The organism is Hanstruepera flava (genome assembly GCF_023634025.1).
Taxonomy (GTDB): domain Bacteria; phylum Bacteroidota; class Bacteroidia; order Flavobacteriales; family Flavobacteriaceae; genus Hanstruepera; species Hanstruepera flava.
In genome coordinates, this window is record NZ_JALJCW010000002.1 from 56,316 (window position 1) to 113,986 (window position 57,671).

The following is a 57,671-nucleotide window of genomic DNA, read 5'->3' on the forward strand; positions in this document are numbered from 1 at the left end:
AATCGTTGGTTATAGAAATAATCTTTTCAGCAATACGCAATGCCATGTCTTCACCTTCAATGGCACAAGGCCCAGCCAATAAGAAGAAATTATCACTGTTGGTGTGCATTAATTTTGGAACATCTGTGAGATTCATTAGCTTAAAAATTTAAGCCACAAAGATAGTTAAATTAAAATGCTTTTTTTAGACTATTCCTAATCATCCATAACGCCATTAAAAAATTGGTGAATACAAAAATGCCACCATAAATTATAAAGGTTTTGGTAGAGGTAGAAATATCAATAATATTGAATAGATCTGATAAATAAGCTAGAATAAGATAAGATGATAGGCAAACAAAGACAATTCCCAACGAAAAGTTAAGCTGCTTATTGGGCTTTATTAATTGCCAAAGAAATGGAATGCCAAACAATAAAATGGGATATGCAGTAAGGCCTTCGCTTCTATTTATGTCGGTAAACCAATAGGCTATTACAGCTATGTAATACAGATAAGGGATAAATTTAGAGTATTTACTAATCAGTTTCATTTTGCTCAATTTAAAGGTTAAACATGTTTTAACATGAGTAAAACGCCTTTGGTGGTTATGAGCTGGTTAGTAATGGCTATTTACTATTAATCAATTACTTAACGAAATATACTTATAAATCGTATAAAAGGAATATCTTATAACATATAATTAACTATAATTTAGTGTAATTGTTAAAATATAACGTACCTTTGCGCGCTTAAAATACGGCATCATTATGGCTAAAATTAAAAACATTGCAATTATTGCACACGTTGACCATGGTAAAACCACTTTGGTTGATAAGATTATGTACCATTGTCAGTTGTTTCGTGAGAATGAAAACACAGGCGATTTAATTCTTGATAATAACGATTTAGAACGTGAACGCGGAATAACAATTACCTCAAAAAACGTTTCAGTAATTTATAAAGACACTAAAATTAATATAATTGACACACCTGGTCACGCCGATTTTGGTGGCGAGGTTGAGCGTGTGTTAAACATGGCAGATGGTGTATTGTTATTGGTTGATGCCTTTGAAGGCCCTATGCCGCAAACCCGTTTTGTGTTACAAAAAGCTATTGATTTAGGTTTGAAGCCATGTGTGGTGGTAAATAAAGTTGATAAAGAAAATTGTACGCCAGATGAGGTACATGAAAAAGTTTTTGACCTGATGTTTGAATTGGGAGCAGAGGAGTGGCAATTGGATTTTCCAACGGTTTACGGCTCGGCTAAAAATAACTGGATGAGTGAAGATTGGCAAAAGCCTACCGAGAACATTGAGCCACTTTTAGATATGGTTATCAATCATATTCCAGAGCCTAAAATAGAAGAAGGCACAACCCAAATGTTAATTACATCTTTAGACTTTTCATCATTTACAGGACGAATTGCTATTGGTCGTTTAACACGTGGTGAATTAAAAGCTGGACAAAATATTTCATTAGTAAAACGCGATGGTAGCGTTGTGAAGTCAAAAATTAAGGAATTACACACTTTTGAAGGTTTAGGTCGTAAAAAGGTTGATGAAGTAAAAGCAGGTGATATTTGTGCGATTGTTGGTTTAGAAGGTTTTGAAATTGGTGATACAGTTGCCGATTGGGAAAACCCTGAAGGATTAAAAACCATAGCCATCGATGAGCCAACCATGAGTATGTTGTTTACCATTAACGATTCGCCGTTCTTTGGAAAAGATGGAAAATATGTGACATCGAGACATATTAAAGAGCGTTTGACTAAAGAGCTGGAAAAGAATTTGGCATTACGTGTTGAAGAAACTGATAGTGCTGATAAGTTTATGGTATTTGGTCGTGGTGTTCTTCATTTATCGGTGTTGATTGAAACCATGCGTCGTGAAGGTTATGAATTACAAATTGGTCAGCCACAGGTAATTATTAAGGAAATTGATGGTGTAAAATGTGAGCCTGTAGAAGAAATGACTATTGATTTACCTGAAGAGGTATCTGGTAAAGCCATAGAAATGGTGACTATGCGAAAAGGTGAGATGTTGAGCATGGAAGCCAAAGGCGATCGTATGGTTTGTGAGTTTATTGTGCCTTCAAGAGGTATTATTGGTTTACGTAATCAGTTATTAACTGCTACAGCCGGTGAAGCTATTATGGCACATCGTTTTAAAGAATATCAACCTTTAAAAGGTGGTATTCCTGAACGTCAAAACGGATCATTGGTATCTATGGAAAATGGTCAAGCTATTCCATATTCTATTGATAAATTACAGGAGCGCGGTAAGTTTTTTATCGATCCAGGTGAGGACATTTATGAAGGTCAGGTAATTGGTGAAAACTCTCGTGGTGACGATATGGTAGTTAATGTTACTAAAACCAAAAAATTAAGTAATGTGCGTTCTGCTGGAGCAGATGATAAGGCTAAAATTGTGCCTGCAATTAAATTTTCATTAGAAGAGGCTTTAGAGTACATTCAAAAAGATGAATATGTTGAGGTAACGCCAAAACACTTGCGTTTGCGTAAAATTCTTTTAAAAGAGGTTGATCGTAAGCGTAATAAAAATATATAAGTTATGGAATTGATTACTGTAACAGATTGGGTTGGTTATGCTGCCATGGCTACAGTTTTAATTTCATTTTTAATGAAAAAAGTAAACAACTTACGTTTGGTAAATTCGGTAGGTTGTTTGCTTTTTGTGGTTTATGGCTTTATGCTAAATCCGTTATCTTATCCTATAATAATAACCAATACAGCTATTTTCTTAATAAACTTGTATTATTTAGCGTTAAAGAAAAGGTAGAGTTCATTATATTTACCAAAAGATTAGATTATGCATTTTCTTTATTTCGATCCGGGTTTAGGTGCTATGATTGCTCAAGCTATTGTTGCTGCAGTTGCTGGAGTTGTTTTGTTTTCTAAAGGTTTGATGTTTAAAATCAAATCATTTTTAGGTCTTGTTAAAAATGACGATGACTTGTTTGATGATATTGATGTTAAAGAATCTGATATAGAAAACAAAAATACAGGTGATAAATAATCAAAGGCATCCATCTTCATTTAGAGATCCATCGGGATATGTTATTAACGACCAAGGTATTTTTAAGCGTGTAATTAATCCCATTTATTTCAAACAGTATAGCAGTCTAAAAGATTCTGGTTTTTTTGATAAGCTGTTTAACAATAACTTATTGATTCCACATAGTGAAGAACTATCAACCGAATCTAAAATTATAATTATACCAGAGCAGATTCCATTCATTACTTACCCTTACGAATGGTGTTTTTTACAATATAAAGAAGCTGCATTACTCACATTAAAGATTCAGAAGTATGCTTTGGATCACAATTATTCATTAAAGGATGCTTCGGCTTTTAATGTAACATTTCATAACGGACAAGCTGTTTTTATCGATACCTTGTCATTCGATTTCTATAGAGAAAATGAACCTTGGCGAGCCTACAAACAGTTTATTGCGCACTTTTTAGGACCATTATTACTGGCTTATTACCACGGAGCGCAGTCCCTTAAATTATTGAGTAATTTTATTGATGGTATTCCAATAAAGCAACTAGCATCAATGCTGCCCTATAAAACCAAATTAAATCCGTTTTTGTACTCCAATGTACATTTGTTGGCAAAGTTTGAGGATAAACATAATGATGACTACGAAGGAAAATCAAAAAAAACGACCCTATCTAAAAAAGCGCAGCTCAATATCATTACGACACTTTATGACTATATAAAGAAAATGTCTCTAAAAGAACATTCTGAATGGGGAGATTATTATACTAAAATGAACTATTCAGATGAAGCTTTTAAGTTGAAATCCAAAATTATAAACACTTGGGCGAATACTATTAAGCCAAAAACTGTAATAGATGTAGGAGGAAATGATGGCACTTTTTTACGGCTCCTAAATCAAGATATTGAACAAGCATTAGTTTGTGATGTTGATAATAATGCAGTTGATTTCAACTATAAAAAAGTAAAAACTAATAAGGAAACCTATATGTTGCCTTTTGTTTTAGATGTTTTAAATCCTTCTCCTAGTCTGGGCTTTAATAATAAGGAAAGAACTTCGTTTATTGAACGAATAAAAGTTTATGAACCACAATTAACTTTAGCTTTGGCTGTTATTCACCATATAACGTTAACGGGAAATGTAACGTTCAATATGTCTGCTGAATTTTTTGCAAAATTTTCCAAGTATTTAATAATTGAGTTTCCTAAACCTGGAGATTCTTGGGTAGAGCGTTTGTTGAATACTAAAGGAGAATTTAAAGACCACTTTAACTTTTACAATGTGAAGAATTTTGAAAGTGCCTTTTTACAAAATTTTGATTTGGTAGAGAAAACAGAAATAACAAATACTAAACGTGTGATGTATTTCTTAAAAAGAAAATAGTTATGCAAAGCCTTCGCGAAAAAATTATAGCTTTCATTAAGAGTGATAAAGAAACTCCTGTAATTGCGGCTATTTCCGCAGGGCTATTTCCTTTGTTGTACTATTATTATTCAAATTTCACACTTTTAAATTCGTGGCAACAAGTTGTATTTTTTATTGTTTACTTTTTGTTGATCCCTATTATTCTGTTTAAAGTATCTCATATTTTTGTTAATAGGATATCATTTTTTAAACCGGTTAGATATTTTGTTTTGCCAATTCTTAATTTAGGTTGGTCTGCATATCTACTGGTTATAATTACCAGAGGGTTCAACCTAAAATATATTTTTTTGGCAGTGTTATTAGCTATTTTTGCAGGAGTTTTACTCCGCAATTATTTTAATAAAATAATCGTTTTTCAATTTTTACTAGCCTTTGTAATTACATTTTCGCTTGGGAAGTATGTCTTTTTAGATATTCAATATCCAGAAGAATGGATGGGTCAACCAGATGATATAGAAGGTGTTGTGTTTAAAAAGACTCCTAATATTTATATAATTCAACCCGACGGTTACGCAAATTTCTCTGAAATAAATAAAGGGTACTACCAATACAATAATTCTGAATTTAGAAACTTTTTGTTGGAGAAAGGATTTCAAGTATATGACAATTATCGTAGTAACTATTATTCAACTTTAAGTTCAAATAGTTCAATGTTTTCAATGAAACATCATTACTATAATTTTCCAAGCAGTAAGATTCGAGAGGTTTATAATGCACGTAATGTTATTATTGGCGATAATCCTGTTTTGAGAATTTTAAACAATAACGATTATAAAACGCATTTGCTTTTAGACCGATCGTACATGTTGATTAATCGATCTGAAATGGGTTATGATTATTGTAACATGAGTGCGGATAGCTTATCATATTTTTCTAGAGGGTTCCAGATGTCAAGCGACATTTTTTCAGAATTTAAAACAATTGATATATCTGCTGGTACGCACCCCAATTTTTTCTTTCTTGAAGAATTATCACCAAGTCATGTAACTAATAAAAAATCGCCCGGAGATATCGCAGATGTTGAGCGTAAAAAATATTTGAATAGACTAGAAGATACTAATGATTGGTTAAAGGAGGTTATAAATTATATTGAACAAAAAGACCCTAACGGTTTAATTGTTATAACTGCTGACCATGGTGGGTTTGTGGGTATGAATACAACTCTGGAAGCAAGATCAAAATTGACTGATCGTGATTTAATTTATTCTATTTTCACAGCTCAACTGGCCATAAAGTGGCCAAACAATAAGGTGCCCAATTACGATGGTCAGATAAAAACACCCGTAAATTTGTTTAGAATTTTGTTTTCATATTTGTCTGAAAATGAAAAATATTTAAAAAACTTACAAGAAGATAAAAGCTATATTCAAATTGAATCTGGTGCACCTTTTGGAGTTTATGAATATATAAATGAAAAAGGAGATGTCACTTTTAATCGAGTTTCTAAAAATTGAATTCAACAGAGTGAATTATAATTAGTATTTTTCACTCGAATAAAAAATCAATTAACCATAGGCTATCAGGTAAAACCATATCATTCAAAATTTGATGAACAATGGAATGACTATGTTGCAACATCCAAAAACGCGACATTTTTGTTTAATCGTCATTTTATGGATTATCATAAAGATCGTTTTCAAGATGCATCTGTCATGGTTTTTAAAAATGATAGGGTAGTGGCTTTATTTCCCGCTAACTATGTTAATCAGACTATCTATTCGCATCAAGGGCTAACTTATGGTGGAATTATTTTGAATTCCAAACTAAAGCTTCAAGTAGTTATAGAGATTTTTAAATTGGTTTTAGAGTACTATCAAAACCAAGGATTTACTGATTTGGAGATAAAAATCATGCCGAATATCTATAGTGATTTGCCAAGTGATGAGTTATTGTATCTAGCATTTTTGCTAGATGCCAAATTAATCAAACGAGATACGTTATCGGTAATTAAGTTAGATAATAGATTAAAATATAATAAAGATAGAAGAGATGGCGTTAAACGTGCTGAAAAACATAATCTAATTATAAAGGAAGATGACGAGTTTGATACGTTTTGGAACACTATTTTAATTCCTAATTTACAAGGAAAACACAACGTAAAACCTGTTCATTCTTTAGATGAAATTAAATTGTTAAAACAACGTTTTCCTAGTAATATAAAACAGTATAATGTATATCATAATGATAAACTTGTGGCTGGAACAACTATTTTTATCACTAAAAACGTAGCACATTCACAATACATATCAGCAAATACAGATAAAAATAGTTTAGGGAGTTTAGATTATTTACATGATTACCTATTAAGTAAAGTTTTTAAAGATAAACGTTATTTTGATTTTGGTATTTCAAATGAAAATCAAGGTAGAAAAATCAATTCTGGATTACAATATTGGAAAGAAGGATTTGGAGCTCGCACTATTGTTCAAGATTTTTATGCAATACCTATTGCTAATTTTAAAATGTTAGATAGCGTATTGTTATGATAAAGTTTTTAGATGTTCAAGCCATAAATGCAAGATTTGAAGACCAGCTTACTTTAAAACTTAATAAGGTTTTAAAATCAGGGTATTATATTTTGGGAAATGAGGTAAGGCTCTTTGAAAAGCGTTTTGCTGAATATTGCGGAGTGTCACATAGTGTTGCTACAAGTTCAGGGTTAGATGCTTTACTATTAATTTTTAAAGCATACATAAATTTAGGGAGGCTTAAAAAAGGAGATGAGGTTATAGTGCCAGCCAATACATATATTGCAAGCATTTTATCAGTTATTCATTCGGGTTTAAAACCTGTTTTTGTGGAACCTGATCCTAATACCTATAATATTTCAAGCGATATAATTGAAAAACATATTTCGGACCGTACAAAAGCTATTCTAGCTGTGCATCTTTATGGACAGTTGGCAAATATGAAAGCTATAAATGCCCTAGCCAAAAAGCATAATTTATTGGTTGTAGAAGATGCTGCCCAAGCTCATGGCGCAATTGACGTAAATGGAAAAAAATCGGGTAATTTGGGACATGCAGCTGCTTTTAGTTTTTACCCGAGTAAAAATTTAGGCGCATTAGGAGATGCAGGAGGCGTTACAACAAATGATGAAGTTTTAGCTGAAAAGATTACAGAATTACGTAATTATGGTTCAAAAGAAAAGTATATAAATTTAAGTCTAGGGTTTAATAATCGAATGGATGAAATTCAAGCTGCTTTTTTAAATGTAAAACTATCAACATTAGATGCCGATAATTCCAGAAGGCAAGAGATCGCTCGAAAATTTATTGATGGTATTGCTAATGTAAAGGTTGGATTACCCTATTACGATAATTCAGACAATCATGTGTTTCATGTTTTTGTGGTGAAAGTAGACAATCGTGATAGGTTTATGGGGTATTTAAAGGAAAATGGTATTGAGACATTAATTCACTACCCAATTGCACCACACAAACAAGATGCCTTAATAGAGTACAGCCATTTAAGTTTACCCATAACGGAAAACATACATGATACAATTGTTAGTCTGCCTATAAGTCCTGTTATGACAGATGCTGAAGTAGTTCAAATTATAAATACAATAAATGCCTACTAATTGAAAAAGTTTCTACAGTACATAAATAATAATGTTTTAATAAAAGTAGCTTCTTTAAACTCGGCCTCTGTAGCTACAAAAATTATAGCTGGATTTTTAACCTCAAAGGCCATTGCATTGTTTGTTGGTCCGGCAGGGTTGGCTATAATTGGAAATTTGAGAAACTTTTTGAGTTCAGCACAATCTGTAGCTACTCTGGGTTTTTATAACGGATTAGTAAAATATATAGCTGAATTTAAGAATAATACTGTTGAATTGAGTAAAACAATTTCAACAGTTTTTTATTTAGGTTTTATAGCAACGGTTTTAGTGTCGTTTCTCTGCTATTTTAATGCAGAGTACATAAATGATACGATATTTTCGTATTACAATGACTATGCCTATGTTATAAAAATAGTAGCAATTGCATTACCGTTTTATGCCTTAAACATGTTTACTTTTGGTATATTAAATGGTTTTTCCAAATATAAAATTCTTATTATAATTAATATTATCGGTCAGATTTTAGGCTTGTCTGTAACCATATTATTAATCTATAAAGAGCGTATAGATGGCGCCTTGATTTCGGTAGCCATTTCCGAATCACTAATATTTTTAATCACACTTGTTGGTGTAGCCAACCAACGCAGTTTAATACCTTTATTACAGGTAAAACATATAAGCTTTAATTATCTTAAAAAATTAAGTTCCTTTTCTGTTATGGCTATTTTTTCGGCCATTTTTTTGCCAATTGTCGCTTTAGCCATTAGAAGCTATATTATTGAAAGCAATGATAATGAGGTTATCGGGATGCAGGAGGCCGGTTTTTGGGAAGCTATGAATAGAATATCTAAATACTATTTAATGTTTGTGTCGTCTTTATTAACACTTTATATTCTGCCTAGATTTTCTGAAATAGATAATGTTAAGGAATTTAGAAACGAGGTTTTTAATTTCTATAAAACTATAATTCCAATTTTCGGTGCAGGCTTGTTGGTAATATATCTGTTACGACATTTTATCATTGCCTTGGTGTTTTCAGAAGAATTTAAACCGGTTGAGGAACTGTTTTTATGGCAATTGCTAGGCGATTTTGTAAAGGTGCTTTCAATAGTTATTGCCTATCAGTTTTTAGCAAAAAAAATGTTTTGGCATTATATTATAACCGAAGCTTTCTCCGTTATAATACTATATTTTATGAGTATATATTTTATTGATATTTATGGCGTAAAAGGTGCCAATATAGCGCATTTTGTGACCTATGTCCTGTATTATGGTTTGATACTGTTAATTTTTAGTACATCATTATTTGGAGTAATACCTGAAGAACATGATGTTGAAGATTAATTAGAATGAGCCTCCCATGTTTTTAAATACTGTTTAGCAATTGTTATATAATGGTGCTCTTTCTCAATAAAGGCACGAGCATTTTTAGAGATTTCTAAAATGTTGTTAGGGTTTTCAATTAACCACGACAGTTTCTCTACAATAGCTTTAGTTTCTGGAAGGGCATTGATTGCTACTGTGTTTTCTTCTAAATTATAATAATCTAACCATTCTTGTTCTGCGCCAGTAAAAACCACTTTGCCTTTTGCCATGGCTTCTAATGCATTATAGCCTTGGTCATATGCGTATACTTGATCCAGAATTATGTGGGCTTTATTAAAAGCTTCAATGTACTGCACATAAGGCAAATCTTCAGTGCGTAATACAGTGACTTTTTCAGGGTATTTATTTTGTATTTGTTGTAGTGCTTCATCAAAAAAAACGTTCCCCTTTTTTATATAATTTTTAGAATTTACACCATGAAAAACAACTATTTTATCTGTAATTTCTAATGGCGTGAATTCTAATTTTTCAATGTTTATGGGGTTTGGTATTAAACCTAAATATTTATTGTGGTTTTTTAAGGGGATATGGTAGTCTAAATCTGAAGCGATGACACCTTTTATATTATTGAAAATAAATTCATGAAGATTCTTATAAATTTGAGTTGAATATTTTAAGATATACCAAAAATCTCTTTTCAATAATTTGTTTTCAAAATATGGAGTCAAAATAGAGTATTTGAATTTTTTATTCTGTGCGAATTGAACACTCAAATAATCAGCACCACAAGACAATAGAAAAACATTTCTATTGGTTTTAAAAACATATGTTAACAATTCCTTTTCAACTTTAGGGAGGGCATTAAAAGCGTTTTCATTGATTAATTGAACATAATCATAGTTGGAGATAAGTGATTTTAAGCCAAATACTTGATGTTTGATGGCAATAGATGTTAAATCTATACTAGATATTTTATAAACAGCCTTTTTAAAAAAAAGACCAAGGCCAGTTGTAAAAGGTTGACGAATATTAATATCTACAGGATAATTTTTAAAGGCATCTCCCGATCCAACAATAATAACTTCGTGCCCAAGCCTTTTCAAACCTTCCTTTAGTGAATTATGTAAACGGCTATATTCGCCTATTAATAATATTCTCATTAATATTGTTATCTAGATGAGTATTTTGTGGATAAAAGTAACTTAATTCATTTTAATTTAATAGCATTGCTCGCATTTACTATATTTGAATATTAAATTTTTAATTTGATTAGTATCTCAAAAAAAGTTTGTCTTGTAGTGTCTTCATTAGGAGAAGGAGGAGCGGAAAGGTCTAGTGCGTTATTATCAGAAATTCTTGATGGACTTGGGTATGATGTTTATATAGTTTCTATACAAAACAACATTACCTATAGTTATAAAGGTAAGCTTTTTAATTTAGGAGCTTTGTTCTCTACAAAAAGAGGGTTTTTAAAAAAAATAAAAAAAGGACGATTATTCATATCATATTTAAAAGAACATAATTTTGACTATATTATTGATAACAGATCAAGGAATCTTTGGTTACGTGAGTTTATAATATCAAATTTTATTTATTCTAAATATAAAACTGTCTATGTTGTAAGAAGCTATAATTTAGATTATTCATTTTCTAAAATTAAATTTCTGGCTAAACTAAACTATAAGAGAGCTAGTGCCATTGTAGGAGTTTCAAATGAAATAAAAAGTAAAATAGAAAAAGAATTTGTATTTAAAAATGTTGTGGCAATTCAAAATCCAGTAGAAATCAATGGTGGGATTTTTGAAAAACAGGATAACCTTTTGGAATATATATTGTGCTATGGTCGATTAGAGGAGAAAGTAAAAAATTACTCATTACTATTAAGTGCATTTAAGTTGTCCAGATTACCAAACAGAAATATTAAGCTTGTTATTTTAGGGACAGGACCAGATTTGAGTCTGTTAATGAATAAAGTTGAGGAGTTAAAATTAACCAGAAATGTTATTTTTAAACCATTTACCGAAAATCCATTTGAAATAGTTAAAAATGCCATTTTTGTTTGCTTATCGAGTAGGTTTGAGGGGTTTCCAAGAGTTTTAATAGAATCATTATCCCTTGGGACACCAGTCATTTCAGTTGATTGCAAATCGGGACCAAGCGAAATAATTAAGAATAAAGAGAATGGTTTGTTAGTCGAAAATTTTAATGCCAAAGCTTTAGCCGATGCCATGGATAGTTTTATATTTAATAGTGAGCTATATGATTTTTGTAAAAGTAATGCGGTTAAAAGTGTGAAAAAGTATTCTACAAGTGAGATTGCTAAAAAATGGCAAACTTTGTTAAACTCAATTAAATGACAGGAAACTTAAGCGACATAAAATTAATTGATATCCCTAAAATTCAAGACCCACGTGGTAATTTGGCAATCATTGAAAAAGATGTTATACCATTTGAAATTAAGCGCGTGTATTATTTGTTTGATGTACCTAGTAATGCTTACAGAGGTGGGCATGCACATAAAAACTTAAAACAAGTATTAATTGCTTTAAGTGGGAGTTTTGATGTGATTTTAGATGATGGTAATGAGCGAAAAGTAATTACGCTTAATAAACCAGATAAGGCATTAATTATCCCTACAGGTATTTGGAGAGAATTGGAAAATTTTTCTTCTGGCTCTGTTTGTTTGGTTTTGGCTTCAAATGTTTTTAATGAAAACGATTATGTTAGAGATTACAATGAGTTTTTGAAAATTAAGAATTAATAGTAGTTTTTGCCTTTATTGAGAGTTCTATAAAGACTTACTGCTTTTTTGAAAATAACTGTAGGAAGATTTAGTATTATTCGTTGCTTCATATTTAAAGCTTTCAAATTTATCAAATTTCTTATGTATAGGTAACTTTCTTTGTCATTTAAAAGTTTATATTTTAAAGCTGATGAATACATATTTTTATTCAAAAACTCTTTCATGAAAGGGGTTTTTTCACAGTTCTCTAAATATTTGGAATAATTTAGTGGTTTGTAATAAGTTCTGTTAGATTGAGTTAGTCCATTCTTTGTTATTCTAATTGTTACTAATGGTACATTTAAAAAAACAATTTTGTATTTCGTTCCAATTCTAATCCAATAATCTGTGTCTTCAGTAGTATATAAAGTTTCATCAAATAAGCCTATTGTGTTTACAACATGTTTAGACATTATTAAAGACGAAGGGTGAAGTATGGGGAAACCAAGGCTTGACTTAAAAAAATTTAATGTAGATACTTTGTCTTTTGGTTTTGCATAATATTTTAAAGGCATATTTCTCCTACCGTTAATCATTTTAGCAGCTGAAGAAAAAACGTGGTTTTTTGGATAGTCTATTGTTAGTTGATGCATGCTATCTAAAAAAGTAGCTTCCCAATAATCATCTCCATCTAAAAAAGCAATATAATTTGCCCTAGCTTTAGAAATACCATAATTACGAGCCGCAGATACCCCTTGGTTTTTTGTTGTGTAAATTTGAATTCTATTGTCGTTAATTGAGTTCACAACATCAAGGCTATTATCTGTTGAGCCATCATTAATAATTATAATCTCATAATCAATAAATGTCTGATTTAGAACACTGTTTACAGTATCTGCAATAAAGTTTGATTTATTGTAAAGAGGGATAATTATGGATATTCTTGGTGTCATGTATTAGACTTTATTCTACAAAAATAGCCTAAACGGTACAAATCGAATACGAATAAGTTAGGGCTTTTGCTATTTAACAAATGACTTTCAATGGCTTTTTTTAAAAATCCAATGAGTTTTCCAAATATATTTTGTAATCCAAGAAATTGAAGTTTGTTGTACGCCTTAATCAAACGGATTTCAGAATTGTTAATTTGATTGCTAGTATACAATTGTAAAAGTGTTTGTAAGGCTTTTTTGGTTTTATTTAAATAGTCTACATTGTCATCAATACCTAAATGGTATACTTCATTATCAATATGTAAAAGAGAAACTTGCTGCAACTTGAGCTTTACTCCAAATACATAATCTAAACCGTAGGTGTTTTCCAAGATAGAAGCATTTATTTTTAAAAATTGAGGCTTTTGTATCATAAAATTTGCTGAACATGTCACTCTGTAAGGCTGTGTGTTTCTCTTTTGGGCGTCAACAACCTCGCGGTTAATACCAAAAGTGTACCGCAAAGCATTGTTTTTATTGTAGCTGCTTTTGCTGTAGGCTATGCCACCAAAAATAGCGTTATAAGGTTCGGAAATTAGGCTTATATATTGGGTTAAAAAAGCATCGTTTTTTGGCATAACATCTGCATCTAAAAACAGAAGCCAGTCATACTGCGATTTCTCGGCGAGTTCTTGTCTGGTTTTAGTTCGACCTTTATTGGTTTGGCGTTCAATAAACGTACAGTGAGCTAATGAATTTATATTTTTGTTATACGTGTTTAGTTTGGACTTGGAGCCATCATCAATACAAATAATTTCAAAAATAATATCAGATTTTACAGCTCGATTTACAAGGTTCTCAACCAGTGGATAAACATTATAATTGTATGTAGGTATTAATATTGAAAGCATAAGAAAATTTGCGCCAAGCATTCAAAACTAATCAATAATTAGCAGTTTTGAGAATTCTAGTTAAAACTTTAAAATTAGTATTGGTATAGTAATTGTATTTTAGTGGTTTATGAAACAGTTTTTACTCACTTTTATTTTAGGATTTATATGTTTTTATGGTTTTGCACAAAAATCATATCATGTATTTCCTAAAGAATCCAAATCTAATGTAGGATCGCCTTTAGGAGATGGTTCACTGCAAAATCCATGGGATTTACAAACTGCTTTAAACCAAAAACCTGAAAAAGTTAATGGTGGTGATACTATTTGGTTACATAATGGGATTTATAATGGACGTTTTATTAGTAGATTAAAAAATACTATAGAGGGAAAACGAATAGTTGTGTCGTCGTATAATAATGAATGGGCAGTTTTAAATGGGAATGTTGAATCTAAACAACAGGAAGTTATGGCAGTATATTCTAAAGGCGTAACATTTCAGAATTTTGAAGTTACTTGGCTGGGCGATTTTTCACGAGTTGAAAGCGATGAAGTATTTCAACGTTCTGATGGTATAAACCATTATTCCGGAAGAGATTGCGAGTTCATTAATATAAGAATACATAATAATCCAGGGTCAGGATTTGGTTCATGGAAGCAAACAGGTAATGCGAAAATTGAAAATTGTATTATTTACAAAAACGGATTTTTGACTGAAAGACGGGGTAGAGGTGTGGGTATATATGTTCAGAATGCTTCAAATGATATGCGAATTATTAGAGGAAATATCATTTTTAATAACTATTACAAAGGTGTTGAGATTTGGTCTGCATCTCGAAAGGCAAAAAGCGAGTATGTAAAAAATGTTAGTTTTGAGGATAATATTCTATTTAACAGCGGATTGGTTTCGGGGAAATTTAGAGATAATTTAATTGTAGCAACCGATGATGTTACTCATGTTAATGTTGCCAAAAATATTATTATTAGAAATAACATATTTTATCATAACGTATCCCTGAAAAAAGCCATAGAAAATACTGAAGCGCCATCACTCACTTTAGGTTTTAACCCTAAAGTGCCGATTAAAGACATTATAGTTGAAAACAATGTAATTATTGGAAGAAAAGACGCTATCCGTTTTTTGAGTGTTGAATCCATTGAATTTAATAACAACAGCGTATATAGCGGTTATATAAGGTTTTACAAACAAAACTTGAAACACCTTAATAATAACACTTGGGAATTTGGCAGCAATACATACTATACGCGCAGAGAACAACCTATGCGAATTCAAAGCTACAGAGATTACAGCCTAGGGCAGTGGTATAATACTTATGGTCTTGATCAAAACTCAAAATGGCAATCCTTTAAAACCTTTGAGCCTAAAAAACTAGTTAATATCACAAAAAATAAGCATATTAAAAACACATTCCGTGTTACTTTGTTCAACTTGGATGAAAATGAAGTTGAAGTAGATTTTAATGCTTATAATTTACCTGTCAATGCAAAGTATACCATACGTGATGTTGAAGATTATGACAAGGTATTAGCTTCTGGAATTTTAAGTCAGTCGTTAAAAATTAAAATTCCTATGCAGGTTGAGGGTTACCCTTCTAAAACACTAAACAATTTTGGCGTTTTTATGGTTAGTTTTGAAACCGAAGATAAAGCCGTAGAAAAACATGAAGGTTTTTTTAAACGGATTATAGGTTGGTTAGGTCTTTAGTTGTATGCTCGTTAATCTAAAAAAGGTATATTTACCAAGTTAAGAGATGCCTTTTAAAATGCTCCTAATTTAAATTATGCTTTTTAATACAGTAGATTTTGCCATCTTTCTTCCAGTAGTGTTTTTGCTGTATTGGTTTGTTTTTAAAGCAAATATTAAAATTCAAAACATTTTTTTAATTGTCGTCAGCTATTTTTTTTATGCGTGTTGGGATTGGCGATTTTTAGGTCTTATTGCAGTTAGTTCTTTAGTCGATTTTTTAGTTGGTAAGGAACTAGCCAAAACAAGCTTGGCTAAACAACGTAAACTGTTATTGGGTCTGAGTTTAATTACCAATCTAGGAATATTGGGCTTTTTTAAATATTTTAATTTTTTTATTGAAAACTTTAATCAAGTATTTACTTTGTTTGGTAAATCACTTGAATCATCAACCCTGCAAATTCTACTTCCTGTAGGTATTAGTTTTTACACATTCCAGACCTTAAGTTATACTATTGATATCTATAGAGGAAAGATAAAACCTACCAATAATGTATTGGCGTTTTTTGCTTTTGTTAGTTTCTTTCCGCAACTCGTAGCTGGACCAATTGAGCGTGCTTCAAATTTATTGCCACAATTTCTTAAGGCCAGAATATTTAATTACGATAAGAGTGTTTTAGGATTGAAACTTATAATAACAGGGCTGTTTAAAAAAATGGTTATTGCTGATAATTGTGCACGGGTAGTTGATGAAATATTTAAATATTATCCAGAACAAAGTGGTAGTACACTATTTTTTGGAGCATTTTTCTTTGCTTTTCAAATTTATGGAGACTTTTCAGGGTATTCAGATATTGCTATAGGGTCTGCCAAATTATTTGGTTTCGATTTAATGAAAAATTTCAATATGCCTTATTTATCCCGAAATCTTGGTGAATTTTGGAGGCGTTGGCACATTTCATTGTCTACTTGGTTTCGCGATTACGTTTATATTCCATTAGGCGGAAATTCTGGCTCTAAATTTAAAGTTGTACGTAATATATGTATCGTGTTTTTGGTAAGTGGTTTATGGCATGGCGCTAATTGGACATTTGTAGTTTGGGGCTTCATTCACGCCTTGTGTTTTTTACCACTAATTCTTAATGAACGAAATACAAAATTTAAGGACATTGCAGATGGAGGTAAATTATTTCCTAGCTTAAAAACCATATTGCAAATAGGAACAACTTTTTTAGTAGTTGTTTTATTGTGGGTGTTTTTTAGAGCAGAAACCTTGTATGACGCTTTAAATTATTTAGGCGGAATTTTTGATAAAAGCTTGTTTAGCATACCAAATGTGTCTAGGGGCTTGATTCTGTTTTTGTTTGTGTATTTGATTGTTGAATGGTTACAACGTGATAAAGACCATATATTAGAAATCAGCTTTATAAAATCTAAACCTATTCGTTTAATGGTCTATTATGCGGTGGTTTTTGTTGTCTTTTATTTTGCAGGAGAAACACAGGCGTTTATATATTTTCAATTTTAATGAACAAATTTCTAAAACATATTGGTTTATTAATAATTCCTATTTTTTTGGTTTGGTTAACCGTTGAATTGTTCTACAGAAAAGTACCTAATAATTACACGTTTAAAAACCAGCTTATTAAAAGCAAATCAGAAACGGTTGAGGTTTTAATTTTTGGAGATTCTCATACATTTTATGGTTTAAATCCAGAATATTTTTCCAATTCAACTCTAAATATGGCTAATGTTAGCCAAACAATTTATTTTGATAAGTTATTGTTTGAGAAGCATGTTTCTAAATTAACAAACTTGAAATGTGTAGTTCTTCCAATTGAATATACGACCTTTAGTCAAGCTGACAATATACAAGAAGATTATTGGCGAAAGTATTTTTATGCCTCGCAAATGGGTTTGACAGTGCCTTACATAAAATGGTACGATCCCAAACAGTACAGTTTGGCACTTACTCAAAAATTTGGAAAAACTGGTTCTTATGTTAAAACGTTTTTAAATAATAAAACATTAATTGGTTGTGATAAAAAAGGTTGGGGAAATACCTATGTCTCCACTGTAGACTCACTTGAGTTAGAAAGGCTTTCAAAAATAATTTCAAGAAAGCACGACGATGGTTCAATGGATTTTTCAAAAAATAGAGAGCGAATAGATGTCTTAATTCAAGCATGCAAGGAGTACAATATTCAAGTAGTATTGGTTAATATGCCAGTTAGCCAACCATATTTATCACTTTTAAATCAAGAAGAAGTAACAGCCATATCAAAAATTTCTAAAGTGTTTAGCCAGACTTATGAGCACGTAACGCATGTGAATCTACTTTATGACAAACGCTTTTCTCGTAAAGATTTTCACGATGCAGACCATTTAAATGTTAATGGTGCAAAAAAATGTAGCGCAATAATTAATTCGGTAATTGAAAACCTTTAAGCCTTACGCTGAACTACCTCGTAAACTTGATTGTCATCACATTTAAGGGTTTTACTTGGATATTTTAACAGTAAGGCATAATCATGGGTAGCCATTAAAATGGTGTTGCCATTTTTGTTGATGTCCTGAAGCACTTCCATAACTTCAACGCTGGTTTGTGGGTCTAAATTACCTGTAGGCTCATCGGCTAAAATAAGCTCTGGATTGTTTAGTAGAGCTCGAGCAATGGCAACACGTTGCTGTTCGCCACCAGATAATTCATGAGGGAATTTAAAGCCTTTGGTTTTCATACCTACTTTATCTAATACGGCTTCAATTCGTGTTGACATTTCAGCTTTATCTTTCCAGCCAGTAGCTTTTAATACAAACATCAAATTTTCGTTTACAGTCCTGTCTGTGAGTAATTTAAAGTCTTGAAATACAACACCTAATTTTCTGCGTAAAAAGGGAATATCTTTTTCTTTCAGCGTTCTTAAATCGAAATCTACAATACTACCTTCACCTTTTGTTAGCGGTAAGTCTCCATACAATGTTTTCATAAAACTACTTTTTCCAGTTCCCGTTTTACCAATTAGGTAGACAAAATCACCTTTATTGACTTCTACATTGACATCAGATAATACAAGGCTATCTCCTTGATAGATAGAGGCATCTTTAAGATGAAGGACTGTTTGCATAGTTTGGTTTTAAGATTTTTAAATTGAAAAGATTCGACATGACAAAGTAAACAATTAATGCGAAAAAGGGAAAGCAGAATCGCGAATTTGTTCCATAGGCTACTAATGCTTGGGCCAAAGAGCCAGAAAGTATAATTAAAATTAGAAACAAATCAGAATCCCAAATTTTACATTTAAATTTCATAAACCGTATCATTTTAATTAAGCTAAACAAAAGAAATAAAAAGTTGAATAAAATAAGAACGGGTTTTTGAATATATAACCACAGGCCAACAAGCATGTGTTTAACGGTTTTGTTTTTAAATTCGTCGGCATTCCATAGTAAACTTGAAGCGCCTCCCCAAAAGTCTCGCCAGGAAATAAATACTTGTTTGGCGTATAAATCGGGATGTGCCACAAAAAGATTTTTGGATATTCTACCGAGTTCAGCAGATAATTCAGGCGGACTTAATTGGGTTTCTTCCAGAAGCTCGTCGTAAGCACGCCATACGGTCATAGCATACATGGTTCTTGACAAATTGTTTTCAACATAAGTTCTGTGCTTTACAAAAATATCACGGATTAATCGGTCTTCGTCAGGGGCTTTTTCAAAAAATGAAGTCGCTGTTTGCGCTAAATTTATTCCTAGATAGTATGAACTTGTAAAGTATCCTATGTTATTTTCATTAAGCTTATTCCAACCGTAAAAACAAAAAAACGGTACAGCAATAACGCTTAAGCTTTTAAAGATTATTCCTTTAAAATTACTATTGAAGTTTTTTATTATATAAAAGAGCAAAAATCCAATAGGGAAATAAATAAACATGGGTCTTGTTAAATACAACACACCAAACAATAGCGATAATATAAAAAGGTGCTTAAGTTTTCCTTCTCTATTTAGTAAAGCATGTTTTTCTATATACCAAAAGCTTAAAATGACTAGAGTAAAAGAAAGTGTTTCAGTAAGTATAGCAAACTCGTAGAAAACAACATGAAGGAAAGATGTGACAATGATAGTAATCCAAAATGCGAGACGTTCGTTTTTAGTACGACTACGTGAAAAATCAAAAAGTAAATAGCAATTTAATAACCCTAAAACAGTCTGTATAAAAACCGTAATGTTTAGGTTCTGTCCGCTTATGGCTATGAGTGCCGGAAATCCAGGCGTACGTTGACCAGTATAATTGGTTAAACTAAAATTGCCAAGATATTGGGCTAGATTGGTGTAATCTTCACTATCCGGAAAAATACTTACATGGTTATAAAAACAAAATACCAAAAAACGAAGCAGAAAAGCATATCCTAATAGAATGACTATTGGATATCGATTAATTGCTGCCTTTATGTTTTGAAAAAAAATCACTTATAGTGCCTATAAATTTTTAAAAAGTTGAAAGGAAGGTTTAGGATATCAATAAGTGTAATTTTAGATGCACCTACATCTGTCCAAGTTAACAAAGGAATCTCTAGAATATTTTGTAAACAATATTCTTTCCCATAACGTAATTTAGTACGTAAGATTAATTCAACATCAAACAGCCATTTAGTTTTAAAAGGATTTTTAAAAATGTCTTTTGCTAAACTGTATTCAATAATTTTTGCACCACATTGTGTATCGTAAATACCAAGTTGTAATAAAAAAGTATCTATACAAGTGGCTATTATTCTACCCGAAATATGTCGTTTTAAACGTCTCTTTATTTTGGTGCCCATTAGTTTCACCCGAGAGCCCATTACAATAGATTTCTGTTTTTTAACAGCAATTTTATTTAAACGCTCAATTTCACTTAAAGATGTTGATAAATCAGCATCCAAATACCCAATATAATCATGTTCCTTGCCTAAAGATAAAACACCTTGTCTAATGGCTTCAGCTTTACCCACATTTTTTTTTAAGTGTAGAACTTTTAAATTGTCATTATGTTCAACCAATTCATCTAGTAGTAGTTTGGTATTGTCGTTGCTTCCATCATTAACAAATAGAAAATCTAATGTAGTAGAATAATTTTTGAAGGCTGTACTATCAATCCTATTATATTCATTATAGCAAGGAACAATAATACAGGTCGTAGTCATAAAAGATAAAAAATGTATAGTTGTAAAAATATTATTTTCTATTGTATTTATGAGTAAATGGGAAGCCTTTTTTAAAGTTGGTTCGAAATTTGATAAGCCTGTTTATAATTATAACATATTTCTAACGTTATAAGATTAAGATTAATTTATCTTTGATTTTAATAAAATAAGCATACATGTTAAAGCGAATAACGGTATTTTTTTTACTTATTATAGGGCTTAATTGCACGATAAATGCCCAAGAATCTGAAATATACACGAGTCATTTGGTTGACTATCAAAAAGCACTATCTCTTTACAATAATAATCAATATTTAGCAGCTCAATCCTTGTTTAAAAGTATTAGGAAAACAGCTTCTACAGATGAAATTGTTTCCGATTGCGATTATTACATTGCTAATTGTGCAGTACGTTTAAATCAGCAAAATGCTGATAAGTTAGTCGAGGATTTTGTTGAAAATCATCCTACAAGTACAAAGCGTAATACGGCATTTATTGATGTTGCCGATTATTATTTTACGAATGGAAAGTATGCACATGCCAAAAAGTGGTACGATAAGGTAGATGAAGATGCTTTGGCGCGAAATGAACGTGAAAAATTTAATTTCAATAATGGCTATGTGTCTTTTTCAACAGGCGATTACAAATCGGCAAAAACCTATTTAAGCCGTGTTGAAAATTCAGTTAAATATGGTTCGCAGGCCAAATATTATATTGGTTATATGGCTTATGAAGGCGATGATTATGATGAGGCGAATACATATTTTGATCAGGTTCGTGACCAAGAGAAATACAAAGAGAAACTGTCGTACTATCAAGCCGATTTGAATTTTAAACTAGGAAAGTTTGAAGAGGCCATTAAGTTAGCTAAAGAACGATTGCCAGATAGTGATAGGGAAGAGGTTTCCGAACTTAATAAAATAATTGGTGAAAGCTATTTTAACCTAGAGCAGTATGCAGAAGCCATTCCTTTTCTAAAAGAGTACGAAGGAAAGCGCGGCAAATGGAATAATACCGATTACTATCAATTGGGTTATGCGTATTATAAGCAAAAGCAATATGAAAATGCTATTTCTGAATTTAATAAAATAATTGACGGTAATAATGGAGTTGCTCAAAACGCTTATTATCATTTGGGAGAAAGTTATATCCAACTGGATAAAAAACAAGAGGCTTTAAATGCGTTTAGAAATGCCTCTCAAATGGACTTCGATTTAAAGATTCAGGAAGATGCTTGGTTAAACTATGCTAAAATAAGTTATGATATAGGAAATCCATATCAATCGGTTCCACAGGTGCTAACCGATTATCTAGATAAATATCCAGATACTGCTTATAAAGAAGAAATTGAAATTCTGTTGATCGATTCGTATATCACGTCTAAAAATTATGAAGAAGCCTTAAAGCTGTTAGAAGGTAAACGGAGTTTTGAGTATAAAGTGGCCTTTCAAAAAGTGGCTTTTTACAGAGGTTTGGAGCTATATAACGAATCGAAATATCAAGAAGCATTGGATTTGTTTGAGAAATCACTTAAAGAACCTCGTGATCCTGGCTTTACAGCGCGAGCTACATTTTGGAAAGCCGAGACCAATTACAATTTAACAAACTATGATGAAGCTTTAATTGGCTTTAAACAATTTCAGTCGCAAGCAAATAGTGAGTTGCCTGAATCTCAAAATATCAATTATAATTTAGCTTACACTTATTTTAAGCAGAAAAACTATCCGAATGCCGAAACATATTTTGAGAATTTTATTTCAGACTCCAATGATGATATTCGCTTAAACGATGCTTATCTACGTTTGGGTGATGTAAATTTTGTGGCTAGCGATTATAATGAAGCCATAAGTGCTTATAAGCAAGCCGTTTCAATTAATAAGGTCGATTCAGATTATGCGTATTTCCAAATGTCTTTAAGCGAAGGTTACGCTGGAAAGACTAATAAGAAAATCGATGGCCTTGAACAATTTATAAAGCAATACCCTAAATCAACCTTGCGCGACGATGCTATGTATGAATTGGCTAACACCTATGTTAAGCAGAATGATACCGATAAAGCTATGCGATTATACAATCAGTTGGCTTTAGAATACCGTATGAGTACTTTGGTTCCAAAAGCCCAGTTGCGTCAAGGTCTTGTATACTATAATGCAGGAGATAACAATGAGGCTTTGAGTAAGTTTAAAAGTGTTGCTAACAATTATCCTGGTACACCTGAAGCCACTCAAGCGGTTTCAACTGCACGTCTAATTTATATTGATTTAGGCCGTGTAAATGAGTATGCATCGTGGGTTAAAACACTAGATTATGTTGATGTTACTGATGCTGATTTGGATAAGGCAACATATGAGTCGGCAGAAAAGAAATTCTTGGAAAACAAATCATCAGATGCTATCAAGCAATTTAACGGTTACTTAAATGAATTCCCTAACGGATTGAACACTTTACAGGCTCATTTTTATTTGGCACAATTGTATTTTAAAGACGATTTGCAAGCTAATGCAAAACCGCATTTTAAGTATGTAACTGATGCGCCACAGAGTGAGTTTACTGAAGAGGCTTTATTACGTTTAGCGCAAATTAGTTTAAATGAAAAAGATTGGGTGGGGGCACTACCTATTTTAAAACGCTTGGAAACTGAAGCGAGTTTTCCACAGAATGTTGTTTTTGCACAATCTAATCTTATGAAAGCCAATTATCAATTAAATGCATACGATGAAGCGGTTGCTTATGCAGAAAAAGTATTGAACCAATCTAAAATTGATAATAAAATCACAAGTGACGCTTATGTTATTATAGCTAGATCAGCTATTAAAACTAATAACGAGAGCCGAGCACGTGAAGCCTATGTTGAAGTAGAAAAAACAGCTTCCGGAGAAACGGCTGCAGAGGCGATGTATTACAAGGCTTATTTTTTAAATCAGGATGGAAATTATGAGCAGTCCAATACTGTTGTACAAAAATTAGCCAAAGATTATTCATCTTATAAATATTATAGTGCCAAAGGGCTCATTGTCATGGCTAAAAATTTCTACAATTTGGATGATGCGTTTCAAGCTACCTATATTTTAGAAAGTGTTATTGAAAATTTCTCCGATTTTGACGATGTAACTACTGAAGCACAAAACGAGCTTTCTAAAATAAAAACCGAACAAGCTAAAACCAATTCGTCAATTCAAACTGAAGACAATTAATTAGAATTCATCAAACAAAAAAATATCTTATGCGTAAGCAGATTTCAATCATAACCCTATTTTTATTTCTAGCCAATGTTTCGGCATTGTGGTCCCAGGAGCGCGATAAAGATACTATAGATACTAATGTCATTGATGTAGTAAAGCCTTATACACCATCGGTTTCTGATGCTTTTAAGGTAAAAGAAGAACCTAATTTGGACGACGATGTCAATACGGCAAAAAAAGAGGTGATGTACAATATTTTTTCATTTCCTGTAGCATCTACATTTACACCAGCAAAAGGAAAAGCAGCTGTTGTAGATAAAGAGAAACCACTCAAATTATTTGATAATTATGCCTCTTTAGGTTTTGGGAGTTATACAACCATTTTAGGCGAACTATATTTAAACCATGCTTTAAGTCGAACGGAGAGTGTTGGTGGATATGTTAGTCACCATTCCTCTCAAGGTGGAATAAATGATGTGTTGTTGGACGATGATTTTTTGGATACCAAACTAAACGTAAATTATGCCAGTAACTTACGCGATATGTCTTGGAATGTGGAACTAGGAGGTTTGCACCAGAAGTATAATTGGTATGGTCTGGCGCGACCATTGTTTAATGAAGCCACAGCAGATAGTTTAGCTGTTGCCCATACGTTTTATGGCGCGCATGTTGGAGGCGATGTGAAATTTGAAGAGTCGTATTTAGAGACTGTTTCAGTGCTGTTCAGGTATTTTGGAGATGACAACGGATCCTCTGAAAATAGGTTTAAAATGCAAGCGCAAGCAGCAATTCCAATTGCTGATGAAGAAATTTCTACGACTTTGTATTTGGATTATCTAGGCGGTACATTCGATAGAAATTATTTCACAAATACCGAATTAAAGTATGGTAATTTTAATATAGGTTTGGCTCCTGTTTATCGTCTGACTCAAGATGATTTAACGTTAGATTTAGGAGTGTCTCTATTCTATTTAAACGATACAGAATTGGGTGATAACAAGTTTTATATCTATCCAAATATTGCTGCATCATATCGTTTGGTTGATGAGGTTTTAATTGCTTACGGTGGAATAAAAGGTGGCTTGAATCAGAATTCCTATTACGACTTTTCACAAGAGAATCCATTTGTGTCACCAACACTAATGATTATGCCTACAGACCAGCAATATAATGCCTATGTTGGATTAAAAGGAAAGGTTTCCAATAGCATGAGCTATGATATTCACGGCTCGTATTTAGCCGATAGAGATCGTGCACTATTTGTAAATAATGATATCACAATAACTCAAGAAGACTATACTTATGGCAACTCCTTTGGTGTGGTTTATGATGATGTTTCCACGTTTTCGGTAGGAGGTGAGTTACATGTTGATGTCAACCGTAATTTTACTTTAGGTCTAAAAGGAGATTATTTTATTTATAATGTGGACCAACAAGCTGAAGCTTGGAACTTACCAGACATCGAAGCTTCGTTGTTTATGGATTATCAAATTGATAAGCATTGGTTTGCAGGCGCAAGTTTATTTTTTGTTGGCGAGCGTAAAGACCAGTTTTATTTAAACAGTATGATTTTTCCAGCAACTCCTCAAGTTGTAACATTAGATAGTTATTTTGATATTAATGTTAATGTTGGTTATCATATTAATGATAGATTTTCGGTTTATGCAAGAGGTAATAATTTAGCAGGAAACGATTATGCACGTTGGCAAAACTATCCCGTACAAGGCATTCAGGTTTTAGCAGGTGCAACATATAAGTTTGACTTTTAACAAATTCTTGCAAAAGCAAGAATCTTTTTTATTATCCTAGTTTATGTATTATTCTGAATTGGATTCAGCATTTTATTAAATGCTTATAAAAGTGCTCAATTTTTGAGGGCTTTTTTTATTTTTACACTGATATCTGTTTCCGTTTTCTATACAGTACAAATAATTATCAAAGTTTATTCTTTATGAAAAAGTTATTCTCCATTTTCGTTTTAATTCTAATTTTTTCTTGTGAAAAAGAAAAACAACAAGTCGATGCTGTTGTTATAAATGGAACAGTTTATACCGTTAGCGACAATTTTGATAAAGCAGAAGCTTTTGCCATAAAAGATGGTAAGTTCCTGGAAGTCGGAAACTCTGAAGACCTAAAAAATAAATACCAAGCCGATACCATTATTGACGCTAACGGTAAAGCTGTATTTCCTGGGTTTATAGATGCGCATTGTCATTTTTACGGATTGGGATTGAACCTGCAAAAAGTAGATTTAATAGGGACCACTAGTTTTGATGACGTCATGAAGCGTGTGATAGATTATCAAAACCAAAGACAAGCTAATTTTGTTATTGGTCGTGGTTGGGATCAAAATGATTGGGAGGATAAAAACTTCCCCAACAAAAAATTACTAGATGCTTTGTTTCCAAAAACACCAGTGGCTTTAACGAGAATAGATGGTCATGCCATGCTGTGTAATCAAGCGGCATTGGATTTGGCCAATATTACTTCTGAAACTATAATTGATGGCGGTGAAATTGGTGTTGAAAATGGTGAGTTAACAGGAGTTCTAATTGATAACCCTATGGAGTTGGTGGAAGTCATGTTTCCTAAACCCAATCGTCAACTTCAAATTAACGCATTGTTGGATGCTCAAAAAATATGCTCAAATTTAGGTTTGACTACTGTTTCAGATGCTGGATTGGATCGTGATGTAATAGAGTTAATTGATAGCTTACAACAGGCTGGTGATTTACAAATGCGTGTGTATGCTATGGTTAGCAATACGCCAAAGAATTTAGACTATTACCTGTCAAAAGGAAAAATAAAAACCAATTCATTACATGTACAATCAGTAAAAGTTTACGCAGATGGTGCATTAGGATCGCGAGGAGCTGCTTTAAAAGCGCCCTATTCAGATAAAGAGAATCACTTTGGGGCCATGGTTATTGGTTTGGATGATTATAAAATTTTAGCTGAACGTATTAAGTCTGCAGGCTATCAAATGAATACGCACGCTATTGGCGATTCGGCAAACCGATATGTTCTGCAGACATACGAAAAGGTGTTGGAAGGAGAATTAGATAGACGTTGGCGCGTTGAGCACGCTCAAATAATTACCGATAATGATTTTAATGCCTTTGAGAACGATAATATTTTACCTTCTATTCAACCAACACACGCAACAAGTGATATGTATTGGGCTGAAGACCGATTAGGTTCTGATAGAATAAAAGGGGCTTATGCCTACAAAACATTGTTAGAGGCCAGTGGTAAAGTAGCATTGGGAACCGATTTCCCAGTAGAGCAAGTGAGTCCGTTTTTAACTTTTTACGCTGCAGTGGCTAGACAGGATGTTAACGGTTTCCCTGAAGGAGGTTTTAATATTCAAGACAGGTTGACACGAGAAGAAACCTTAAAAGGCATGACGATATGGGCAGCCTATTCTAACTTTGAAGAACAAGAAAAAGGTAGCATTGAAGTTGGGAAGTATGCTGATTTTATTATTTTGGATCAGGATATTATGGAAGTTGATATTAGAAAGGTTCCTGAAACTAAAGTTCTGTATACTTTTATTAACGGTAAGTCCCAGCTTTAATATAGCTTTGCTAAATAATCAAAGTGTTCGCCATCTAATATTTTTTTGCATTTTAATCCAACACTGTCGCAAGCTATTTGTAACGTTTTGAAATCTAAATACAGCCATTTCATAGGTATTTCCTCTTCGCCTTTGTAGCTCAAATAATAATCCAGTTCGCCATAATAGCTGGCATTGGTGTCAATCCAAAGACCGCCATCATCATCTTCGTACATATATTTAATATCTGAAGAATCTATCAATATTTGACCATTTGGTTTGAGTAACGACTTTAAGTGGTTTAAATAGGCGCTAACCTGATTGATTTCTTGAAAAATTCCAGTACCATTCATTAACAATAGAATAGTATCAAAATGTTCGGTTTCGTCTAATAGATGTATTTGTTTAATCTGTTTAACACCACGTTTCTGCGAAACTTCAAAAGCACCTTGGGAAATATCAATAGCAGTTACGGCAAGACCTTTATTTTGCAGGTAAAGACTGTGGCTTCCTGCACCACAACCTACATCTAGTACTGAACCCTTGGCTAATTGGAGTGCTTTTTGCTCTATTTTAGGCATATCGTTGTAGGTTCTGAAGAGATAGGGCAATGGTAATTCGTCATCATCAGAGATGTTAGTAGATGTAATAATGTCTTCTGAATAATTACCGTTATAATAATCCAATAAGGCTTTCCCAAATAAATCTTTCATATCCTGTTATTTCTACTTTAGTAGGAATCTCTTGTTTTGTTATAAGTTTACCTATTTTTGCATTATGCAAAACTTTATAGATAGTCTTCCAAAGCTGGCCAAAGATAAGCATAACGAGAACAAAACGTTTTTTAAAAAGCTAAAAAAGAAACCTCCAAAACAATTGGATTATGTTATGCAAGAATTGCATGAGGCTGAATTTGAACGTACTGATTGTTTAGAGTGTGCCAATTGTTGTAAAACTACAGGGCCTTTATTTACAGATAAAGACATACAGCGTATTGCCAAGTTTTTTAAAATGAAGCCACAGCAATTTATTGATTCCTATTTACGAATTGATGAAGAAAACGATTATGTGCTTAAGTCTGTTCCGTGCACGTTTTTAGGAGCAGATAATTATTGCAGCATATACGATGTTAGACCTAAGGCCTGCAAGGAGTTTCCACATACAGATAGAAAGAAGTTTCAGCAGATATCAAATTTAACTTTAAAAAATGTAGCCATCTGTCCTGCGGCTTTTAATATAGTTGAGGAAATGAAAAAAAATATAAAAATTTAATCTTAAAACTGTATTTATGGTATATTTAAGTGAATTTAAAACTAAATAATGAAGCAAGTAATTTTTATTTTGGCGTTGATGGTTTCTTTCGGATCAGTCAGGGCAGATAACTGGTTGACATCTTTTGAAGAAGCACAGAAATTGGCTTTGGGAACCAATAAATTAATTTTAGTGGATTTTTGGGCAACTTGGTGCGGGCCTTGTAAACGGATGGATTCTGAATCATGGAGTAAAGATGAAGTGCATTTACTTATGGATAATTATGTTCCAGTTAAAATTGATATAGACAAAAATAGAGCACTTGCCCAAAAGTATGGTGTAAATGGTATTCCTTTTATATTTATAATGGATGGAAATGGTAAGGTGGTTTATAAGGAAATGAGTTATAAACGTAAAAGTGAAGTAATTCGTTTATTAGAAAAATATGCACTCAATACATCCTATTTGAGCAAAGATTTAATCAATTATTACAAAAATACAAGTTTTACAACTGCTTTTAGATTAGGTGTAAAATACCAGGATTACAGTTTGCATTTGGGAGATTCTATACAAAAGGATATTTTGACACTTTCTACTTCCTATTTGGAGGATGCCGAAGCATACCTTAAAGAAAGTAAAATGAAAAACAAGAAGGCTTTCAAACAAAAAATCACACTTTTTAAAATACAAGAAACTTTAATTTTAAATAAACCAGATAAAGCCTTAAAACAGCTTGGAAAAATTAAAGAAGAAAGTCTTGAGCAAATTAATGTAGAACTTTACAGTTTCTTGTATTATGTTGCTTATTTAAAACTTGGAGATGATTCTAATATTTCTAAATGGCGAAATCAAATATCTGAAGCTGATATAAGAAAAGCAGATTTATTTATAGAAACTAGTTAAAAAAGTTCATTTTGGAGACTATTATTAATTACTTTGAAACAATCCCTTCTCTACACAGAAGTATTTTGCTTGTAGGAGGAATTACTTTGTTTTGGCTTTTAGAAGGAGCTATCCCTTTATTTCGATTTAATTATAAAAAATGGAAGCATGCTTGGCCTAATTTCTTTTTTACTTTAACAACTATTATCATAAACTTTGGTTTAGCTTTCGTATTATTAAAGTCTGCTGATTGGGTTGCTAGCAATAATTTTGGAATTATTAATTGGTTGCCAGAAATGCCTTTATGGTTATATGCTGTACTTGGAGTTATGCTTTTGGATTTTTTTGGTGCTTACTTGGCGCATTTAGTAGAGCATAAAGTAAAGCCATTGTGGATGGTGCATTTGGTACATCATACTGATCATAATGTTGATACAACAACAGGCAATAGACACCATCCAATAGAAAGTGTAATTCGATTCACATTTACCTTGTTAGGTGTTTTTATTGTCGGAACGCCTATTGCTCTAGTGTTTTTGTATCAATCGCTATCGGTTGTATTTACGCAATTAACACATGCTAATATTAGATTACCTAGAAAATTAGACAAATTTATAAGCTATTTTTTTGTGTCTCCAGATATGCATAAAGTGCACCATCATTATGTGTTGCCTTACACCGATTCTAACTACGGAAATATTTTTTCAATCTGGGACAGACTTTTTGGAACATACATGGAGTTAGATAGGGATAAGCTGATATATGGTGTAGATGTTTTTCCTGATGAAGTAGCTAATGGAAAGATTGGCGAATTGCTTAAACAGCCTTTTCAGGAGTATCAAAAGCCTACAATAAAAGTTTCTGAAAAATAACCGGTTTTTTATTAGTTAGGAGTGTAGAGTTTTCTATTTTTGGGGGCTTTAAATCAAAACTAACAACCAATGAAACTTATTAAAATTGCCCTTATGTTGTGCGTTACATCCATGTCTGCACAATCAAATTTTGTAACAGGCTCTGTTACAACTAAAAACAATCAAATTTTAAATGGAGAGATAGACTATCAGGACTGGAAGAAGACACCTGAAACTATTAACTTTAGACAAGGCGAAGATATCAGGACCTTTAAGCCTGAAGATTTACTTGCTTTTCAAGTAGAAAATGACAAGTTTATAAGTAGATCTGTTACCGTAGATGTTACTGAACAACAATTGAGTAAAATGACAGATACTCAAAAGGTTATGTTTGAAGATAGACATGTTTTTTTAAATGTATTAGCTCAAGGTAATGCCAACCTTTATGAGTATTATGATTCTAGAACCCATTTTTATGCTGAAAAGGGAGACACGTTTATAGAACTAATAAATCGTAAAAAATTACAGGAAGGCAATCAAGATTTAATGACTTTTAAGAAATATTTGGGGCAGTTAAATGTACTGTTTAATGATTGTAGTTCCTTAAAAATTTCTGAAGGTTTAGAATACAGACGATTACCTTTATCTAAAATATTCAACAAATATAACACGTGTATATCGGGTGATGATTCAGACAATTACACTAAAAAAGTTGAGCGAGAAAAAGTGGTTTTTTATGTTACTGCTGGTTTTGCTTTTTCAAATTTTAATTTTGAGCACCCAAATTCAATTCTAGAAAATTTTGATGGAGGAAGCTTTACAACGCCAAGCTTTGGAGCTGCTGCTGATATACCTATTTCTAAAAACAGAAATAAATGGTCTTTGCGTACCGAATTGTTATACTCTGCTTATAAAGGAGAATTTGAACCTAATGAATTAACGACAATAACAGATGGTACTATGTATTTAGAACAATCTACTTTAGGTGCTAATGTATTAATACGTTATAAGTTTAAAAGTAAAAATGAAGACTTATTTCCGTTTATTAATGGTGGATTTGGATTTAACTATGTGTTATCTTATGAAAATTATGTAAGCTACAAGAGAGTAAATGCTATTTCAGATGAAGAACAGATGTTTGATATAGGTAGTGCCGATTCTTATTTTACCTTCAGTGTTGGAGCTGGTGTAATTTATAAAAGATTTTCATTTGAAGGACGATTTATGATTTCTGATAAGGTATTAGGATCAGTTTATGGTTCGAGTGCAATTACCAACATAGGAATGTTTGTATCTTATCAATTGTTTTAATGATATTAAATCTAGATAAAAAAAGCCTTTTTTAAAGGCTTTTTTTATGGCTTTAAATGAATTTCATCCCAGTTTTTGTGTAGTTTAAAGATTTTATTGTTTTCATTGTCAGTGGTTTAAGTAGATTTAACTCGAGGGAGAATTCAAAATTGTTGTTGTTTAAATGATGTACAATAAAGCAATAACACAATTGAAAACACGATTCACTACACTATTGATTCCAAGCTTTTTACTAACGTTTCATATGGGGTTGGCTCAAAACTCTTATGCTAAAATTGAAAAAAATTATAATACTAGTGCGAGTAGTCTTTCACACCAATTAAACACAACTAAAGATACATTGCTGTTAAAAAGCACTCGAAAAATCACTCACATATACTCTATAAATAGTGACTATAAACGGGAGATTGATGTGTATTTAGATACTAATGAATACCAATTGCCATTATCTGGGTTGTCCCAAGGGAAACATTTGTTGGTTGTTGGCGAGTCTCCCAAAAAAATTGTATTTGTTTTAAGAATACGGCAAACACCAGAAATGATTACCCTTGAAAAATCAAAATTATCATATTTGGACGATTAAATTATTCATATAACAAATAAGGTTTTCTCATGGTATCGTAGGCTTTTAAACCAGCATCCCAAGTTTGTTTTATTTCCTTTTCAGTTAAGCCAGTTTCAATTTGTTTCTGGAGAGTTGTATTTCCAGCATGCTTGGTAAATCCATCGGTTAAGAAGAATTTAGATTTATCTATGGAGTTTTCATAGGCCTTAATAATCCACCTTAAAGTCATGCCATTAATTTTTTCTTTGGCTAAATCTTCGCCATAACACAATTTGTCTTTATGTTTAGGGTATTTGGCTCCAAAATTTGATTCTGGTGTATAGGTAAATGTCATGGTTTCTGGGTTAAGAAAAGGTGCTCCATAACGTTGAAATTGAAATTCAGTACCACGACCAGCATTTATGTTCGTCCCTTCAAACAACCCAAGACTTGGATACAACTTTATCGATTGATCATTAGGTAAATTAGGTGAAGGTCTAATAGGTAAACTATAAGGTGTTTCGTGTGTATAATGCTCAATAGGAATCACGGTTAATCCACATTTTATCCCTTCATTTAACCAATTTTCACCATTTATCATTTTCGCCATTTCACCAATGGTCATGCCATGAACTAAAGGAATAGGGTGCATGCCTAAAAAACTTTTATGTTCAGGTTCTAAAATGGGACCTTCAATATAATGGCCATTAGGATTTGGTCTATCTAAAACGATTAAAGGAATATTTGCTTCAGCACAAGACTCCATGATATAGTGTAAGGTGGAGATATAGGTGTAAAAACGAACACCAACATCCTGAATGTCAAAAATTACAATGTCAATATCTTGAAGCTGCTCTTTAGAAGGTTTTTTGCTTTTTCCATGTAATGAAACAATAGGCAGTCCTGTTTTTATGTCAACACCATCACTAACTAATTCGCCTGCATCTGCTGTACCGCGAAAACCATGTTCGGGTGAAAACACCTTTTTTAAATTCACGTTTAAGCTAACCAAAGAATCTACTAGATGTGTGTAATCTTCACGTTTAAAAATAACTGAAGTCTGATTGGCAACAATACCAACTTTTTTGTCGTTTAACAGCGGTAAATAGAGTTCTGTTCTGTTCGCGCCAACTACAATACTGTTGTTATTACTATCCAGCTTGTCGGCAGACAGGGAGTCATGCGATGAAGCAATCTCTTTATTGTTAATCTCTCTTTTTGAATCAGAAAAGTTTCCACAGGAAATCAACACTAAAACAAATAAAAAAACGGTATTTTTGACCTTATTAAAACCTAATTGCATCATTTGAATTTCGAATATTTTACAGCTAAACGTATAATTGATAGTAAAACGTATAAAAGTAGCGTTTCGGCACCAATAATAAAAATTGGAATTACCGCAATTGCCATTGGTATGGTGGTTATGCTTATAGCCATTGCTACTGGAATTGGTTTGCAGCAAAAAATTCGGGATAAGGTTGTGGCCTTTAATGGTCACATTATGATTTCAAAGTTTGGTAACAACAATTCACATGAAAGTGATAACTTTATTTCATTACAACAAGATTTTTATCCCGAATTTAAAGCAGTTGAAGGCGTTAGCCATATTCAAGCGGTTGCCACAAAGTTTGGTATTATTAGAACCGAAACCGATTTTGAAGCTGTTATTGTTAAAGGTGTAGGTGGCGATTATAACTGGAATTATTTTCAAGAGTACTTGATTGAAGGTCGTTTGCCCAATTTTTCAGGTAAACGAAATGAGGATGTGCTAATTTCAAAATATATAGCTAATAGATTAAATCTGAAATTAGGAGACACCATTCAAACGTATTTTATGCGTGATGATATTAATAAGTCACCACGTATCATTCCGTATAAAATTGTGGGCATTTACAATTCAGGATTTCAAGATTTTGATAAAACCTATATTATTACCGACTTAAAACATATACAGCGACTGAACAAATGGAATGCAGATCAAGTAGGACATTTTGAACTGTTTGTTGATGATTATTCCCAATTGCAATCTATTCAAGAACAGGTATATCAAAACACACCTTCTGATATGAATACCATTACTGTAGAGCAGAAGTTTGATACTATTTTTGAATGGATAAATATTTTTGATAAAAACATTTATGGGATTATTGGTATCATGATTTTGGTTGCTGGTATTAATATGATAACAGCTTTATTGGTTCTTATTCTTGAGCGCACACAAATGATAGGCATACTAAAGGCTTTAGGAAGTAGTAATTTAAGTATTCGAAAAATATTTCTTTACAACGCATCATACCTAATTGTTTTAGGATTATTTTGGGGTAATCTAATCGGTTTGGGAATACTATTGGCCCAAAAATATTTTAAATTATTCCCCTTGAATCCAGATGTATATTACGTAAGTGAAGCACCTGTGTTTTTGAGCTTGGGTTATGTTCTGGCCCTCAATATAGGAACCTTTGTGATGTGCATGCTTATGCTGCTTTTACCATCTTACATCATTACAAAAATATCGCCAGTAAAGGCTATGCGTTTCGAATAGTCTTGTCATTGCTAGGACCGAGCGACGTGGCAATCTCAAAATAGATACTTACTTTAAATAACCGAATCATTTCTTTACTTTTCTAACTTTTACTGTACATTTGCACCGCAAATAAATAAGTATGGATTACGCAAAAAATATATTAGAAACCATAGGTAATACTCCTTTGGTTAAAATCAATAAACTTACTCAAGACTTACCATGTATGGTTTTGGCAAAATACGAAACCTTTAATCCAGGTAACTCGGTTAAGGATCGAATGGCCTTAAAAATGATTGAAGATGCCGAAGCCGATGGTCGCTTAAAACCAGGCGGAACCATAATTGAAGGTACTTCGGGTAATACCGGAATGGGTTTAGCTTTAGCGGCAATAGTAAAGGGCTACAAATGTATTTTTGTAATTTCAGATAAGCAATCTAAAGAGAAAATGGACATACTTCGGGCTGTAGGAGCCGAGGTGATTGTTTGCCCTACTGATGTTGAGCCAGACGACCCTAGAAGTTACTATTCTGTTTCAAAACGTCTAGGTGAAGAAACACCAAATTCTTGGTATGTCAACCAATACGACAACCCAAGTAATGCAAAAGCACATTACGAAAGTACAGGGCCCGAAATCTGGAAACAGACCGATGGAAAAGTTACGCACTTTGTAGTTGGCGTGGGAACGGGAGGTACCATCTCTGGTGTTGGTAAATATTTAAGAGAGCAGAATCCAAACGTAAAGGTTTGGGGTGTGGATACCTATGGTAGCGTGTTTAAAAAATACCACGAAACCGGCATTTTTGATGAAAACGAAATTTATCCTTACGTAACCGAAGGTATTGGTGAAGATATTTTACCGGAAAACGTAGATTTTTCAATTATTGATGGCTTTACCAAAGTAACCGATAAAGACGCTGCAGTTTACACCCAATTATTGGCCAAGGAAGAAGGCATGTTTTTGGGCAACTCGGCGGGTGCGGCCATAAAAGGCGTATTACAGTTAAAAGAACATTTTGGAAAAGATGATGTGGTAGTGGTATTGTTTCACGACCATGGTAGTCGCTATGTAGGCAAAATGTTTAATAACGACTGGATGAAAAAAATGGGGTATATCGAATAGGTTTTATTCTTTTTTTATTAAAGTCCATGTCTCTCCTTTTTCGTTTGTGTATGAGACAAGTCCATATTCTTTATCCCATTCAAATTCAGTTATTCCATATTTTCCATTAAGATTGAAATAAGGACAATTATCTTTATTAAATGTATAAACATTTTTCCAGTTAGGATTTAATTTAGATGTTTTTGTTTTCGGTAAATAGTGATTGTAATTACTATATTCTAAATTCAATAAACGAATTACTGGACTTGAGTTTCCCAATTTCTCATTTGCACTAATTTGTACAAAGTAGTCCTCAACTATATTGAAGGTGTCCTTTTTGATTTTGTAATCTATGCGAGCAAATTCTTTGTCGAAATTTGAAACAAATGGGTTGCATTCTCCTTTAGGCTCTTTAATAATTTTATTAGTAATAAAAATTGTGTCAAAATCATCGAGTTGCGATTTGAAAATCAATTTATTTCCAACTTTGTAATTATTGAACCAAGTTTTATCATTTGCTGTAAAATAGACATTTTTGCAATCAGAACTACAAGATTGTATAAATACACAAATAATTATGAGGATTAGGTATTTCACTATCGATTCGGTCATATTACTTACAGCTTAATGATTTAATCCATTTAAATATTTCTATAGGCTCAATACTGGTTTTTTAATATCAGGAGTTACAGACTTTTACCAGTCAGGAACGAAGTTCGATTTTTTAATTGAGATTGTCAAATTTTAAACGCAAGACATCTTGGCTGCTTTCTTTATGAAAATAGGAATGCATGTGTTTAAAACCGTATTTCTTATAGAAAGCTCTACCAATAGTGTTTTTATCAAACACCTCTACCTCTAAACTCTTATATGAAGGTTTAATGAAGTTTACTAATTGCGAACCAATACCTTTGCTATGATGGTTTGGTAAAACAAATAAACCGCCAATTTCATTATCCATCATACTTATAAAACCTAGAATAGTACCATACTCTTCATAAACCCAAGTTTCAGAGTCAGGTATATACATATCACGCATAGCTGTTTTAACTTGTTCAACAAAAGCATCATCTAAAAACGGATGTGCCAGTGTAGATGCTTGATGCCAAATATTGAGAATAGCTTCAAGGTCTTTGGGTGTATGTTTTCTTATCATTATTTAATGAGTTCAATTTTATCCAGTACCAATTTAAAGGCTTGTGCTTTTTTATTGCCGATTAAAATACCAATTTCTTCAATAGTTTCACCATTAAAATTAGGCATATCCAAATCTCTACCTCGAAAAACAGGATAAAAAGCTTTCAAAGGAATATCAATGGCTCCCCAATTATTGTCCGATTGAAAATAGGCTACATAGGAATAATAATCATTTCGGTTGCTTTTTAATCGTAATTGGTAAGTATTGCCGTCGCCTTTTACATGCAAACGAATTTTGGAATAACCGTTTACTTGTATAGATTCGCAATTATGTCTTACCGATGAAAAACCACCATTATTTTCCAAAGATATTTCGCCTTCAAAAACACCATGACCGTTTTCGTCAATATAAAAATTACCATCAGAGCGTCCGCCCATAACAACATCATCTACTAATAGCCAATCATTAGCTTTGCTTTTAGGATTAAAGTCGTATACAATCATAGAATTTTGAATAATTAAGAGCAGGCAAGCATACAGGATATACATGTTTCATTAGCTTTTTAGTAAAAATACGAAATACACGTGTCTATTCTCTTAAATAAACCATAAACGTTTTTAGCTTTATTTTGTAACTTGTTTTAAATATGCAAGAAGACTTTTTACATTACATCTGGAAGCAAAAAAAATATCAATCAGTCAATTTAAAAACAGTTGATGGCATAGCTGTATTGGTAAAATCATCGGGAACACATAATCATCTGGCAGGACCAGATTTTTTTAATGCACAAGTTAGAATTGGTAACCAGCTTTGGGCAGGTAATGTAGAAATACATATTAAATCCAGTGACTGGTATGTGCACAATCATGAAACCGATTCTAACTACAATAATGTTATTTTACATGTAGTTTGGGAGCATGATGCCGATATTTATAGAAAAGATAATTCGGTTATTCCAACACTTGAACTTAAAAACTATATAAGCCAATCTGTTTTAGATAATTATCAAAAACTGTTTTTGAAATCCAACAAATGGATTAATTGTGAAAACGATTTTCCAGATATCGATAGCTTTATTCTGCAAAACTGGTTAGAACGCTTGTATTTTGAACGCCTAGAAAGTAAGTCGGTTGTTATTCAGGAATTATTGCAAAAATCCAAGAACAATTGGGAAGCCGTTTTGTTTAATATGCTTGCCAAAAATTTTGGTCTCAATATTAATGGCGAAGCCTTTTTAAGCATGAGCCAATCGTTTGATTTTTCAATCGTTCGAAAGTTGCAATCCAACCCCATGGATTTAGAGGCATTGTTTTTTGGACAAATAGGTTTGTTAGATTCGGTATTAGAGGACACCTATTATAAACAACTTTTAGAAAGATACCACTATATAAAACATAAGTTTGGCTTGGAAAATTCCGCGGTCTTACCCGCTCAGTTTTTTAAGTTGCGACCACCAAATTTCCCTACTATCAGGTTATCCCAACTTGCTATGTTATATTCTAAGTACCAAAATTTGTTTTCTCAAATACTTGATGTAAGCACCTTAACCGATTTCTACAAAACATTTGAAGTTACGGTTTCTACATACTGGCAAACACATTATAACTTTGGTACAGTTTCTAAAAAGTCTAAAAAATCCCTTACCAAACCATTTGTAGATCTACTGCTTATAAATACCATTGTTCCCATAAAGTTTGCTTACGCCAAGAGTTTAGGTAAGGAAATAACAGAAGAAATTCTTCAACTTATGGAGCACATTCCAGTAGAGAGCAATAGTATTGTTTCTAAATTTCAAGAATTAAAACAAGGGAATTATTCAGCCTATCATTCGCAAGCCTTTATTCAGCTTAAAAAAGAGTATTGCGACAAGAATAAATGCTTGCAATGTGCTATTGGAAATGCACTTTTAAGCGAATAAATTATTACATTGCAGCATGAACATTATTTACAGACCATTACTATATTTTCAACGGCATGGATACTATGTGTGTCAACGCATTGCAGACCGTTTGGGTATTCGGGCTAAAGTGGTGAGAACGTCGTTTGTGTATCTTACATTTGTAACTTTAGGTTTTGGTTTTGCGTTATACTTGTTCTTGGCATTTTGGATGCGCATTAAAGATTTATTGTACACAAAACGGTCATCAGTTTTTGACTTATAATTTATGAGTAACAAAATAACACGCTTATTTCGATCTAAAATATATACGGCCATCATTTTATTGATGTTATTGTTGCTCATTGGTGTTATTGGTTTTAGGGTGTTGTCAGGTTATAATTGGATAAATGCCTTATACATGACGGTAATAACCATTACCACAGTTGGATTTGGAGAGGTAAGGCCACTTGATGATCCTTCAAAAATATTCACCATTTTTTTAATTCTTACAAGTGTTGTTATAGTGGGGTACGCGTTAAAAGTTATTACAGAATATATATTGAGCCAGAATAATATTGATGAATTAAAACAGAAGAAGATGCAAAAAAAGATTGACAGCCTATCAAACCATATCATTATTTGTGGTTATGGACGAAATGGTAAACAGGCAGCAACTAAATTAATTGCGTACAAAAAACCATTTGTGGTAATTGAAAAAAATAAAGCGACTATTGAAAAGCATCAAAATGAGTTAGTACCTTTTATTCATGGTAATGCCAATGAAGATGAAGTGCTATTACAAGCAGGAATAGATCGTGCCAGCACACTTATTTCAGCATTACCAGAAGATGCAGACAATCTTTTTGTCGTGCTTTCGGCTAGGCAAATTAATAGCAAAATGACCATAATTAGTCGAGCTTCTCTTGAAACATCATACAAAAAACTCAAGTTAGCAGGAGCTAACAATGTCATCCTTCCCGATAAAATAGGTGGCGACCATATGGCTTCCTTGGTAGTGGTCCCAGATTTAATAGAGTTTATAGATAATTTGTCAATTGTAGGTAAGGCCAATATTAACATTGAAGAAGTTGAAGTTAGTAAACTATACGATGTGTCTACAGTAAAGACCATTCGCGATTTGGATTTAAGACGAAAAACAGGTTGCAACGTTATTGGCTATAAAAATGGAGATGGTGAATATGTTGTAAACCCAGAAGCGGACCAAAAGCTTATGCCAGGATCAAAAATTATTGTGTTGGGAAGACCTGAACAAATTCACAAGCTTAATACAGAGTACAATATAAAAGCGCATTTATAGGGTTTTAACAAATCAGGTTTTAAAAACTCATTTTTTTTTAGCATCTTGCTGACTTTATTATTTAACTAAACTAACATTTTACTATGAAGAAGTATCTTCTTTCAATATTTACACTTGTATTACCTTTTTTAACATTTGCTCAAGAAGAGGTGGGATTGGATCAAAAAATTGACCAAGCCTTTCAGCCGGTTTCAGATTTTTTCTCGAACGTTATTTTCTTTGAAATTGCAGGAACACCTTTCGTTCTTTTATTACTTGTAGGTAGTGCTGCGTTTTTCACGATTTATTTCGGGTTTCCTAATATTCGTTATTTCGGAAAAGCCATTAATACGGTTAGAGGAAAATATGAAGACATTGAAAAACATGGCGCAGCCGAATTATATGGTGAAGATGGTATTGCTCAAGGTCAAGATTTAACAAAAGTTGATATTGATGAACATCTTGATAAGGTAGAAGAAAAGTTAGCTGCTAATGATGATTTAGCTATAGATGGAGACATTGTTGATACTATTCGCGATGAAAGTTCAGATGGAGAGGTATCACACTTCCAAGCTTTAGCAACAGCAGTTTCTGGAACTGTTGGAAACGGAAATATTGCTGGTGTTGCATTAGCTATTGCATTAGGTGGGCCAGGAGCAACCTTTTGGATGATTGTTTGTGGTTTATTAGGTATGTCAACCAAGTTTGTGGAATGTACGTTGGGTGTTCAATATAGAGATGTTGGTGAAGATGGTACCGTTTATGGCGGTCCAATGTACTATATAAGTAAAGGACTTAAAGCAAAAGGCTTTAAAACCCTAGGTAAAGTAGCTGCCGCATTATTTGCTGTGTTTTGTATTGGAGGATCATTTGGTGGTGGTAATGCTGCGCAATCTAATCAAGCTACAATAGTAATCAAGGAAATGTTTAATTGGGAAAGCACGGCAGCAGGAGCTATTGTTGGCGTTGTTTTGGCCATTTTAGTAGGTATTATCATTATTGGTGGAATCAAGCGAATTGCGTCAGTAACCGAAAAAGTTGTGCCATTTATGGCTGTACTTTATATTCTATGTTGTTTATATATCATCTTAAGTAACTTTGATTTGATTGATGATGCTATTGGTTTAATTGTACAAGAAGCCTTTAACCCAACTGCTATTGGTGTTGGTGGTTTTATTGGTGTTTTGCTGGTTGGATTTAAAAGAGCGGCGTTTTCTAACGAAGCTGGAGCGGGTTCGGCATCAATTGCGCACTCTGCAGTACGAACTAAATATTCAGCTAGTGAAGGTTTAGTAGCCTTATTGGAACCATTTATTGATACAGTTGTAATCTGTACGATGACAGCTTTAGTAATTATTATATTCAACTTTGGAGGTTTCTTCGAGTATGGAGATGCAACTGGAGCTGGAGTAGTGATAATTGATGGTATGAGTTATGAAGGTGCTGGAATCACTTCTAAAGCTTTTGCAGAATACATTCCTTATTCTAATGTATTTTTAACAATAGCTGTTGTATTGTTTGCGGTATCAACAATGATTTCTTGGTCTTATTACGGGTTACAATCCTGGAAGTTTTTATTTGGTAGAGGTAAAGCAGCAGATTTAACTTATAAATTATTATTTTTAGTATTTGTTGTAATTGGTGCCGCTGCAAGTATGGGATCAATTTGGGCTTTCTCTGATGCGATGATTTTTGCTATGGTATTCCCAAATATGGTTGGTCTTTACTTCTTGTTCCCAGTTGTGAAAAAACAATTAAATAGATATCTAGATGCCATCAAGCTTAAAGCCGATGCTATAGAAGATTAACAAAAACCAAAATATATGAAATCCCATTTCACGTTTACCAAAAAACAACGGAATGGGATTTTTTTATTGTTCATTTGTATTATTCTGCTTCAAATAGCGATATTTTATTCCGCTTCATCAAATAAACCGGATGTTCAAGATTCAGAACAGGTTATAAAATGGCAGCGTGAAATAGATTCTCTTAAGGTGATTAAGATTGCTGAAAGTAAACCGAAAATCTACCCTTTTAACCCAAATTTTATTACAGACTACAAGGGCTACAGTTTAGGCATGTCTAATCAAGAGATTGATAGATTGTTAAAATTTAGAGCAAAAGATCAATGGGTCAATTCGGCCCAAGAGTTTCAGCAAGTAACCAAAATATCAGATACATTGCTCGAAGAGATTTCACCTTATTTTAAATTTCCAGAATGGGTGACAAAGCCTAAAACAAATGCTTTTCAAAAAACACAATATGAGAATACACCTAAAACTTATGATGAAAAAACAGATTTAAACACAGTAACAGCAAGTCAGTTACAGCGTGTATATGGTATTGGTGAAAAACTATCAGAAAACATTATTAACTATAGAACTAAAGTTGGAGGTTTTGCAGCTGATATAGAATTACAGGAAGTTTACGGGCTAAAGCCTGACGTTATAGAGAATATTGGTAAAGCGTTTACCGTAAAAACGCCACGAACCATTCAAAAAATAAATTTAAATACAGCTAGCAAAGATGAATTGGTGACTATTAAGTATATAGATTATGAAATTGCCTATAACATTATGGAGGAAAGAACCCTGCGTGATGGTTTTAAATCATTGGATGAATTAACAAAAGTTAAGGACTTTCCAGTTCATAAAATTGATATAATTAAGTTATATTTGATGCTCAATTAATCACAAAAAAAGAAGGTATGAATAGTATGTACTTCACAGAAGAACATAATATGTTTAGGCAGAGTTTGAAAGATTTCTTACAAAAAGAAGTGGTTCCCCATATTGAAAAATGGGAGAAAGACGGAACCGTAGAACGCTTCATTTGGAAGAAATTTGGAGACATGGGATTTTTCGGTGTCAATTATCCAGAAGCTTATGGCGGTTTAAATCTCGATTTATTTTATACGGTCATCTTTCTTGAAGAGTTACAAAAAATAAACTCTGGTGGTTTTGCTGCTAATATGTGGGCTCATGCTTATTTGGCTATGACCCATGTAAATGCCGAAGGTAGCGAAGCTATTAAGCAAAAATATTTATCAGCTAGTATTTCAGGAGATATGATAGGCTGTCTTTGCGTAACTGAACCTTTTGGAGGAAGTGATGTTGCTGGTATGCGGACAACTGCTGTTAAGCAAGGTGATAATTATGTTATTAATGGTTCTAAGACTTTTATTACAAATGGTGTCTATAGTGATTATTTGGTAGTTGCAGCTAAAACCAATCCAGAATTGGGAAATAAAGGCATAAGTATGTTTATCATAGATCGTGATACGCCTGGTGTATCTTCAACGAAGTTGGATAAGTTGGGTTGGCGTGCTAGTGATACTGCTGAAATAGCTTTTGATAATGTTACTATTCCTGCTTCAAATTTAATGGGAGAAGAGAATAAAGGCTTTAATTACATTATGCAGCATTTTGCTTTTGAACGTTTAATTATGGGAGTTAATGCGCACGCTAGAGCAGAATATGCTCTAGATTATGCAAAACAATATATGAGTGAGCGTAAAGCTTTTGGTCAAAGCATAAATAAATTCCAAGCTTTACGTCATGCCTTTTCTGATGCCTACGGTTATATGGAAGTATGTAAGGAGTTTAATTATTCGGTAGCATATCGCATGAATAAAGGTGTTTATGTAGTTAAAGAAGCAACAGTCTCTAAATTACAATCCACAAAAATGGCAGACGAGGTTATTTATCAATGCCTGCAATTTTTAGGTGGTTATGGATATATGGAAGAATACCCAATGGCAAGATTGTTGCGCGATAGTCGTTTGGGGCCAATAGGAGGTGGAACTTCAGAAATTTTACGTGAGATTATCGCTAAAATAGAACTTGATGGTAAAGACTATAAGCCTGCTACTTAACTTAAAAACTTACAATGAATTCTGTTTTTATTAGAAATTTAATTGCAATTCTACCCTTATTTGTTTGTGCAAATGTATTTTCTCAAACTGAAATTAAAAATTCTGTTCTAGATGCTGAATCGTTTCTACCATTAGAAAGTGCCAGTGTGTATGTTCAAAATACAACTATTGGAACCATTACTAATGAGGATGGAAAGTTTTTACTTGTTGTTCCCAATAAGCATCTAAAGGATACGCTTGTTATTTCATCAATTGGTTTTAAAAGTTATAAGGTTCCAGTAAACGAATTTGATAATACGTTTGATGTGTATCTAGAACCCGATGTGGCTTCTTTAGACGAAGTATTGTTGGTAGCAGAAACAAGACCAAAAACAGGAAATGATATTGTGCTTCGAGCTTTGGAGGAACTAACAGAGAATTTGGCAGACTCATCGTATCTTCAAAAAGGATTCTTACGTCATAAAGAGCGCAATAAAAAAGAATTTAAATGGCTTATTGAAAGTGCTATTACCTTGTACGATCCTGGTTATGATACAATACCTGGAGAGCCTGTTAAAATTAATGTTGACCAAGTACGTAAGAGTTACGATTTAAGAGATGTTGATAGTTTGTTGACTTATACGTCATATCTGCGAAATAAAGGAATCAAACTACGTTCACGAAATTTAAATCGCGATACCATTGAAACAGCTTCATTGGTTAAGGCTATAAAATGGAACGATAACAGAATTAACGGGTTGGAAACCCTGTTCCACGGAAAGTTAAATATGGTTAGAAATTCTGTGAACCCTAAAGCCTTGTTTGATCCCGAAGATATTTTAAGTAAGCATATGTTTAACTTGGATACGGTATTAGTGGAAAACGATAGGAAAATTTATAAAATACAAATTTCTGAAAGTTTCGAACACATAAATTTAGAGACTAAAGGTGTTTTTAATGACGGTTATCAGCCAAAGGGTTGGATTTATATCTATTGGGATACCTATGCGATAAAGCGTATAGAATATGAACTACATGCCGCTTCTAAAGCACAGCGTAGCCGAAGTAAAACTTTGTTCGATACCTATTTAAACCATAAATTGATAATCAATTATAAAGAGTATCAAGATAAAATGTACTTGAACTATGTGTATTATGAAACACCTAAATTGGTTAATGTTGGTGTTGCAGAAGACGACCCAAGAACGGAAGTTGATGAATCTGCCGTCAATAAAGAAGAACGATACTACTATACGGTTCAAGAAATTTTGTTTACTGAAATCATAACAGACCAAGAGCAGGTTAGCGAAACCTTATCCAAACCTTGGGATGCTGACATGTTCTCTCCAAAACCTTACGATAAAGCCTTCTGGAAAAACTACAATACTTTACTAGAAAGCGAAGAAGAAGAAAAACTTATTCAAGACCTAACACAACGCTACTCATTATATAAGGAATAATTTTTTGATTTCTATTGCAGAATTCAAATTAGTTATTATTTTTGCAACCTGAAAATTCTAAAAGAGAGGAGGTTAGAGCCTATGTTAATTATACCAGTTAAAGACGGAGAAAATATAGATAGAGCATTAAAGCGTTACAAGCGTAAGTTTGTTAGAACAACAATAAAGAATCAGTTGCAAGAACGCAAGCAATATACAAAGCCTTCTGTAGCACGTAGAGCGCAGATTCAAAAAGCGCAATACATTCAGAGTTTAAGAGATCAAGAAGAGATTTAAATAAAAGCTCAATAAATAAAAAAATCCTGCATTATGCAGGATTTTTTTATTCTAGTATAATTGTAATTTAAACTTTGTATTTTTATAAAAATCTACTGCTTTATAAAATATGCCTTTTAAATCCTTTTTAGATTATTTGTCGCTGGAGAAAAATTATTCCAAGCTCACCATTCAAGCTTACGAAAAAGATTTAAATGATTTTTATAATTTTTTAAACCAAGAATATCAATCTACAGATTTGAGTGCTGTTACCTATCCGCTTATACGCAGTTGGATTGTATCGCTTGTGGATAAGGAAATTTCAAACCGAACGATTAACAGGAAAATATCGGCATTAAACACTTATTATAAATTTCTCTTAAAGGTTGAAGACATAAAAGTCAATCCTTTATCCAAACATAAGGCGCTAAAGACAAGTAAAAAAGTTCAGATTCCGTTTTCAGAATCTGAAGTGGCTATTGTTTTAGACGAATTGAATTTTGATGATTCATTTAAAGGTATAAGAGATAAGGTGATTATAGAGTTGTTTTATTCAACAGGAATCAGACGAATTGAATTAGTAGAATTAAAACTAAACAGTATCGATTTTTCAAACCGAACGATAAAAGTACTGGGTAAGCGCAACAAAGAACGTATTATTCCGTTATTAGATTCAGTCCTCAAAAATTTGCAGACATATATATATGTAAGAAAATCGTTAGATAATATTCAAGATAAAGACATATTATTTTTAACACAAAAAGGCGTTAAAATTTATGAAACTCTTGTTTACCGAATAATTAATGATTATTTTAGTTTGGCATCTTCTAAAGTAAAAAAGAGTCCGCATATATTAAGACATTCATTTGCGACACATTTACTTAATCAAGGTGCCGATTTAAATACTGTAAAGGAATTATTAGGTCATTCTAGTTTAGCGGCAACTCAAGTTTATACACACAATAGTATAGCAGAGCTAAAAAAAGTCTACATGAATGCGCACCCTAGAAGTAAAAAGTAAATCGAAAAACACTAATGTTTAACTTAATAATAGAAGAGTATGAAAGTAAACACGCAATCAGTCAATTTTAATGCAGATAAAAAATTGATAGCCTTTATTCAAAAGCGTATGGATAAGTTAGAGTTATTTTATGATAAGGTCATACAATCAGATGTGTATTTAAAAGTTGAAAATACAAGTGATAAAGAAAATAAAATCTTCGAAGCACGTGTTAGTGTTCCGGGTGATACTTTTGTAGTAAAAAAGCAATGTAAAACATTTGAAGAAGGAGCTGATAGTGCAGTTGCATCATTAGAAAGACAGCTAAAAAAGCGAAAAGAAAAATTAAGAGCATATTTATGACAAAATTTTTCAAAAAATGTTTTGAATAAGAAAATAAATATATACATTTGCAGTCCGTTAGAAATAGCGGGCTTTTTTTTAGTTAAAAAAGCAAGGTAAAAGCCGATGTAGCTCAGCTGGCTAGAGCAGCTGATTTGTAATCAGCAGGTCGTGGGTTCGAGTCCCTCCATCGGCTCAAGTTCTTAAAGAAACTGAAACTAATTTTTTATTGGGGAGATACTCAAGCGGCCAACGAGGACAGACTGTAAATCTGTTGTTTTTTAACTTCGCAGGTTCGAATCCTGCTCTCCCCACGAAAATTGTTATAGTAGTTGTTAAAAGCTTGCTTTTGTAAGACTGCAATAAGAATTTTTAGTGAAGGGTCACCTTCACGGATCACCAAGTAAAACGAGGTAATCCTTAAAACATGAAATTGCGGGAGTAGCTCAGTTGGTAGAGCGTCAGCCTTCCAAGCTGAATGTCGCCGGTTCGAACCCGGTCTCCCGCTCAAAAAATTTACGAGTTACGATAAATGTTTACAAATCGTAAATCTAATAATCGGCAATCGTAAATGAAAAGCCGGTGTAGCTCAGGGGTAGAGCGTTTCCTTGGTAAGGAAGAGGTCACGAGTTCAAATCTCGTCATTGGCTCTTTTTTTTAGGATTGAATAAAATTGAACACTAATATAAATTAAGATTAAATAAATTAAACATGGCAAAGGCAACTTTCGATCGTTCAAAACCACATTTAAATATTGGTACTATTGGACACGTAGATCACGGTAAAACAACTTTAACTGCTGCTATTACTAAAGTATTAGCTGATGCAGGTTTTTCAGAAGCAAGATCATTCGATCAAATTGATAACGCTCCAGAAGAGAAAGAAAGAGGTATTACAATTAATACATCTCACGTAGAATATCAAACAGCAAATCGTCACTATGCTCACGTTGACTGTCCAGGTCACGCGGATTACGTTAAGAACATGGTAACTGGTGCTGCTCAAATGGATGGCGCTATTTTAGTTGTTGCTGCAACTGATGGTCCTATGCCACAAACTCGTGAGCACATCTTATTAGGTCGTCAGGTTGGTATTCCAAGAATCGTTGTTTTCTTAAACAAGGTGGATATGGTTGATGATGAGGAATTATTAGAATTAGTAGACATGGAAGTTAGAGATTTATTAAACTTCTATGAGTACGATGGTGATAACGGACCTGTTATTTCTGGTTCAGCTTTAGGAGCGCTTAACGGTGAGCAAAAGTGGGTTGATACAGTATTAGAATTAATGGAAGCTTGTGATTCATGGATTGAAGAACCAACTCGTGATATGGATAAGCCATTCTTAATGCCAATCGAAGACGTATTCTCTATCACTGGTCGTGGTACTGTTGCTACAGGTCGTATCGAAACAGGTGTTGCTAATACAGGTGATCCAGTTGAGATTATTGGTATGGGTGCTGAAAAATTAACATCTACTATTACTGGTATCGAAATGTTCCGTCAAATTCTTGATAGAGGTGAAGCTGGTGATAATGCAGGTATTTTATTAAGAGGTATTGAGAAAACTCAAATCTCTAGAGGTATGGTAATCTGTAAGCCAGGTTCTGTAACTCCTCATGCTAAATTTAAGGCAGAGGTTTATATCTTGAAAAAAGAAGAAGGTGGTCGTCACACGCCATTCCACAATAACTACCGTCCACAGTTCTACGTACGTACAACTGATGTAACAGGAAACATTGCACTTCCTGATGGAGTTGAAATGGTAATGCCAGGTGACAACTTAACTATTACTGTTGAGTTAATCCAACCAATTGCAATGAACGTAGGTTTACGTTTCGCTATCCGTGAAGGAGGTAGAACAGTTGGTGCTGGTCAGGTAACTGAAATTTTAGACTAATAAAATTCAATAAATAGTAAGTTAAGGTATTTCGTTTTTCGGAATACCTTGACTTGTATTTACGGGTTTAGCTCAGTTGGTAGAGCACTGGTCTCCAAAACCAGGTGTCGGGAGTTCGAGCCTCTCAACCCGTGCAAGTAAAACAAAACAGTGAGTCTCAATGCATTTTGATACTCTAAAATTGTAAATTAAACATATAATGGCTGGAATTGTAAACTATATAAAAGAATCGTTTGGAGAGTTAAAAAATAATGTGACTTGGCCGTCTTGGGCAGAAGCACAAAGCTTAACAGTGTTAGTAGCAGTGTTTTCAATTATTTTCTCGTTAGCAATTTGGGGGGTAGATACAGTGTTCAGCAAAGCCATAGGATTTTACTTTAAATGGATTAACGGTTAAACTAAAATTGTATGTCTGAAGGAAACGAAAAAAAGTGGTATGTAGTTAGAGCTGTAAGTGGTCAAGAAAACAAGATCAAAACTTACATTGAAAACGAAATTGCCCGTTTAGGATTTGGAGATTATGTTGATGAGGTTTTAGTGCCAACTGAAAAAGTTATTCAAATCAGAAATGGTAAGAAAATAAACAAAGAAAAAGTTTATTTTCCAGGCTATATCATGATTAAAGCAAATTTAACTGGAGAAATTCCACACATCATAAAATCTGTTACCAATGTTATTGGGTTTTTAGGAGAAACTAAAGGTGGAGATCCTGTGCCATTAAGACAATCTGAAGTAAACAGAATGTTAGGTAAAGTAGATGAGTTGTCGTTAGAAGCAGATGCAAATGTAGCAATACCATTTACAAAAGGTGAAACAGTTAAAGTAATTGATGGGCCGTTTAATGGATTTGACGGAACTATAGAGAAGATAAATGAAGAAAAGCGTAAACTTGAAGTAATGGTTAAGATTTTTGGAAGAAAGACACCATTGGAATTAAGTTATATGCAAGTTGAAAAAGTATAATAATTGTTACATGATATAAATACAATCTTACGCTTCCAATCATAAGAATTGTATGAAACTAAATTATAAAAAATGGCAAAAGAATTAAGTAAAGTAGTTAAACTACAAGTTAGGGGAGGTGCTGCGAATCCGTCGCCACCGGTTGGACCCGCTTTAGGTGCCGCTGGAGTTAATATCATGGAGTTCTGTAAGCAGTTTAATGCGAGAACCCAAGATAAACCAGGTAAAGTTTTACCTGTTGTGATTTCTGTTTACAAAGACAAGTCATTTGACTTTGTAATCAAAACTCCTCCTGCAGCAGTACAATTATTAGAAGCGGCCAAGGTGAAGAAGGGTTCAGGTGAACCTCACATTAAAAAAGTAGCTAAAGTTTCTTGGGATCAGATTAGAACCATAGCTGAAGATAAAATGCAAGATTTAAATGCATTTACTGTTGAGTCTGCCATGACAATGGTAGCCGGAACTGCAAGATCTATGGGTATAACTGTAAAAGGAGGCCAAGCCCCTAATTAATCTAAAAAATTTTTAAAATGGCAAGATTAACAAGAAAACAAAAGGAGGCTTTAGCAAAAATAGAAAAAGGAAAACTGTATTCTATTGATGAAGCTTCTTCATTAGTGAAAGAAATTACCAATACCAAGTTTGATGCGTCTGTAGATTTAGCCGTACGTTTAGGTGTAGATCCTCGTAAAGCTAATCAAATGGTTAGAGGGGTTGTAACATTACCTCATGGTACTGGTAAAGACGTGAAAGTATTAGCATTAGTAACACCAGACAAAGAAGCAGAAGCTAAAGAAGCTGGTGCAGATTATGTTGGTTTAGACGAGTACCTTGATAAAATTAAGGGTGGTTGGACTGACGTAGATGTAATTATTACTATGCCAAGTGTAATGGGTAAATTAGGTCCTTTAGGACGTGTGTTAGGTCCTCGTGGTTTAATGCCAAACCCAAAAACAGGTACAGTAACTATGGATGTTGCAAAAGCTGTTAGCGATGTGAAAGCTGGTAAAATTGACTTTAAAGTTGATAAAACAGGTATTGTACACGCATCTATTGGTAAAGCATCTTTCAGTGCTGATAAAATTGCAGGTAATGCAAATGAATTATTACAAACATTAATAAAACTTAAGCCAACTGCAGCTAAAGGAACTTATGTAAAGAGTATTTATATGTCTAGTACAATGAGTCCAAGTTTAGCCGTTGATCCAAAAATTGGTTAAGTAGTTTAAAACTTTTATTATGACAAGAGAAGAAAAATCACAAGTAATTGAAGACTTAACTGCACAATTAGCCAATAGTTCAAATATCTATTTAACAGATATTTCTGGATTAAATGCTGGTACGACTTCAGATTTGCGTCGTGCTTGCTTTAAGGCTAACATTAAATTAGCAGTTGTTAAGAATACCTTGCTTGAAAAAGCAATGGAAGCATCAGATAAAGATTTTGGAGACCTTCCTTCTACATTAAAAGGAAATACTTCAGTCATGTACGCTGAAACTGGTAATGCGCCAGCCAAAGTAATTAAAAACTTCCGTAAGAAATCAGATAAACCACTTTTAAAAGGTGCTTTTATTGAGGAAGCAATTTACATTGGCGACGAACAATTAGACGCTTTAGTTGATATCAAATCTAAAGAAGAAGTTATTGGCGATATTATCGGCTTATTACAATCACCTGCCAAGAGTGTTATTTCAGCACTTCAGTCTAGTGGTGGTAAGCTTGCGGGTATTATTAAAACATTATCCGAAAAAGAAGGATAATCCAAAAGAGTACGCACTTTTTACACAATTATATTAAAATTAAAAATTTATTAAAACGATAGAAAAATGGCAGATTTAAAAGATTTCGCAGAACAATTAGTTAACTTATCAGTAAAAGAAGTTAATGAGTTAGCTACTATTTTAAAAGATGAGTATGGTATCGAGCCTGCTGCTGCTGCAGTAGCTGTTGCTGCTGGCCCTGGTGCTGGTGGTGGTGAAGCTGCTGAAGAAAAATCAGAATTCGATGTAATCCTTAAAGCCGCTGGTGGTTCTAAATTAGCAGTTGTAAAATTAGTTAAGGAATTAACTGGTTTAGGATTAAAAGAAGCTAAAGAATTAGTTGATGGTGCACCTAGCGCAATTAAAGAAGGTGTTTCTAAAGATGAAGCTGAAGGCTTAAAGACTTCTTTAGAAGAAGCAGGAGCAGAGGTTGAGCTTAAGTAAGCTTAACGCCTCAAACACATAACGGTTTAGGCCTGAAGTTAATCGCTTTTGGGCCTAGACCATTTTGCGTATATAACCGTGACATACTACGCAGTCACATTTTTTTTAATCAAAATTCCGTCCATTGATGTTAGCAAAACAAGCTGAAAGATTAAATTTCTCGTCTATTGTCAATAGAACCGAATATCCAGATTTCATGGATATTCAGATAAAATCCTTCCAGGATTTTTTCCAGCTAGAAACTAAATCTGAAGAACGAGGAGATGAAGGGTTATACAATACCTTCATGGAAAACTTCCCAATAACAGACACACGTAATCAATTTGTTTTAGAATTTTTAGATTACTTTATTGATCCACCACGATACACCATTGAGGAGTGTATTGAAAGAGGACTTACATATAGCGTTCCATTGAAGGCTAGATTAAAATTGTACTGTACAGACCCTGAACATGAGGATTTCGAGACCATTGTTCAAGATGTGTATTTAGGTACAATTCCTTACATGACGCCAAGTGGTACATTTGTAATTAATGGCGCTGAACGTGTTGTTGTATCGCAATTACACCGTTCTCCAGGTGTATTCTTTGGTCAATCATTCCACGCAAATGGAACAAAATTATACTCAGCAAGAGTCATTCCGTTTAAAGGGTCATGGATTGAATTCGCAACAGACATTAACAGTGTGATGTATGCGTATATCGACCGTAAGAAAAAGTTGCCAGTAACTACCTTATTCAGAGCTATTGGTTTTGAAAGAGATAAAGATATTTTAGAAATTTTTGATTTAGCCGAAGAGATAAAAGTATCTAAAGCTGGATTGAAAAAAGTTTTAGGACGTAAATTAGCTGCACGTGTTCTTAACACATGGCATGAGGATTTTGTTGATGAAGATACAGGTGAAGTAGTATCAATTGAACGTAACGAAATAGTTTTAGATCGTGATACCGTTCTAGATAAAGAGAATATTGAAGAAATCCTTGAAACAAGTGTAAAAACTATTCTTTTACATAAAGAAAGTGCACAACAAGGTGATTATGCCATTATTCACAATACATTACAAAAAGATCCAACAAACTCTGAAAAAGAGGCTGTTGAACACATATACCGTCAATTACGTAATGCCGAGCCGCCAGATGAGGAAACGGCTCGTGGTATAATTGACAAGTTATTCTTTTCAGACCAACGTTACTCTTTAGGTGAAGTAGGTCGTTATAGAATGAACAAAAAATTAGGTCTTGATATTGGAATGGATAAGCAAGTGCTTACTAAAGAAGATATCATCACCATTATAAAATACTTAATCGAACTTATCAACTCTAAAGCAGAGATTGATGATATTGATCACTTATCTAACCGTCGTGTACGTACAGTTGGTGAGCAATTATCTCAACAATTTGGTGTAGGTTTAGCTCGTATGGCTCGTACGATTCGTGAGCGTATGAATGTTCGTGATAACGAAGTATTTACACCAATCGATTTGATTAATGCCAAGACATTATCGTCTGTAATTAATTCATTCTTTGGTACAAACCAGTTATCTCAATTTATGGATCAAACGAATCCATTGGCAGAGATAACACACAAGCGTCGTTTATCAGCTTTAGGACCTGGAGGTCTATCTAGAGAAAGAGCAGGTTTCGAGGTTCGTGACGTTCACTATACACACTATGGTAGATTGTGTCCTATTGAAACACCCGAAGGTCCAAACATTGGTTTAATTTCTTCATTATCGGTTTACGCTAAAGTAAACTCAATGGGATTCATTGAAACACCTTACAGAAAAGTTGAAGATGGTGTTGTAGATATTAAAGGAGATCCAGTTTACCTAAGTGCAGAAGAAGAAGAAGAGCAATTAATTGCTCAAGCAACTGTTGAAGTTGATGACAAAGGTAAAATTGTTCATGATAAGGTAATTGCTAGAATGGAAGGTGACTTCCCAGTAATTGAACCAACTCAAGTTCACTATACTGATGTTGCTCCTAACCAGATTGCTTCTATTTCGGCATCTTTAATTCCATTCTTGGAGCATGATGATGCAAACCGTGCCTTAATGGGATCTAACATGATGCGCCAAGCAGTTCCGTTATTACGTCCGCAAGCCCCAATTGTTGGTACTGGATTGGAAAGACAGGTTGCTTCGGATTCTCGTGTATTAATAAATGCAGAGGGAAGTGGTGTTGTAGAGTATGTTGATGCAAACGAAATTGTTATCAAATACGATAGAACAGAAGATGAAGCTAAAGTAAGCTTTGATGGCGATACCAAAACATATCCATTAGTGAAGTTTAGAAAAACCAACCAAGGTACTTCTATTAACTTAAAGCCAATTGTTAAAAAAGGTGATAAAGTTACTAAAGGCCAAGTACTTTGTGAGGGTTATGCTACACAAAATGGTGAGTTAGCTTTAGGTAGAAATATGAAAGTAGCCTTTATGCCTTGGAAGGGGTATAATTTTGAGGATGCGATTGTAATTTCTGAAAAAGTGGTTCGCGAAGATATCTTTACATCTATTCATATTGATGAGTATTCTTTAGAAGTACGTGATACTAAATTGGGTAACGAAGAATTAACTAACGATATCCCTAATGTATCTGAAGAAGCTACTAAAGATTTAGATGAACACGGTATGATTCGTGTAGGTGCTGAAGTAAAACCTGGTGATATTCTTATTGGTAAGATTACGCCTAAAGGTGAATCAGATCCTACTCCAGAAGAAAAATTATTACGTGCTATTTTTGGTGACAAAGCAGGTGATGTTAAGGATGCATCATTAAAAGCGTCACCTTCTTTAAATGGTGTTGTAATCGATAAAAAATTATTTGCTCGTGCTGTAAAAGACAAACGCAAACGTGCTCAAGATAAAGAGGATATTGCACAGTTAGAAGCATTGTATAATAAGAAGTTCGACGACTTACAGAGTATTTTAGTTGAAAAGTTATTTGCTATTGTAGGTGGTAAAACTGCTCAAGGTGTTTATAACGATTTAGGTGAAGAGGTTTTACCAAAAGGTAAAAAGTACACTCTTAAAATGTTAAACGCTGTTGACGATTATGTTCACTTAACAAGTGGACAATGGACAACAGATGACGCTACTAATAAATTGGTTGCCGATTTAATTCACAACTACAAGATTAAAGAAAATGATTTACAAGGTTCTTTACGTCGTGAGAAATTCACAATTTCTGTAGGAGATGAATTGCCAGCTGGTATCATCAAATTAGCTAAAGTTTATATTGCTAAAAAGCGTAAGCTTAAAGTTGGTGATAAAATGGCAGGTCGTCACGGTAACAAAGGTATTGTAGCGCGTATCGTTCGTCAGGAAGATATGCCATTCCTTGAAGATGGAACACCTGTTGATATCGTATTGAATCCACTTGGCGTACCATCGCGTATGAACATTGGTCAGATTTATGAAACCGTTCTTGGATGGGCAGGTCAAAAGTTAAACCGTACGTATGCAACACCAATTTTTGATGGTGCTACTTTAGATCAAATTAACGAGTTTACAGACGAAGCTGGAATTCCAAGATTTGGACACACCTATCTATATGATGGAGGTACTGGTGACCGTTTTGACCAACCAGCAACAGTAGGTGTTATCTACATGTTGAAGTTAGGCCATATGGTTGACGATAAGATGCACGCTCGTTCAATCGGACCTTACTCATTAATTACGCAACAACCATTAGGTGGTAAAGCACAGTTTGGTGGTCAGCGTTTTGGTGAAATGGAGGTTTGGGCTCTTGAAGCTTATGGAGCATCTGCAACATTAAGAGAAATATTGACCGTTAAATCTGATGATGTTATTGGTAGAGCTAAAACATACGAAAGTATTGTTAAAGGTGAGCCAATGCCAGAACCTGGATTACCAGAATCATTCAATGTATTAATGCATGAATTGAAAGGTCTAGGATTGGATATCAGATTAGAGGAGTAGTTAATTAAAAAAATCATTTCAACCATATATTATGGCAAGAAAACAAGATAAGAATACAGTACAGAGATTTAACAAAATCTCAATTGGTTTAGCCTCACCAGAATCTATTTTAGCAGAATCTCGTGGTGAAGTTTTAAAGCCAGAAACTATCAATTATCGAACTCATAAACCAGAGCGTGATGGTTTGTTTTGTGAGCGTATTTTTGGTCCTGTAAAGGATTATGAATGTGCTTGTGGAAAATACAAGCGTATACGATACAAAGGTATTGTATGTGACCGTTGTGGTGTTGAAGTAACTGAAAAGAAAGTACGTCGTGATAGAGTAGGACACATTAATTTAGTGGTTCCTGTAGCTCACATCTGGTACTTCCGTTCGTTACCAAATAAAATAGGTTATTTACTTGGTTTACCATCTAAAAAATTAGATATGATCATTTACTACGAACGTTACGTAGTAATTCAGCCAGGTATTGCCAAAAATGCAGAAGGAGAGCCTGTTCAAAAAATGGATTTCCTTACTGAAGAAGAATACTTAAACATTTTAGAAACCCTTCCACAAGAAAACCAATATTTGGAGGATACAGATCCTAACAAGTTTTTGGCCAAAATGGGAGCAGAGTGTTTAATTGAGTTGTTATCGCGTATTGATTTAGACGAATTATCATTTGAATTACGTCACAAAGCCAATACCGAGACATCAAAACAACGTAAAACTGAAGCCTTAAAGCGTTTACAAGTTGTTGAAGCCTTACGCGAGTCTAACGAAAACCGTGAGAATCGTGCTGAATGGATGATTATGAAAGTTATTCCAATCATCCCACCAGAATTACGTCCTTTAGTACCATTAGATGGAGGTCGCTTTGCAACATCAGATTTAAACGATTTATACCGTAGAGTGATAATCCGTAATAACCGTCTTAAAAGATTGGTTGAGATTAAAGCTCCTGAAGTTATCTTACGTAATGAAAAACGTATGTTACAGGAATCTGTAGATTCGTTATTCGATAATACACGTAAGTCTTCTGCTGTTAAAACGGATTCTAATAGACCGTTAAAATCATTATCAGATTCACTTAAAGGTAAGCAAGGACGTTTCCGTCAAAACCTTTTAGGTAAGCGTGTTGATTATTCTGCACGTTCGGTAATTGTCGTTGGACCTGAATTAAAATTATACGAATGTGGATTGCCAAAAAATATGGCAGCAGAATTATACAAGCCTTTTGTAATTAGAAAATTAATTGAAAGAGGTATTGTTAAGACTGTAAAATCTGCAAAGAAAATTATAGATAAAAGAGAGCCAGTGGTTTGGGATATCTTGGAAAATGTTCTTAAAGGACATCCAGTATTACTAAACCGTGCTCCTACACTACACAGATTGGGTATTCAAGCTTTCCAGCCAAAATTAATTGAAGGAAAAGCAATCCAGTTACACCCATTGGTAACTACTGCATTTAACGCCGATTTTGACGGTGACCAAATGGCGGTACATTTACC

At 33.3% G+C, this 57,671-nt stretch carries 55 protein-coding genes and 5 tRNA genes (2 of these 60 cut by a window edge); 47 read left to right on the forward strand and 13 right to left on the reverse strand.

Features of this window, described 5'->3' with window-relative positions; all coding sequences use genetic code 11:
- A protein-coding gene (gene kdsA, locus MTX13_RS07745; protein WP_250433965.1) for a 3-deoxy-8-phosphooctulonate synthase crosses the window boundary here: on the reverse strand, positions 1–136 show its 5' end (the start). Its footprint begins 686 nt before the window's first position; 136 of the gene's 822 nt are visible here — the first part of the coding sequence; the start codon lies at positions 134–136; its stop codon lies beyond the left edge, outside the window.
- A gap of 34 nt (positions 137–170) precedes the next feature.
- Positions 171–530 carry a hypothetical protein gene (locus tag MTX13_RS07750; protein WP_250433966.1) on the reverse strand — a complete coding sequence of 120 codons (360 nt, stop codon included), beginning with the start codon at positions 528–530 and terminating at the stop codon, positions 171–173.
- Positions 531–747: 217 nt separating this feature from the next.
- On the opposite strand from MTX13_RS07750, the gene typA reads away from it, so the two are divergent.
- From typA to MTX13_RS07790, 8 genes are all read left to right on the forward strand, one after another.
- Complete coding sequence (typA, locus tag MTX13_RS07755; RefSeq protein ID WP_250433967.1) at positions 748–2,547, forward strand: translational GTPase TypA; 1,800 nt, start codon at positions 748–750, stop codon at positions 2,545–2,547.
- 3 nt (positions 2,548–2,550) lie between these two features.
- Positions 2,551–2,778 carry a uroporphyrinogen decarboxylase gene (locus tag MTX13_RS07760; protein WP_250433968.1) on the forward strand — a complete coding sequence of 76 codons (228 nt, stop codon included), beginning with the start codon at positions 2,551–2,553 and terminating at the stop codon, positions 2,776–2,778.
- Between the two features lie 30 nt (positions 2,779–2,808).
- A complete protein-coding gene (locus MTX13_RS07765) occupies positions 2,809–3,015 on the forward strand; it encodes a hypothetical protein (protein WP_250433969.1) in 207 nt (68 codons plus the stop codon).
- Positions 3,005–4,384: a class I SAM-dependent methyltransferase gene (locus MTX13_RS07770; RefSeq protein WP_250433970.1), complete on the forward strand. Its 1,380-nt coding sequence runs from the start codon at positions 3,005–3,007 to the stop codon at positions 4,382–4,384. Before MTX13_RS07765 ends, MTX13_RS07770 begins: the two co-directional genes overlap by 11 nt.
- A gap of 335 nt (positions 4,385–4,719) precedes the next feature.
- Positions 4,720–5,880 carry a sulfatase-like hydrolase/transferase gene (locus MTX13_RS07775; protein ID WP_250434543.1) on the forward strand — a complete coding sequence of 387 codons (1,161 nt, stop codon included), beginning with the start codon at positions 4,720–4,722 and terminating at the stop codon, positions 5,878–5,880.
- 159 nt (positions 5,881–6,039) lie between these two features.
- Entirely contained in the window at positions 6,040–6,912 is an 873-nt protein-coding gene (locus MTX13_RS07780; protein WP_250433971.1) for a GNAT family N-acetyltransferase, read from the forward strand.
- Positions 6,909–8,009: a DegT/DnrJ/EryC1/StrS family aminotransferase gene (locus tag MTX13_RS07785; protein ID WP_250433972.1), complete on the forward strand. Its 1,101-nt coding sequence runs from the start codon at positions 6,909–6,911 to the stop codon at positions 8,007–8,009. Before MTX13_RS07780 ends, MTX13_RS07785 begins: the two co-directional genes overlap by 4 nt.
- Positions 8,010–9,335: an O-antigen translocase gene (locus MTX13_RS07790; protein ID WP_250433974.1), complete on the forward strand. Its 1,326-nt coding sequence runs from the start codon at positions 8,010–8,012 to the stop codon at positions 9,333–9,335.
- Here the strand turns inward: MTX13_RS07790 and MTX13_RS07795 are convergent.
- Positions 9,332–10,477, reverse strand: coding sequence for a glycosyltransferase (locus MTX13_RS07795; protein WP_250433975.1), 1,146 nt, complete (start codon positions 10,475–10,477; stop codon positions 9,332–9,334). The two genes, MTX13_RS07790 and MTX13_RS07795, sit on opposite strands and share 4 nt — an antisense overlap.
- Before the next feature lie 138 nt (positions 10,478–10,615).
- Here MTX13_RS07795 and MTX13_RS14425 point away from each other — a divergent pair, with 138 nt between their 5' ends.
- Both MTX13_RS14425 and MTX13_RS07805 read left to right on the forward strand, forming a co-directional pair.
- Positions 10,616–11,674, forward strand: a complete 1,059-nt coding sequence (locus MTX13_RS14425; RefSeq protein ID WP_250433976.1) for a glycosyltransferase — start codon at positions 10,616–10,618, stop codon at positions 11,672–11,674.
- The gene (locus MTX13_RS07805; RefSeq protein WP_250433977.1) at positions 11,671–12,078 is read left to right on the forward strand and encodes a sugar 3,4-ketoisomerase; all 408 of its coding nucleotides are present in this window, start codon (positions 11,671–11,673) and stop codon (positions 12,076–12,078) included. The genes MTX13_RS14425 and MTX13_RS07805 overlap by 4 nt, the downstream gene beginning before the upstream one ends.
- On the opposite strand, the gene MTX13_RS07810 is transcribed toward MTX13_RS07805, so the two are convergent.
- Positions 12,075–12,992: a glycosyltransferase family 2 protein gene (locus MTX13_RS07810; RefSeq protein WP_250433978.1), complete on the reverse strand. Its 918-nt coding sequence runs from the start codon at positions 12,990–12,992 to the stop codon at positions 12,075–12,077. The two genes, MTX13_RS07805 and MTX13_RS07810, sit on opposite strands and share 4 nt — an antisense overlap.
- Positions 12,989–13,882, reverse strand: coding sequence for a glycosyltransferase family 2 protein (locus tag MTX13_RS07815; RefSeq protein ID WP_250433979.1), 894 nt, complete (start codon positions 13,880–13,882; stop codon positions 12,989–12,991). Before MTX13_RS07815 ends, MTX13_RS07810 begins: the two co-directional genes overlap by 4 nt.
- Before the next feature lie 109 nt (positions 13,883–13,991).
- On the opposite strand from MTX13_RS07815, the gene MTX13_RS07820 reads away from it, so the two are divergent.
- The 3 genes from MTX13_RS07820 (at position 13,992) to MTX13_RS07830 (ending at position 18,014) form a co-directional block, all read left to right on the forward strand.
- Positions 13,992–15,587 (forward strand): right-handed parallel beta-helix repeat-containing protein, encoded by a 1,596-nt coding sequence (locus MTX13_RS07820; RefSeq protein ID WP_250433980.1) that lies wholly within the window; start codon positions 13,992–13,994, stop codon positions 15,585–15,587.
- Positions 15,588–15,663: 76 nt separating this feature from the next.
- The gene (locus MTX13_RS07825; protein ID WP_250433981.1) at positions 15,664–17,094 is read left to right on the forward strand and encodes an MBOAT family O-acyltransferase; all 1,431 of its coding nucleotides are present in this window, start codon (positions 15,664–15,666) and stop codon (positions 17,092–17,094) included.
- Positions 17,094–18,014 carry a hypothetical protein gene (locus MTX13_RS07830; protein ID WP_250433983.1) on the forward strand — a complete coding sequence of 307 codons (921 nt, stop codon included), beginning with the start codon at positions 17,094–17,096 and terminating at the stop codon, positions 18,012–18,014. The genes MTX13_RS07825 and MTX13_RS07830 overlap by 1 nt, the downstream gene beginning before the upstream one ends.
- On the opposite strand, the gene MTX13_RS07835 is transcribed toward MTX13_RS07830, so the two are convergent.
- From MTX13_RS07835 to MTX13_RS07845, 3 genes are read right to left on the reverse strand one after another with little or no spacing between them, the layout of a single operon-like run.
- A complete protein-coding gene (locus MTX13_RS07835) occupies positions 18,011–18,691 on the reverse strand; it encodes a cell division ATP-binding protein FtsE (RefSeq protein WP_250433984.1) in 681 nt (226 codons plus the stop codon). The two genes, MTX13_RS07830 and MTX13_RS07835, sit on opposite strands and share 4 nt — an antisense overlap.
- A complete protein-coding gene (locus MTX13_RS07840; protein WP_250433985.1) occupies positions 18,669–20,033 on the reverse strand; it encodes a glycosyltransferase family protein in 1,365 nt (454 codons plus the stop codon). The genes MTX13_RS07835 and MTX13_RS07840 overlap by 23 nt, the downstream gene beginning before the upstream one ends.
- A complete protein-coding gene (locus MTX13_RS07845; RefSeq protein ID WP_250433986.1) occupies positions 20,030–20,746 on the reverse strand; it encodes a glycosyltransferase in 717 nt (238 codons plus the stop codon). The genes MTX13_RS07840 and MTX13_RS07845 overlap by 4 nt, the downstream gene beginning before the upstream one ends.
- A gap of 176 nt (positions 20,747–20,922) precedes the next feature.
- On the opposite strand from MTX13_RS07845, the gene MTX13_RS07850 reads away from it, so the two are divergent.
- The 3 genes from MTX13_RS07850 to MTX13_RS07860 all read left to right on the forward strand — a co-directional run bounded on the left by MTX13_RS07850 (position 20,923) and on the right by MTX13_RS07860 (position 27,505).
- Positions 20,923–23,940 (forward strand): tetratricopeptide repeat protein, encoded by a 3,018-nt coding sequence (locus MTX13_RS07850; RefSeq protein ID WP_250433987.1) that lies wholly within the window; start codon positions 20,923–20,925, stop codon positions 23,938–23,940.
- 29 nt (positions 23,941–23,969) lie between these two features.
- Positions 23,970–25,697, forward strand: a complete 1,728-nt coding sequence (locus MTX13_RS07855; protein ID WP_250433988.1) for a TonB-dependent receptor — start codon at positions 23,970–23,972, stop codon at positions 25,695–25,697.
- Between the two features lie 182 nt (positions 25,698–25,879).
- Complete coding sequence (locus MTX13_RS07860) at positions 25,880–27,505, forward strand: amidohydrolase (RefSeq protein ID WP_250433989.1); 1,626 nt, start codon at positions 25,880–25,882, stop codon at positions 27,503–27,505.
- Here MTX13_RS07860 and MTX13_RS07865 read toward each other — a convergent pair.
- Complete coding sequence (locus MTX13_RS07865) at positions 27,502–28,197, reverse strand: class I SAM-dependent methyltransferase (protein WP_250433990.1); 696 nt, start codon at positions 28,195–28,197, stop codon at positions 27,502–27,504. The genes MTX13_RS07860 and MTX13_RS07865 overlap by 4 nt on opposite strands.
- A gap of 64 nt (positions 28,198–28,261) precedes the next feature.
- On the opposite strand from MTX13_RS07865, the gene MTX13_RS07870 reads away from it, so the two are divergent.
- The 5 genes from MTX13_RS07870 to MTX13_RS07890 all read left to right on the forward strand — a co-directional run bounded on the left by MTX13_RS07870 (position 28,262) and on the right by MTX13_RS07890 (position 32,362).
- Positions 28,262–28,756, forward strand: coding sequence for a YkgJ family cysteine cluster protein (locus tag MTX13_RS07870; RefSeq protein ID WP_250433991.1), 495 nt, complete (start codon positions 28,262–28,264; stop codon positions 28,754–28,756).
- A 48-nt stretch (positions 28,757–28,804) separates the two neighbouring features.
- A complete protein-coding gene (locus MTX13_RS07875) occupies positions 28,805–29,638 on the forward strand; it encodes a thioredoxin family protein (RefSeq protein ID WP_250433992.1) in 834 nt (277 codons plus the stop codon).
- An 11-nt stretch (positions 29,639–29,649) separates the two neighbouring features.
- Positions 29,650–30,489, forward strand: coding sequence for a sterol desaturase family protein (locus MTX13_RS07880; protein ID WP_250433994.1), 840 nt, complete (start codon positions 29,650–29,652; stop codon positions 30,487–30,489).
- Between the two features lie 69 nt (positions 30,490–30,558).
- Positions 30,559–31,779, forward strand: a complete 1,221-nt coding sequence (locus MTX13_RS07885) for an outer membrane beta-barrel protein (protein WP_250433996.1) — start codon at positions 30,559–30,561, stop codon at positions 31,777–31,779.
- Positions 31,780–31,942: 163 nt separating this feature from the next.
- The gene (locus MTX13_RS07890) at positions 31,943–32,362 is read left to right on the forward strand and encodes a hypothetical protein (protein ID WP_250433997.1); all 420 of its coding nucleotides are present in this window, start codon (positions 31,943–31,945) and stop codon (positions 32,360–32,362) included.
- Position 32,363: 1 nt separating this feature from the next.
- On the opposite strand, the gene MTX13_RS07895 is transcribed toward MTX13_RS07890, so the two are convergent.
- A complete protein-coding gene (locus tag MTX13_RS07895) occupies positions 32,364–33,629 on the reverse strand; it encodes an exo-beta-N-acetylmuramidase NamZ family protein (RefSeq protein ID WP_250433999.1) in 1,266 nt (421 codons plus the stop codon).
- Here MTX13_RS07895 and MTX13_RS07900 point away from each other — a divergent pair, their 5' ends adjacent.
- Positions 33,630–34,865 carry an ABC transporter permease gene (locus MTX13_RS07900; RefSeq protein WP_250434001.1) on the forward strand — a complete coding sequence of 412 codons (1,236 nt, stop codon included), beginning with the start codon at positions 33,630–33,632 and terminating at the stop codon, positions 34,863–34,865.
- 121 nt (positions 34,866–34,986) lie between these two features.
- Positions 34,987–35,967: a PLP-dependent cysteine synthase family protein gene (locus MTX13_RS07905; RefSeq protein ID WP_250434002.1), complete on the forward strand. Its 981-nt coding sequence runs from the start codon at positions 34,987–34,989 to the stop codon at positions 35,965–35,967.
- A 3-nt stretch (positions 35,968–35,970) separates the two neighbouring features.
- On the opposite strand, the gene MTX13_RS07910 is transcribed toward MTX13_RS07905, so the two are convergent.
- From MTX13_RS07910 to MTX13_RS07920, 3 genes are all read right to left on the reverse strand, one after another.
- On the reverse strand, positions 35,971–36,558 hold the full coding sequence (locus tag MTX13_RS07910; RefSeq protein WP_250434004.1) for a hypothetical protein: 588 nt from the start codon (positions 36,556–36,558) through the stop codon (positions 35,971–35,973).
- A 112-nt stretch (positions 36,559–36,670) separates the two neighbouring features.
- Complete coding sequence (locus MTX13_RS07915; protein WP_250434006.1) at positions 36,671–37,102, reverse strand: N-acetyltransferase; 432 nt, start codon at positions 37,100–37,102, stop codon at positions 36,671–36,673.
- Complete coding sequence (locus MTX13_RS07920) at positions 37,102–37,587, reverse strand: CIA30 family protein (protein ID WP_250434008.1); 486 nt, start codon at positions 37,585–37,587, stop codon at positions 37,102–37,104. The genes MTX13_RS07915 and MTX13_RS07920 overlap by 1 nt, the downstream gene beginning before the upstream one ends.
- A gap of 143 nt (positions 37,588–37,730) precedes the next feature.
- Between MTX13_RS07920 and MTX13_RS07925 the strand changes: the two genes are divergently transcribed.
- The 24 genes from MTX13_RS07925 to rpoC form a co-directional block, all read left to right on the forward strand.
- Positions 37,731–39,002, forward strand: a complete 1,272-nt coding sequence (locus MTX13_RS07925; protein ID WP_250434010.1) for a DUF2851 family protein — start codon at positions 37,731–37,733, stop codon at positions 39,000–39,002.
- 16 nt (positions 39,003–39,018) lie between these two features.
- A complete protein-coding gene (locus tag MTX13_RS07930) occupies positions 39,019–39,246 on the forward strand; it encodes a PspC domain-containing protein (protein ID WP_223033831.1) in 228 nt (75 codons plus the stop codon).
- Positions 39,247–39,249: 3 nt separating this feature from the next.
- The gene (locus tag MTX13_RS07935) at positions 39,250–40,281 is read left to right on the forward strand and encodes a potassium channel family protein (protein ID WP_250434012.1); all 1,032 of its coding nucleotides are present in this window, start codon (positions 39,250–39,252) and stop codon (positions 40,279–40,281) included.
- 83 nt (positions 40,282–40,364) lie between these two features.
- On the forward strand, positions 40,365–42,068 hold the full coding sequence (locus MTX13_RS07940) for an alanine/glycine:cation symporter family protein (RefSeq protein ID WP_250434013.1): 1,704 nt from the start codon (positions 40,365–40,367) through the stop codon (positions 42,066–42,068).
- Positions 42,069–42,083: 15 nt separating this feature from the next.
- The gene (locus MTX13_RS07945) at positions 42,084–42,950 is read left to right on the forward strand and encodes a ComEA family DNA-binding protein (protein WP_250434014.1); all 867 of its coding nucleotides are present in this window, start codon (positions 42,084–42,086) and stop codon (positions 42,948–42,950) included.
- Positions 42,951–42,967: 17 nt separating this feature from the next.
- The gene (locus tag MTX13_RS07950; RefSeq protein WP_250434015.1) at positions 42,968–44,134 is read left to right on the forward strand and encodes an acyl-CoA dehydrogenase family protein; all 1,167 of its coding nucleotides are present in this window, start codon (positions 42,968–42,970) and stop codon (positions 44,132–44,134) included.
- A 14-nt stretch (positions 44,135–44,148) separates the two neighbouring features.
- On the forward strand, positions 44,149–45,573 hold the full coding sequence (locus tag MTX13_RS07955; RefSeq protein ID WP_250434016.1) for a carboxypeptidase-like regulatory domain-containing protein: 1,425 nt from the start codon (positions 44,149–44,151) through the stop codon (positions 45,571–45,573).
- A gap of 81 nt (positions 45,574–45,654) precedes the next feature.
- A complete protein-coding gene (gene rpsU / locus MTX13_RS07960; RefSeq protein ID WP_223033837.1) occupies positions 45,655–45,849 on the forward strand; it encodes a 30S ribosomal protein S21 in 195 nt (64 codons plus the stop codon).
- A 109-nt stretch (positions 45,850–45,958) separates the two neighbouring features.
- Entirely contained in the window at positions 45,959–46,849 is an 891-nt protein-coding gene (locus MTX13_RS07965) for a tyrosine-type recombinase/integrase (RefSeq protein ID WP_250434017.1), read from the forward strand.
- Positions 46,850–46,888: 39 nt separating this feature from the next.
- The gene (gene hpf / locus MTX13_RS07970) at positions 46,889–47,191 is read left to right on the forward strand and encodes a ribosome hibernation-promoting factor, HPF/YfiA family (RefSeq protein WP_250434018.1); all 303 of its coding nucleotides are present in this window, start codon (positions 46,889–46,891) and stop codon (positions 47,189–47,191) included.
- Between the two features lie 101 nt (positions 47,192–47,292).
- Positions 47,293–47,366, forward strand: a tRNA-Thr gene (locus MTX13_RS07975).
- 35 nt (positions 47,367–47,401) lie between these two features.
- Positions 47,402–47,484: transfer RNA gene (locus MTX13_RS07980), tRNA-Tyr, on the forward strand.
- 121 nt (positions 47,485–47,605) lie between these two features.
- Positions 47,606–47,678, forward strand: a tRNA-Gly gene (locus tag MTX13_RS07985).
- Between the two features lie 70 nt (positions 47,679–47,748).
- Positions 47,749–47,820 (forward strand) — tRNA-Thr (locus MTX13_RS07990).
- Between the two features lie 61 nt (positions 47,821–47,881).
- A complete protein-coding gene (gene tuf / locus MTX13_RS07995; protein WP_250434019.1) occupies positions 47,882–49,069 on the forward strand; it encodes an elongation factor Tu in 1,188 nt (395 codons plus the stop codon).
- A gap of 61 nt (positions 49,070–49,130) precedes the next feature.
- A tRNA-Trp gene (locus MTX13_RS08000) sits at positions 49,131–49,203 on the forward strand.
- Positions 49,204–49,268: 65 nt separating this feature from the next.
- Entirely contained in the window at positions 49,269–49,466 is a 198-nt protein-coding gene (gene secE / locus MTX13_RS08005; RefSeq protein ID WP_223033841.1) for a preprotein translocase subunit SecE, read from the forward strand.
- A gap of 11 nt (positions 49,467–49,477) precedes the next feature.
- Complete coding sequence (nusG, locus tag MTX13_RS08010) at positions 49,478–50,032, forward strand: transcription termination/antitermination protein NusG (protein WP_250434020.1); 555 nt, start codon at positions 49,478–49,480, stop codon at positions 50,030–50,032.
- A gap of 72 nt (positions 50,033–50,104) precedes the next feature.
- Entirely contained in the window at positions 50,105–50,545 is a 441-nt protein-coding gene (rplK, locus tag MTX13_RS08015) for a 50S ribosomal protein L11 (protein ID WP_103051391.1), read from the forward strand.
- A gap of 17 nt (positions 50,546–50,562) precedes the next feature.
- A complete protein-coding gene (gene rplA / locus MTX13_RS08020) occupies positions 50,563–51,252 on the forward strand; it encodes a 50S ribosomal protein L1 (protein ID WP_250434022.1) in 690 nt (229 codons plus the stop codon).
- Between the two features lie 19 nt (positions 51,253–51,271).
- Entirely contained in the window at positions 51,272–51,793 is a 522-nt protein-coding gene (gene rplJ / locus MTX13_RS08025) for a 50S ribosomal protein L10 (RefSeq protein ID WP_250434023.1), read from the forward strand.
- A 66-nt stretch (positions 51,794–51,859) separates the two neighbouring features.
- The gene (gene rplL, locus MTX13_RS08030; protein ID WP_103051388.1) at positions 51,860–52,237 is read left to right on the forward strand and encodes a 50S ribosomal protein L7/L12; all 378 of its coding nucleotides are present in this window, start codon (positions 51,860–51,862) and stop codon (positions 52,235–52,237) included.
- A gap of 127 nt (positions 52,238–52,364) precedes the next feature.
- A complete protein-coding gene (gene rpoB / locus MTX13_RS08035; RefSeq protein WP_250434024.1) occupies positions 52,365–56,177 on the forward strand; it encodes a DNA-directed RNA polymerase subunit beta in 3,813 nt (1,270 codons plus the stop codon).
- A 31-nt stretch (positions 56,178–56,208) separates the two neighbouring features.
- Positions 56,209–57,671 carry the 5' portion of a DNA-directed RNA polymerase subunit beta' gene (gene rpoC / locus MTX13_RS08040; protein WP_250434025.1) on the forward strand. It continues 2,839 nt past the right edge of the window, so the window shows 1,463 of its 4,302 coding nt (coding positions 1–1,463); the start codon lies at positions 56,209–56,211; its stop codon lies off the right edge, out of view.

Excerpts from the sequence above, each read along its gene's own strand:
- rplK (WP_103051391.1), top strand. The coding sequence starts at position 50,105 with ATGGCAAAAGAATTAAGTAAAGTAGTTAAACTACAAGTTAGGGGAGGT.
- rplA (WP_250434022.1), top strand. The coding sequence starts at position 50,563 with ATGGCAAGATTAACAAGAAAACAAAAGGAGGCTTTAGCAAAAATAGAA.
- MTX13_RS07820 (WP_250433980.1), top strand. The coding sequence starts at position 13,992 with ATGAAACAGTTTTTACTCACTTTTATTTTAGGATTTATATGTTTTTAT.
- MTX13_RS07830 (WP_250433983.1), top strand. The coding sequence starts at position 17,094 with ATGAACAAATTTCTAAAACATATTGGTTTATTAATAATTCCTATTTTT.
- MTX13_RS07765 (WP_250433969.1), top strand. The coding sequence starts at position 2,809 with ATGCATTTTCTTTATTTCGATCCGGGTTTAGGTGCTATGATTGCTCAA.
- MTX13_RS07890 (WP_250433997.1), top strand. The coding sequence starts at position 31,943 with ATGATGTACAATAAAGCAATAACACAATTGAAAACACGATTCACTACA.
- MTX13_RS07805 (WP_250433977.1), top strand. The coding sequence starts at position 11,671 with ATGACAGGAAACTTAAGCGACATAAAATTAATTGATATCCCTAAAATT.
- rpoB (WP_250434024.1), top strand. The coding sequence starts at position 52,365 with ATGTTAGCAAAACAAGCTGAAAGATTAAATTTCTCGTCTATTGTCAAT.
- secE (WP_223033841.1), top strand. The coding sequence starts at position 49,269 with ATGGCTGGAATTGTAAACTATATAAAAGAATCGTTTGGAGAGTTAAAA.
- MTX13_RS07825 (WP_250433981.1), top strand. The coding sequence starts at position 15,664 with ATGCTTTTTAATACAGTAGATTTTGCCATCTTTCTTCCAGTAGTGTTT.
- typA (WP_250433967.1), top strand. The coding sequence starts at position 748 with ATGGCTAAAATTAAAAACATTGCAATTATTGCACACGTTGACCATGGT.
- MTX13_RS07885 (WP_250433996.1), top strand. The coding sequence starts at position 30,559 with ATGAAACTTATTAAAATTGCCCTTATGTTGTGCGTTACATCCATGTCT.
- MTX13_RS07875 (WP_250433992.1), top strand. The coding sequence starts at position 28,805 with ATGAAGCAAGTAATTTTTATTTTGGCGTTGATGGTTTCTTTCGGATCA.
- nusG (WP_250434020.1), top strand. The coding sequence starts at position 49,478 with ATGTCTGAAGGAAACGAAAAAAAGTGGTATGTAGTTAGAGCTGTAAGT.
- MTX13_RS07935 (WP_250434012.1), top strand. The coding sequence starts at position 39,250 with ATGAGTAACAAAATAACACGCTTATTTCGATCTAAAATATATACGGCC.
- MTX13_RS07930 (WP_223033831.1), top strand. The coding sequence starts at position 39,019 with ATGAACATTATTTACAGACCATTACTATATTTTCAACGGCATGGATAC.
- MTX13_RS07870 (WP_250433991.1), top strand. The coding sequence starts at position 28,262 with ATGCAAAACTTTATAGATAGTCTTCCAAAGCTGGCCAAAGATAAGCAT.
- MTX13_RS07895 (WP_250433999.1), bottom strand. The coding sequence starts at position 33,629 with ATGATGCAATTAGGTTTTAATAAGGTCAAAAATACCGTTTTTTTATTT.
- MTX13_RS07850 (WP_250433987.1), top strand. The coding sequence starts at position 20,923 with ATGTTAAAGCGAATAACGGTATTTTTTTTACTTATTATAGGGCTTAAT.
- hpf (WP_250434018.1), top strand. The coding sequence starts at position 46,889 with ATGAAAGTAAACACGCAATCAGTCAATTTTAATGCAGATAAAAAATTG.
- MTX13_RS07945 (WP_250434014.1), top strand. The coding sequence starts at position 42,084 with ATGAAATCCCATTTCACGTTTACCAAAAAACAACGGAATGGGATTTTT.
- MTX13_RS07845 (WP_250433986.1), bottom strand. The coding sequence starts at position 20,746 with ATGACTACGACCTGTATTATTGTTCCTTGCTATAATGAATATAATAGG.
- rplL (WP_103051388.1), top strand. The coding sequence starts at position 51,860 with ATGGCAGATTTAAAAGATTTCGCAGAACAATTAGTTAACTTATCAGTA.
- MTX13_RS07815 (WP_250433979.1), bottom strand. The coding sequence starts at position 13,882 with ATGCTTTCAATATTAATACCTACATACAATTATAATGTTTATCCACTG.
- MTX13_RS07925 (WP_250434010.1), top strand. The coding sequence starts at position 37,731 with ATGCAAGAAGACTTTTTACATTACATCTGGAAGCAAAAAAAATATCAA.
- MTX13_RS07810 (WP_250433978.1), bottom strand. The coding sequence starts at position 12,992 with ATGACACCAAGAATATCCATAATTATCCCTCTTTACAATAAATCAAAC.
- MTX13_RS07855 (WP_250433988.1), top strand. The coding sequence starts at position 23,970 with ATGCGTAAGCAGATTTCAATCATAACCCTATTTTTATTTCTAGCCAAT.
- MTX13_RS07860 (WP_250433989.1), top strand. The coding sequence starts at position 25,880 with ATGAAAAAGTTATTCTCCATTTTCGTTTTAATTCTAATTTTTTCTTGT.
- MTX13_RS07915 (WP_250434006.1), bottom strand. The coding sequence starts at position 37,102 with ATGATAAGAAAACATACACCCAAAGACCTTGAAGCTATTCTCAATATT.
- MTX13_RS07920 (WP_250434008.1), bottom strand. The coding sequence starts at position 37,587 with ATGATTGTATACGACTTTAATCCTAAAAGCAAAGCTAATGATTGGCTA.
- MTX13_RS07835 (WP_250433984.1), bottom strand. The coding sequence starts at position 18,691 with ATGCAAACAGTCCTTCATCTTAAAGATGCCTCTATCTATCAAGGAGAT.
- MTX13_RS07965 (WP_250434017.1), top strand. The coding sequence starts at position 45,959 with ATGCCTTTTAAATCCTTTTTAGATTATTTGTCGCTGGAGAAAAATTAT.
- MTX13_RS07760 (WP_250433968.1), top strand. The coding sequence starts at position 2,551 with ATGGAATTGATTACTGTAACAGATTGGGTTGGTTATGCTGCCATGGCT.
- MTX13_RS07955 (WP_250434016.1), top strand. The coding sequence starts at position 44,149 with ATGAATTCTGTTTTTATTAGAAATTTAATTGCAATTCTACCCTTATTT.
- MTX13_RS07795 (WP_250433975.1), bottom strand. The coding sequence starts at position 10,477 with ATGAGAATATTATTAATAGGCGAATATAGCCGTTTACATAATTCACTA.
- MTX13_RS07950 (WP_250434015.1), top strand. The coding sequence starts at position 42,968 with ATGAATAGTATGTACTTCACAGAAGAACATAATATGTTTAGGCAGAGT.
- MTX13_RS07780 (WP_250433971.1), top strand. The coding sequence starts at position 6,040 with ATGGATTATCATAAAGATCGTTTTCAAGATGCATCTGTCATGGTTTTT.
- MTX13_RS07865 (WP_250433990.1), bottom strand. The coding sequence starts at position 28,197 with ATGAAAGATTTATTTGGGAAAGCCTTATTGGATTATTATAACGGTAAT.
- rplJ (WP_250434023.1), top strand. The coding sequence starts at position 51,272 with ATGACAAGAGAAGAAAAATCACAAGTAATTGAAGACTTAACTGCACAA.
- MTX13_RS07940 (WP_250434013.1), top strand. The coding sequence starts at position 40,365 with ATGAAGAAGTATCTTCTTTCAATATTTACACTTGTATTACCTTTTTTA.
- MTX13_RS07785 (WP_250433972.1), top strand. The coding sequence starts at position 6,909 with ATGATAAAGTTTTTAGATGTTCAAGCCATAAATGCAAGATTTGAAGAC.
- MTX13_RS07750 (WP_250433966.1), bottom strand. The coding sequence starts at position 530 with ATGAAACTGATTAGTAAATACTCTAAATTTATCCCTTATCTGTATTAC.
- MTX13_RS07905 (WP_250434002.1), top strand. The coding sequence starts at position 34,987 with ATGGATTACGCAAAAAATATATTAGAAACCATAGGTAATACTCCTTTG.
- rpsU (WP_223033837.1), top strand. The coding sequence starts at position 45,655 with ATGTTAATTATACCAGTTAAAGACGGAGAAAATATAGATAGAGCATTA.
- tuf (WP_250434019.1), top strand. The coding sequence starts at position 47,882 with ATGGCAAAGGCAACTTTCGATCGTTCAAAACCACATTTAAATATTGGT.
- MTX13_RS07910 (WP_250434004.1), bottom strand. The coding sequence starts at position 36,558 with ATGACCGAATCGATAGTGAAATACCTAATCCTCATAATTATTTGTGTA.